Raw genomic sequence first — 56,834 nt, 5'->3', positions numbered from 1 at the left:
CGCGCGGCGATCAGTCCCGCCAGCCCCGCGAGCTGCGGCGGCCCGCCGTCCCGGTACTCCTGCGCGGCAAGCGCGCCCACCTTGCCCCACGCGGCGGTCCGCGCCGCGTCCGCGCGGACGGCGATGGCCGCGGCGGCGGCAGCGGCAGCGGCGGTCTTGGCCCGGGCGGCGACGGCGCCGTTGTAGGCCTCCACCGCGGACTCGACCTGCACGTTCACCGCGGCCTCGGCGGCCTGCGCGCTCTGCAGCTGCGCCGCGACGGCGGCGACCTGCGCCTGCAGCGCGGCAGCGGCGTCCTGCGCGCTCTGCAGCGCGGGAGCGCCGGGCCCCTGCGGGGGCGCGGGCGGGGCCGTGGCGAGGAGTGCCGGCAGTGAGAGCACCACGGCGGCGGCGAGGATCACCGCTCTGTGGCGCGCGGGGCGACGGGGCTTCACAGGACGATTCTGGCTGACCGTCAGATTAGGACGCGCGGCGAGCGGGCCAGATGAGTGACGGAGCATCAGACTGCGCGCGAGACACCGCCGGCGTGCGGATGGCCCTGCGCGTTCGGCCTGCCAGGTGGGAGGGTGGCTTGCCGCGCTCACGCGGCGGAGCCGCAGATCAGCAGAGCTCCGCGCCCCTGGGTAGTGCAACCTCCCCTCGTCGAGACCAAACCGTCAGAGACGCTTGCTGCGCCCCGCCGCGATCGCGCGGCGGCGCGCGGCGGCGGCTCGGCGACGGGCCGACTCGGCGGAGGCGGGTGGGGCGGTGGAGGGGGCGTGCTTGGCTGCGAGCCTGTTCAGGCGAGCCAGGCGGCGGACGCGGGCCTGGTCCAAGGGCGCGTACACGGCGTGTTCGAGGCGGGCGGTGACGCGCTGGGCCATGCGTTCGGCGAAGAGGTGGGCGCGGGTGGGTTCCACGCCCGGAGGCGTCGGCTTGCCGGCGATGAGGTCGAAGAACCGCTGGCGGGCCGCGTCGCCGCGGCGGTGCCAGCGGGCCTCGCGACGGCGTGCGCGGGCGAACTTGCGCGGGCGGTGGGCGTACCGCCATCGCGCCCACGGGCTGCGCGGGCGGGCGAGCCGCACCGCGGCGATCCAGGAGAGGCCCGGGACCATGATCCCCAGCATCCCGCTCCAGAACTTGCCCTTGAACAGCGCGACGACCGTGAAGCACGCGTTGACGGAGATGATCACGATGAGGCCCCACCGCACCGGCGTCCCCGGCGTCACGCCGAGCGGGAGGTAGCCGAGGAGCAGCAGCCCGGTGAAGAGGATCCCGATGATCACCGCGTCGACGGACTTGCGGCCCTGTTCGCTCCAGTAGACGTCCTCCAGGTGCAGCAGCAGGGCGAACTCGTCCAGGACCAGGCCGCAGCCCATGCCGAAGAACAGGCCGGCGCCGTCGATCCACGGATGGCTGCCGTCCGTGGCGAACACCGTGAACCCGGCGCCCAGTAGGAAGAAGATGCCGAAGACCACGTGGTGGATGTGCAGCCCGCCCGGCGTCACGTTGCCGGGCCACCACTTCACACCGCGCCGGATCATCCGGACGCTGAACCGGATGAACAGGAACGACCCGATGAACCCGACCAGCAGCAGGAAGAGCGGCTGCTTGCCGGGGTCCTGGATGTGGTGGGCGTAGAAGTCCCAGAACGGCCGGCGCAGGTGCATGTGGTGCAGCAGCGGCGGATTCAGGAACTGCGGATGCATGAGCGGGGGATGCATGAGCGGTGGATGCAGGAGCGGTGGGCGCATCAGAAGCCTCGCGTACGCTTCGCCGCGCCACGGGCCGGCCTCGGGCCCTCGCCCTGAGGCACCTTCAGGAAGAGGCGCGCCATCTCGCCACCGAGGTTCACCCCGACCGCCAGCGCCAACGCCACCGCCGCCGCGCGGATCACCGAGAGCAGGCCGGGGATCGGCTCGTTCTGGGTGAAGGAGAGCAGGCCGATGTAGATGAGCGAACCCGGTAGCAGCGGCCCGAGCGCCGCCGTCACATACGGGAGCGAGGACGCGTAGCGGTAGCGCGAGGCCATCTGGCCGAAGAGGCCGATCAGCATCGCCGCAGCGGCGGTGGCCACGATCGCGGAGACGCCCGCCTCGCGCAGCACGCCGTAGGTGGTCCAACCGACGCCCCCGAGGAGGGTGACGACCGGCAGTACCTGACGGGACGTCTGCAGCAGGACGGCGAAGAACAGCGTCAGCACCATCGCCGCCGGGAGCTGGATCAGCGGCGCGGCCCCCAGCGCGAGGGTCTGCTCGGGGTGCAGCCGGGCGCCGAAACTGACACCGACGTAGAGGACCAGGGTCACCCCGAGCACGATGCCGACGACCAGGTAGAGGACCTCCAGCAGTCGGGCGGCAGCGGTGATGTAGAAGCCGGTCAGCCCGTCGGCGACGGCTGCGACCAGCGCACGGCCGGGCAGCAGGGCGTACAGGCCACCGGTGATCACCACCGAGCCGCGCAGCTCGGAGCCGATCAGGGTGAGCCCGACACCGAGCGCGGCGGCGGGGGTGGCCGCGACGACGAACTGGTAGAACTCCGGCAGCCCGCGCGTGGAGATCAGCCAGGCGAGGCGGTCGCCGAGCACGGAGGCGGCGAAGGCGCAGATCAGCACCAGCCAGGCCTGCCCGTCGATCTTGCCGCCGACCAGCAGGGTGGCCGCTCCGGCCAGGCCGCCGGTGGCCAGGGAGAGCACCCAGGTCGGGTAGGGGTGCCGGTTGCGGCGGATCTCGGCGAGACGGCCGTAGGCCTCCTCGACGCCGACGTGCTCGGCCGTTATGTCGGCGACCAGCCGGTAGACCGCCGCCAGTCGGGTGTAGTCGGAGCCTCGTCGGCGCACCACCCGGGTGGAGGTGACCGGCGGCGCCATCAGCGACGGCTGGTAGGTGATCGCGATCAGGGTGAAGGTGACCTGCGGCTCGCAGCGGTCCAGGCCGAGCGCGTGCGAAACGCCGAGCATGGCGGCCTCGACGTCCTCGGCGGCCTCGCCGCTGGCCAGCAGCAGCTCGCCGATACGCAGCGTCAGGTCGAGGACGCGGGCGACCTTGGGCGGGCTCGGCTCGTTGCCGCGCTCCTCGGACTCGGTGCGCTCGAAGGCGGGCCGTTCGGACATCGGCGTGCGCAGCAGCGTCCGCATCCGGTCCGGCCAGGGGGCGGAGCCGGGCGCACCCTTGCGCAGCGAGACGATCGGTATGCCGGCGGTCGGGGTGTAGCCGAAGTGCGCCCAGTCGCTGTCGGGCTCCATGGTCTCCGTGGACACCTCGGAGGACGGCTCCAGGGAGGCGGGCGTGGTGCCGACCAGCTCGGCGTGGCCGAGCAGACCCGGAGTGACCGTCAGCTCGTCGCCCGGCTTCTCGTCCGGCTCCGAATCCGACGGCTCGCCCGGCTTGGCGCCCGGCTTCGCGTCCGACGGCTCGTCCAGCTTCTCGTCCGGCTTCTGGTCCGGCTCTTCGCCCGGCTTGCTGCTCGGCTGTTCACGCCCCGCCTCGGACTGCTCCGGCTCCTGGTCCGGACGTCCTGGCTGCCTGCCCTTGGGCACCTGCCGCTCCCCTCATGTATCCGGCTCCAACCTTGCCTGATCACGAGGGCTGACGCACACTTGCCCACCATCGTGACAGAACGGACACCTGGGCCGGAACGGGTTCACGTCGCGAGCAGGCCGCGTCCCAGCCAGTCGGAGTCGTCCCGAACGCCCGGGAGCGCGAAGAAGTAGCCGCCGCCCGTGGGCGAGATGTAGTCGACCAGCGGCTCGTCGATCAGCCGCGTCTGGGTCGCCTCGAACTGGCGGACGACGTCCTGCTGGTAGCAGCAGAAGGCCAGGCCCATGTCCAGGTCTCCGACGGCGTCGATGCCACGGTCGTAGTTGAAGCCGCGACGCAGGATCCGGGAGTCGTCGGTCCTCGGGGTGCGCGGGTTGGCCAGCCGGATGTGGGCGTCCAGCGGGATGGCGTTGCCCTGCGGGTCCTTGGCGTAGTCGGGGACGTCCGTCTCGTTCGCGCCGTCCAGCGGGGCGCCGGTGTCCTTGCGGCGGCCGAACATCAGCTCCTGTTCGGTGAGGGAGACCCGGTCCCAGAACTCGACCAGCATCCGGATGATCCGGATCACCTGGTAGCTGCCGCCGGTCGCCCAGGCGGGCTCGCCCGAGCCGGGCTGCACCCAGACCAGCCGGTCCATCTCCCGGCCGGAGCCGACGTCCGGGTTGGCGATGCCGTCCTTGAAGCCGAGCAGGTTGCGCTGGGTCCCGGTCGGACGCGGCAGGCTCTGGAAGCCGTCGATGCGCCACTTGACCTGCATCAGGCCACGGGTGTGCTTGGCGATGTCGCGCATGGCGTGCAGCACGGTGTCCTGGCGGGAGGCGCAGATCTGCAGGCTGAGGTCGCCGTGGCACTCGGCCGGGTTCAGGTTGTCGTTGGGAAAGGTCCGCATCGGGGTGAGCTTGGCGGGCTTCTGCTTCGCCAGGCCGAAGCGGGCGTCGAAGAGCGACGCCCCGACGCCGACGGTCACCGTCAGGTCGTCGGCGGGGACGACCGGGCCGAGGATGCCGTTGTCGGAGGGCGGCGCGCCGACGCCCAGGTCCGGCGGGTTGCCGCCGGAGGTGAGGAAGCGGATCCGGTCGGTCAGCGTGTGGAAGAGCTGTTCCAGGCCCTTGCGGTCCTGGGCGATGACGGTCATCGACAGGAAGGCGGCGAAGGCGGGCGCGGGGGTGGTGATCCCGGCCTGCTGCGGCCCGTGGAACGCGACGCTGCCGGTACTGAACGCGCCGTCGCCGGTGGACGCGCTGTCCGCCTGCGCGGACGTCGCGGTGGCGCCGGTCAGCGTCAGCGCGCCTCCGGCGAGGGCCGCACCGGCCGCACCCGCGCCGAGCGCGGACTTCACGAAGGTGCGCCGGGAGGAGCCGAAGCCGAACGGGCAGGAGCCGGCGGGGACGTCGGACGGGGTACCGGTGGCGTGGTCGGTCATCAGGCGGACTTCCGGATCTCAAGCAGGTCGGGGATGGGCGAGAGGTCTTCCAGCAGCTGGCCGAGCGCGCCGTTGAGGGTGGCGCGCAGCGTCGGGTCGAGCTGCTCGACCGGGGTCCAGCTGCCGTCCGCCTGCCGGGCCTGCTGCAGCAGAGCGCCGAAGCGGGTGATGTCGGCGTCGACGGTGCCGAGCAACTGCGGGCTGCGGGCGCTGATCAGCGGGCGGAGCAGGGTGAGCAGCTCCTTGGTCCCGGCCAGGTTCGCCTGCGCGGTGGCCAGGTTGGTGCCGCTGCCCTCGTCGGTGTCACCGGTGAGCTCGAACTGGAGGGTGTTCTCCAGGATCTCGTGGGTGCGCAGCGGCAGGTCGGACGGGTCGAAGTCCTGCGCCGGGAAGGCCTTGCGCAGCCCGGTCACGTCGGTGGCCAACTCGTCGGCGACGGGCGCGAGCTGAGCGGCGGACTGGCCGTGCCAGAGGCCGTACTCCAGGCGGTGGAAGCCGTGGAAGTCCGGGTCGGCAACGCCCAGCGGCAGCCCGTCGGCGCGGCCGTTGATGCGCTTGTCGAAGTCCTCGAAGGTGCCGTAGGCGGCGCCGAGGGAGGAGTACTGGACGTGCGCGGTCAGCCAGTCCTGCCTGGCGGCGGCGAGGTCGCCCGCGTGCACGTCGGCGGCCAGCTTGGCGGTCTGGCCCTGCAGCGTGGCCAGGCCCGCGTCGACGTACTGCTTGTAGGCGGCGAGCGGCGCCGCCAGGTCCTGCTCGGAGACGGGCAGCACGGCCGCGACGGCGGCTCCGCCGGAGACGGTGACGGCGGCGGAGGTGACCGCCTGACCCCCCGTCGGCACGCAGCGCCAGGCGTAGCTGCCGGAGCCGATGGTGGCGACCAGGGCGCGGGTGGTTCCCGGGGACGGCGACCACCGCGCCGGCGGCGACGGCTGGTACGGCGACCGCGGCGACGGGCACGAGCCACTTCCGTCGGCGTGGGGAGGCGGGCTCCGGAGCGGCGGCGGGCGCGGACTGCGGCTCGGGAGCGGGAGCGGGCTTGGGAGCGGGCGCGGCGGCGGGCTTGGGAGCGGGTGCGGGCGTACGGACACCGCGCAGAAAGAGCGTCAGAACCACGGCCAGGTAGGCCACATACGCGGCGACCTGGAGCCAGGTCATCTGCGTGGTCAGGTTGAGGATGCCCTGGACCAGCGTCGCGTACCAGGAGTTGGCGTCGATACTGCCGCTCAGGTCGACCGCGAAGCTGCTGCCGCCGGGGAGGACGCCGCCCTCCTGCAGGTCGCGCAGACCGTAGGCGAGGACGCCTGCGGCGATGACGATGAGCCCGAGCCCGGTCCAGGTGAAGAACCGGGTCAGGTTGATCCGGAGCACCCGCCGGTACAGGCCCCAGCAGAGCGCGGTGGCCAACAGCAGGCCGATCGCGGCGCCGATCAGCGGGCCGGTGGACTCCCCCGCCGTCTGCGCGGTGGTCCAGATGAAGAGTGCGGTCTCCAGTCCCTCGCGTCCGACCGCAAGGAAGCTGGTGACCACCAGCATCCCCGACCCCATCGCCAGTGCCGCGCTGACCTTCTCCTTGAGCTCGCTGGAGAGGTTGCGCGCGTTCTTGCGCATCCAGAAGACCATCGCCGTCACGAAGGCGACGGCGATGACGCTGAGACAGCCGCCGAACGCCTCCTGCGCCGTGGCCGACAGGTTGGCGGAGGTGAAGGTGAGCACCGCGCCGAAACTGAGGGAGAGTCCGACCGCGGCGGCCACGCCCGTCCAGACCTGCGGAAGCCGACCCTTCTCGCCGCCTCTGACCAGGGTCGCGACGAGGATGGAGACGACCAGACCGGCCTCCAACCCCTCCCGCAACCCGATCAGGAAACTGGGAAACGCGTCGTCCCACATGCGAAGGACCCCTCCAGTACGGCAGCACGGACCGATCGCCTTGCAGCGATTAGGTTAGGCTTACCTTACTGGATGATCGATCGGGCTCCTTCAGGGGTGGGTCGGGACCGGAAAGCGGGAGGCGGGAGCGCCTCAGGCCACGTGGACGTCGGCCGTCGCCGATGTCCGGTCCACGGTGTAGTGGTGGTGACCGACGCCGGCCAGCAGTTGCGCACGGAAGGCGAGCGTGCCGCGCTCCGCCGCCCGGACGGAGGCGTGGTACGCACCCTCCGCACCGCAGCCGACCAGGCGCCAGTGTCCGCCGTTCACCCGCTCGTCCACGCAGAGCCGGACGACGTCGCCGCCGAAGTCGTCCGAGGCGCCGAACGCGGCGAGGTGGATCCGGGCGCCCAGCGCGACGGAGTGCGGCGTACCTCGCAGCTCCACGGAGGACTTGGCGAAGGCCGGGGCGGCGGTGACGACGGTGGCGACGGCCAGACCGGCGGCGACGAGCGACGAAGCGACAAGCGCCGTGGTGGCGCGACGTGTGGACATGACGGTCCTCGATCTGTCACTGGAGTGGGGGGCTGCGAGCGCCCGCTACGGGCGATGACAGCGTGTCGAGATTCGCAGATCCAGGACCCGTCTTCAACCGGCCGAACGGCGGGGTCGAGGCAGGACGTCAAGCCGCCGTGAGACGGAACACCGGACGGGCCGAACCGTCGCTCGACGAGGCGAACTCCAGTCGGACCGGGGCCCCTTGCCAGATCCGGTGCGCGGGCGCGGGGGCCAGCTCGGCACGGATCCGGAACCCCTCGTCCAGCTCGACGACGGCGCTGCTGCCCAGGGCGTGGATCCTGCCCCTGCCGGTGCTCAGCTCCCAGTCCAGGTCGGCGCCGCCGCAGCTGGTGCAGAGCACGCTGAAGCCCGGGAGAGAGGTGGCACACCAACGGCACCGCAGGTAGCGCAGCTCGCCATGGGCGAGGCCGTCGTGGAACATCGCGCTGGGATCCGCCTTCATCGGTTGCCTCCTCCAACCTTCACGAACGATCGTTAAGTTAGGACGCGGATCACGCCGCTGTCCAGTGGGAGGACAGCCGAATTCTGCGTAGAATCACCGAACGATCGCTCAGTCACACGGGTCGAAGCTCGCCACACGAAGGACGGTTCCGATGCGCCCTGCCGGTCAGACCGCGCTGCTGGAGGCCGCCCGCCAGGAGTTCGCCGAGCGGGGCTTCGGCAGCGCCTCGATCAGGGACATCGCCCAGCGGGCCGGAATGAGCCTGTCAGCGATGTATCACTACTACTCCGGCAAGCAGGAGTTGCTGCACGCCCTGCTGGACGAGGGCATGGACCGCTACGTCGCCGCGGTCGCCGACGCGCTCGGCCGGGTCAGCGAATCCCCTGCGGACCGGCTCAGCGCGGTGGTCGCGGCGACGACCCGCTTTCGCGGCGAGCATGCCGCGCGGAGCAACATCCTGCTCCTGGAGGAGCGCAGCCTGGACGGCGACCGCTTGGAGCGATACGCCCGCAGGCAGGCGGAGGCCACGAACTTCTTCCGCGACCCGATCGACGCGGGCGTGGCGTCGGGCGAGTTCCTCACGCCGTACCCGGACGAGGCCCGCCGAGCGGTCATCGCGATGTGCAACGCGGTGGCCCAGTGGTACCGCGAGGACGGTCCGCTGAGCCTGGACGCCTTGATCGACCGGCACGTTGAGCTGGCGCTCACCCTGGTCGACTACCGCCCGCAACGGAACTGGTCCGCACGCCGGTAGTCGCACCACGTAAGGGGCGCGGGGAACTGCGCGAGCACCGGCTCAGCCCGTCACGCCCACGCGGCGGAGTCGCAAATCAACACAGCCCCGCGCCCCTGATAGTGCAACTACCTGCGCGAGCACCGGCTCAGCCCGTCACGCCCACGCGGCGAAGCCGCAAATCAACACAGCCCCGCGCCCCTGACAGTGCAACTACCGCACTGCGAACAGTCGGCGTCAGCCGTTCTGCTGCTTCGCGACCTGCTCGCGGACCTCGTCCATGTCGACGGCGCGGGACTTCTCGATGACCTCCTCCAGCGCGGGCGCAGGCAGCGCGCCCGGCTGGGCGAAGATGACCGTGCGGTCGCGGATCACCATCAGCGTCGGGATGGAGCGGATGTCGAACGCCGCGGCCAGCTCCTGCTGCGCCTCCGTGTCGACCTTGGCGAAGACCAGGTCCGAGTGCTTCTCGGACGCCTTGTCGTAGACGGGCGCGAACTGAGTGCACGGGCCGCACCACGACGCCCAGAAATCGACGAGTACGAAGTCGTTCTTGTCGACGATCTCGTTGAAGTTGTCCTTGGTGAGCTCGACCGTGGCCATGTTCCGCACCTCTCTCTTGGTCCGCTTCGATCCGACTCGGTCCGCCGGGTCCAACAGATGCCCTTTCCAGGCTATTCCGTCCCTTCAAGCCCCGGGTCGTCGCGGAGCGTGTCGGCGAGGCCCTTGGGGTCGGTGCCGAGGGTGCGGTAGACGGCCGCCAGCAGTTCCTGGACCCGGTGCGGGGTGATCGACATCGACTCCGCGACCTGGTGCACGTCCTTGCCCCCGGCCGTCAGCCGCGCCGCGTGCAACTGCGGGGCGGTGAGGTCGCGGGAGGGCAGCGGACGCAGCTTGTGCGGGCTGACGCCGGAGGCCTGCAGCTCCCGGCGGGCGCGGTCGACCAGGCTGGTCGCGCCACAGCCACGGGAGATCTCCAGGCCCTGGTCCAGCGCGACGACCGCATCACGCAGCCGTCCGACGCGGCGCAGCGCGGCACCGTAGTCGACCAGTGCCTGGGCGTGCTCGTACGCGGCCGGGGACTGGCCGAGCAGGCCCACGGCCTGCTGCAGCAGGTCCACCTCGTTGCCGGGCTCGGCGACCTGCGCGCAGTGGCGCAGCGCCATTCCCTCCGCCGAGTTGGTCCCGGCCCGGGAGGCGCGCTTGTACGCCTCGGCGGCCAGCGCCCGGGCGCGCTCCGGCTCGGTGTCCTTGATCGCCACGGCGAGGTGGCTGAGCCAGGGCGACCAGACGGTGTTCTGCCAGCCGCGCGCCTCCAGCGAGGCGCCCGCCTTCTCCAGCTCCACCGCCGCCTCCGCGCGGCGGCCCTGGGCCAGCAGCAGCTTGCCGTAGAGGGCGGGTGCGTCCGGCAGCACCGGCGCGGGCGGGAAGTTGGCGGGACGGAACTCGTGCTCGGCGGCCAGGCGGACCGCGTCGGTGATGCGGCCCTGCGCGAGCATGGTGTCCACCAGCACCGCGACGATGTCCCACTGGAGCGGCATTCCCCGGCCAGACCGCTCCGACTTGCGCAGCGTGCTGTGCAGGAACTTCTCCGCATCGACCAGCTTGCCGAGCCGGAACAGCACCAGGGCCTGGAAGAAGTTGGCGAAGCCGAGGTGGCCGCCGCTCCAGCCCATCAGCTCGAACTCGCGTGCGGCGTCGGCGAAGAGGTCGCGGGCGCGGTCCAGCCGGTCGTTGTAGATGTAGGTGACGCCCAGCATCACCGGGATCTCGAAGCCCCAGGTCTGGTTGGTCCAGCCGAGGCCGTCGGCCGGGAGACCGCGCTCCAGGCCGTGTTCGGCGAGGCCCAGGGCCTGGGTCGAGTTCTCGCCGCGCATGGTGAGGTCCCAGGCGCGCAGCACCTGGACCGCGCGCGAGCCGTCGTCGCGGCCGGCGAGGTGCTGTGCGGCCAGCACGTCGAGCTGGCGCGAGGTCTCCTTGCCGTCCACCTCGTTGCGGAGCAGCAACCGCCACATGAAGGACGCCGCCTGCAGCCGGGTCTTGGCCGGGCCGTCGGGCATCCGGGCGATCTCGGCGCCGGTGACCGTGACCGCGTCCTGGACCCGGTTGGTGTGGGTGAACGCCTGCCCCAGCCGCATGGTGGCCTTCTCGCGCAGGCTCTCGTCGAGGCCGGGGACCTCGTTCATGGCGAGCCGCAGCTGGTTGACGGTGTAGCCGGGGTCGATCAGCCGGACGGAGCAGGCGAGTTCGTACCGGATCTCGGCCACCTCCTCGTCCGCCGGGGGCTCGCGCAGCGCGCGCTCCAGGCAGCTGCGGGCGGCCTCGGGCGCGCCCATGGCCAGGTGCTCGTGGGCGGCGGACCGCAGCTGCTCGACCACCTGCGGGTTGTCGTCCGGGTGCAGCTGGATCAGGTGGCGGGAGGCGGCGGCCATGCCCTTGCCCGAGCTGATCACCTCGTCGGCGGCGCGGCCGTGGATGCTGGTGCGCATGGCCGGGAAGGTGATCGACTGGTAGACGGCGGAGGCGACCGTCGGGTGGACGAACTGGTAGTCCCGCCCGTTGCGGGTCAGGATCGACTCGTCGACCAGCTTGGTGACGGCGGTCTCGGCCTGGTTGAGCGGCAGCCCGGACACCCGGGAGATGGTCTCCATCTCGAACGCGGTGTCCAGTACGGCGGCGGCGAAGGCGGCCCGCTGGACGTCGGTGCCCAGCCGCTCCAGGCGCTTGCCGATGGCCGGACCGCTGCCCTGGGCGACGAGGCTGCGCAGCTGGTCGATGTTCTCGTCGATCGCCTCCAGCTTGCCCTCGCGCAGGCGGTCGATCAGGTTGCTGACCTCCAGCGGGTTGCCCTCGGTGATGGTCCAGCAGGTGTGGCAGAACAGGTCGTCGGCGTCCTCGCCGAGCCGGTTGCGGACCATCGCGTCGACCGCGCTGCGGCCGAGCCGCCCGAGCTCTATCAGCTGACCGCGACCGCCCAACTGCCGCAGTTCCTCGCGCAGTCCGTCCTCGACGCCCTCAGGCAGCTCCTCGTTGCGGTAGGCGAGGGCGACCAGCAACGGCAAGGGCGAGATCTGGCCGAGATAGCCGGTCAGCCAACCCAGCGACTCCTTGTCGGCCCAGTGCAGGTCGTCGACGACCATCAGCACCGGCCCGCGGTTGACCGCGAGTTGGGTGACCACCCAGCTCAGCGCCTCGAGCACACCGAAGGCGTCGGCGGGCTGGTCGCCCGGCCGCGGTGGGACCAGGCCGAGAGCGGGCGCGGCGATGTCGTACCAGCCGCCGAAGATCTCACGGCGCTTGGCCTCGGTCATCTTGGCCAGCGCGGGCTGGAGCAGGTTCCGGGCGACGTGGAAGGCCGCGTCCTTCTGCTGCTCACCGGCGCGGGCGTGGAGCAGCAGGATGTCCTTGCGGCCGTCCGGACCGACGGCGTTGGCAGCGTTGCGCAGCCGGTGCAGCAGGCTGGTCTTGCCGAACCCCGCGCGGCCCCGGTAGAGCAGCAGGCCACCGGGGTTGGTGTCGCCCGCAGCGACGTCGGCGCGGAGCGCCGTCAGGGCGGCCTCGCCCTGCCCGATCGGATCCTCACGCTCGTAGAGCTGACGCTCTTCCACGACCTGCTCCGCTCTTGCCGGCTGGCGGCTGTCGTCCCCGTGCTCGTCCGTCGGCCCGCCGATGGGTGATCTGCGGGCGGTCGGCCTACGTCCTGCTGCGGCCTGACGTCCTGTTATCCGGTTCGAGCCTAACCAGCCCGGACGGCCCGCGCGGGCGTATCGGCGGATCCTGTCGCTGTGTTCAGGACAGACCACTTCCGCCAACTCTGGTCGATAATTGAGCATATGGCCGACCGATTGCTCAACAAGATTGATCGGTTGAGCTAACGTCGGTCCTGGTTCGTACGGGGGGACCGCCGGACCGGTCGCGGGCTGAAGCAGGCCGGACAGGACGAGGGACGAGGAGGACGAGCCGATGAACACGAGCGCGGGCGAGATCACGATCCCCGGGCAGGTGCGGGTCAACCCGCTGCGCGACGCAGCCGCCGCACACAACCTCGACTGGCTGCGGGCGCACGGCATGCTCCGCGACGCCGAGGCAGAGCGGCACTACGACCGTTGGAACATACCGCAGTTGGCCGCGGTCAGCTTCCCGGACGCCGGGCTCGCGGACCTGTGCCTGGCGGTGGACCAGTGCGCCTTCTACTTCCTCTTCGACGACCAGTTCGACGCCGACCTCGGCATGCTTCCGGCCGAAGTCGCCAGAGTCTGCGCCCCGTTGATCACCACCCTGCACACCGGGCGGTCGCCCGAGAAGCCCTCGCCGGTGGAGTCGGCCTTCGCCGACCTGTGGCGCCGCGAGAGCCAGGGCATGTCGCCGCGTTGGCGCGCCCGTGCGGCGCACCACTGGGAGGGCTACTTCAGCGCGCACCCGAACGAGGCGCTCGGCCGTCGCACGCTCCACACGGACGACTACCCGAGCCGCGCGGCCTACATGGTGCTCCGGCGCGGCGCGTCGGGCGTGGACACGGTCCTCGACATGGTCGAGCGGATCCTCGGGGAGATCCCCGCCACCATCTTCCACAACCCACAGGTGACGCTGATGCGTCAACTCGCCGGGGACGCACCGGCGGTGAACAACGACGTGTACTCCTACCCGAAGGAGGCCCCGCGCGGCGACGTCTACAACCTCGCGGTGATCCTCCAGCACGAGCGCCAGTGCGGCCTGGACGAAGCCTTCGCCCTGGTGCACGGTGACGCCATGCGGATGGTCGACGAGTTCTACCGCCTCAACGAGCTCGTCCCGGGGCTGTGCGTCTCGCTGGGGCTCACCCCGTCGGAGACGGAGGCGACTCTGCGGTACCGCGAGGGTCTCGCCGACTGGATGCGCGGCTACTTCACCTGGGAGGCGAGCACCATCCGCTACCGCCCCGAAGGGGCGCTGCCGTTGGACCAGCCGAACTATCTGGAGGAGCTTCTCTGAGAGGAACGTTGCAACACTCAGGGGCGCGAGCAACCACCCTGTGCGGATGGCCCTGATCGTTCCAGGACTTCCCCCACAGGGTGGTTGCTCGCGCAGTTCCTCGCGCCCCTTAGGTAGTGCAACTGCCCCTTGGCTCAAGCTTCAGCAGGAACCGGCACGGCCCGCTGTTCGCGGCGGGTCGTCAGGTAGATCGCGCAGGCGCAGAGGACGACCGCGATCGTCGCGCACAGGGCCTGGTACGGCACCGTCGTGATCAGCGCCGCGCCGGCGGCTATGCCGACCGACTGGCCGCCGGTGACCAGGAAGTTGTCCGCACCGGAGACGCGGCCCAGCAGCTCCTCGGGGGTGTTGAGCTGCATCGCCGACATCGCGCCCACGATGATCAGCGGGACGCCCGCGCCCAGCAGCAGCCCGCCGGTGACGACGACCCAGTCGAGCCGCACCATCAGCAGCAACGCGCCCCCCGAGACCAGCGCCAGCCCGAGTGCCGCGAGCAGTCCGGGGCTGGTGCGCTGCATCAGTGGTCCGGCCAGGATGCCGCCGGCCAGGCCGGAGATGCCCATCGCGGTGGACAACACGCCCATCCAGGACGGCGCGTGGTGCAGGCCGGTCGTCGCGATCGCGATACCCAGCGTCTCGAAGAAACCGACGACGAAGAGCGCCACCGTCATCACCAGCGTCAGCTGCCGCAATACCGGAGTCCGCATCAGATAGCGGAAGCCCTCCGTCGTCTCGCGCAGCCAGTGGCCCTCGCTCGGCTGCGGACGCTCCTCCTCGACGCGGATGAACGACCAGCACAGGACCGAGGCCGCGAAGGTGGCCGCGTCCAGCGCGGCGACCGCGCCGCCGCCCGCCAGGGAGAGCAGGCCGACGCCGAGCGCCGGGGTGATCAGACGCTGGCCCTGCGTCAGTGCCTGGGTCAGGCCGTTGGCGTTGCCCAGTTGCTCGGACGGGACCAGCTGCGGCAGCAGCGCCGTGGTGGCCGCGCTGGTGATCGAACTGGAGATCCCGTAGAGGAACATCACCACGAAGACCAGCCAGACCTGGTCGGCCCGGTGGACCAGCGCCAGCGAGAGCACGAGCAGGCCGGTCAGCGCGTTGGTGAGGATCAGCAGCGGACGTCTGCGGACCCGGTCGACGAGTATGCCGGTGAGCGGCGAGAGGAGCGTGCCGCAGGTGAGGCAGAGGAAGGTGATACCCGCCGTGGCGGTGGAGCCGGTCAGCTCCTTGACCCAGATCGCGGCGGCCAGCCAGAGCGCGTAGTCGCCGATGGTGCTGAGGGTGTTGCCGAGGAAGAACAGTCGCATCCGTGATGTTGCGAAGAGCTCGCCCATGGCGTCTCTCAACCTTCCTGCTGGTCCAGTGAGTAGGGGGTGGTGGAAACGATGAATTCGAACGGGACGGCGCCTTCGGGGCGCAGCGACGGGTCGTGGAAGCGCGGCCCCTGGATCGCCAACAGCCTTTCCATGAGCTCCTCCTGGAGCTGCGCCATCTCCTCCGGCGTGCAGAACAGCAGGAACTGGCTTTCACCGGAGACCTTCTGGACCGCCCTCGGGTAGGTGTCCCGGTCCCGCTGGTACCGGCGCTTGCGCTCCTGCCAGCGCTCGGTCGTGACGTCCAGCAGCGTTCTTGCGGCCCGCGTGACCGCCGGATCCGGCTCGTCGTAGTCGAGCCGGAGGCTCACCGCGCCCGGCTTCCAGGGCCGTTCGCGGCCGACGCCGCCCTCGGCCTCCTCGACGAAGCCGTACTTGGCGAGCGACCGCAGGTGGTACGAGATGTTCGACGGCGTGCCGCCGACGATCTCGGCAGCCTCGGTCGCCGTCAGGGTGCCGTGCAGCACGAGCGCCTCGACCAGTGCCATCCGCAGCGGGTGGGCGAGCGCGCGCAGGGCGCGCGGGTCGGTGATCCTGCGCGGCGTGAGATCGGCGGCCGCTTCTGCGCCGTCCACCGGTTCGGTCGGTTCCATGGAAGGAACGTAGCATCGAAAGAACCCTTTCGAAAGGCTTCCTTCGAAAGATTCCTTTCGAACTTCGCTACGCCTCACGGTCGAGCCCCGACCGGTACCGCGGTACCGCCGGGCACCGGGGATCGGTCCCGGCGTGCCGGGGCGACGGGCGGGGGCGCTTCTAGCGTTCTGCGCAGGGCTGCCGGACATGCCGACGCGGCCCGGACGGACCTCGGAGGGAACCGCTCCCGTGATCGAAATCCAGCACCTGGTCAAGCGCTACGGCGACAAGACCGCCGTCGACGGCCTGAACTTCACGGTCAAGCCCGGTGTGGTCACCGGCTTCCTCGGCCCCAACGGCGCCGGGAAGTCCACCACCATGCGCATGATCCTCGGCCTGGACGCGCCGACCAGCGGCAGCGTCCTGGTCAACGGCAAGCGCTACCACCAGCACGCCGCCCCGCTCCAGGAGGTCGGCGCGCTGCTGGAGGCCAAGTCGATCCACCCGGGCCGCTCCGCCTACAACCACCTGAACTCGCTCGCCCTCACCCACGGCATCCCGCGCCGCCGGGTGGACGAGGTGATCGAGCTGGCCGGTCTCGGCAAGGTGGCCAAGAAGCGTGCCGGTGCGTTCTCGCTCGGCATGGGCCAGCGTCTGGGCATCGCCGCCGCGCTGCTCGGCGACCCGCAGACGATCATGCTGGACGAGCCGGTCAACGGTCTCGACCCGGAGGGCGTGCTGTGGATCCGCACGCTGCTCACCAACCTCGCCGCCGAGGGCCGCACCGTCTTCGTCTCCTCGCACCTGATGAGCGAGATGGCGCTGACCGCGACCGACCTGATCATCGTCGGCCGGGGCAAGCTGCTCGCCGACACCACCGTGGCGGACTTCATCGAGAGCGCGGGCGGCGACAGCGTCAAGGTCGTCTCCTCGGACGCCACCCGTCTGCGCGAGCTGCTTCTCGGCCCGGACGTCACCGTGACCGGTGCGGCCGGCTCGGAGGAGCTCCAGGTCAACGGCCTGACGGCGCGTGAGATCGGCCAGAAGGCCGCCGACGCCGGCATCGCCGTCTACGAGCTGACGCCGCAGGTCGTCTCGCTGGAGGAGGCGTTCATGGCGCTGACCGGCGACACCGTCGAGTACCGCAGCAACGGCAGCACGGGCGCCACGGGCGCGGGTGCCACCGGCAGCGCGGGCGACAAGGAGCAGAAGGAGGTCGTGGCCGCATGAGCACGACGCTGACGGCGACCGGTGACGTCGCTTCCGCCGGCCTCGGCGGCACCGACGCCACGCCGCGCTACAAGGTCACCTTCGGCCGCGTGCTGCGCGCCGAGTGGGCCAAGTTCCTCTCGCTCCGGTCCACCTGGATCACCCTGGGCGTCTCGCTGCTGCTGCTCGTCGGCATCGGCATCATGTCCGCCTACCGCTACAACCCGGCCGACATGCACGGCCCGGCGGCGGACGCCAAGGACGCGATCGCCCTGGCCCTGCGCAGCGTCGAGCTGGCGCAGCTGGCCGTCGGCGTGCTCGGCGTGCTGGCCACGGCCGGTGAGTACACCACCGGCATGATCCGCTCCACGCTGACCGCCGTGCCCAAGCGCCTTCCGGTGCTCTGGTCCAAGCTCGGCCTGTACTTCGTGGTCGTGCTCGTCGTCTCCACCGCCGGTGCGTTCGCGTCCTTCCTGGGCGGCGAGGGCTTCCTCTCCGGCAAGCCGATCGCGCTGACGCTCTCCTCCGCCGGCGTGCTGCGCTGCCTCTTCGAGGCGGGCTTCTACCTGGCGCTGGTCGCGGTCTTCGGCGCGGCGCTCGGCATGCTGGTCCGCTCGGTCGCCGGCGGCATCTCCCTGCTGGTCGGCACCTTCATGCTGCTGCCGATCTTCCTGGACATCCTGCCCAGCAGCTGGAAGCCGAACGTGTCGCCGTACCTGCCTGGCCTCGAGGGCGGCGCGGGCGGGTCGATGATCTCGCTGCACCAGGCCTCGGGCACGCTCTCCCCGGGCAACGCCACCTGGGTGCTGCTGGTCTGGGTCGCGGTCGCCATCCTCGGCGCCGCGTACCGCCTGAAGCGCACGGACAGCTAGGACCCGCTGCAAAGACCTGCTGCACCGACCATGGGGGACGTGGAGCGGAGGCTGCCCCTCCGTTCGCGTCCCCCATGGTGCACTCTGAGGACATCATGCTGGGTTCAACAGTGAGTGGCACGACCGATCCCCTCTGGGACCATCCGCTCGCCCGCGCGTGGCTGCGCGTGCGGGCCTTCGACCGTGCGCGCCCGCAGCTGCTGGACTCGTTGATCGCCGCTTTCGTGCTGCTGATCGGCGTGGCCGGGCTCTTCCGTGGGGAGCACGACGACCTCTTCGGGATGCGTTCGGTCCCGGTGTGGGTGATCCCGGTGACAGCCGCCGCGCAGGCGGTGCCGCTGGTGTGGCGCAGGCGGGCGTCGCTGCGGGTCTTCGCCGTGGTGCTGCTGGTCTGCGCGGTGCAGTGGAGCCTCGGCGTCGCGCTGCGCAGTGACCTCAGCCTGATGATCGCCCTCTACGGCGTCGCCCGGTACGCGCCCCCGAGGCGGCTGCCGGTGGTCGCGGCGGCGGTGCTGCCCGTCGCGGCGGTACTGGCGTTCCGGGTGGAACCCCTGACACGGCAGCCGTGGGTGAGCCTCTTCTTCGTCGCCTGCGCGGTGACCGCCGCGTCCGCGCTCGGGCTGGCCGGACGGATCCGGCAGGCCCAACTGGCCGCGCTGGCCGACCGTGCGGCCACCCTGGAGATCGAACGCGGGCAGCGCGAAAAGCTCGCCACGGCCACCGAACGGGCCCGGGTCTCGCGCGAGATGCACGACATCGTCGGCCACAGCCTGGCCGTCATCATCGGCCTCGCCGACGGCGGCGCGGCCCAGGCCGAACTGCGTCCGGAGCGCGGCCCCGAGGTGCTGCGGATCATCGCCGAGACGGGCCGGGAGTCGCTCGGCGAACTGCGCCGCACCCTCGGCGCGCTCCGCGCCGACCTGCCCGACGGCGACGGGGAGGCGGGCGGCGGCGAGGTGCTGCACCCGCAGCCCGGCACCGCCCAGATCGCCGCCCTGTGCGAGCGGATCCGCGCGGCCGGGCCGACGGTCGGCTACACCACCTCCGGCGACACCGCGTCGCTGACGGCGGGCGTCCAACTGGCGGTCCACCGGATCGTCCAGGAGGCGCTCACCAACAGCCTCAAGCACGCCGGCCCGGCGACGGACATCCACGTCGCGGTCGCGGTCGACGGCCGCGCGGGCGAGGTCCGGGTCCGCGTCGACGACAGCGGCCCGGAGTCGTCCGGCGGACCGGCGCCCCGGGCGGAGACCGTGTGGCTGGAGTCGGCGCGGTCGGAGTCGGCCAGGCCCCAGTCCGCGCGGTTGGAGTCGGCCAGGCTTGAATCGGCCAGGCTTGAGTCGGCGCGGGAGTCCAGCGACCTTCCGCGAACCGGCGCCGGCCCGGCGGTGGGCGCGACGACTCCGGCAATCCCGCAGGCCGCTGCGCAGTTGTCGCAGTTGCCGGGGCACGGGCAGGGCCTGATCGGCATCCGCGAGCGCGCGGCGCTCGTGGGCGGCAGCGCGACCGCAGGACCGCGACCGGGTGGGGGGTGGACGGTGCGTGCCGTGCTCCCCACTAGGCTCGACGACGAGGACAACCCGCAGGAGCGCCCGTGACCACCGTCCTGATCGTCGACGACCAGCCGCTGCAGCGGATGGGCTTCCGGATGCTGCTGGAGAGCAGCCCCGAGACCACCGCCGTCGGCGAGGCGGCCCACGGCGCGGAGGCCGTCCGCCGGACCGCCGAACTCCGGCCCGACGTGGTGCTGATGGACATCCGCATGCCCGGCATGGACGGCATCGAGGCCACCCGCCGGATCGTCGCCGCCGGGGACCGCTCGCGCGTCCTGGTCCTCACCACCTTCGACCTGGACGAGTACGCCTACGGCGCGCTGCGGGCGGGCGCCTCCGGCTTCATGCTCAAGGACGCCCGCCCGGACGAGCTGCTCGCGGGCATCCGCGCCGTCGCGGCGGGCGACGCGGTCGTCGCCCCGGCGATGACCCGCCGTCTCCTCGACACCTTCACCGCGCACGGCGCTCCGCGCACACCCGGCGACGACCCGCGCCTCTCGCCGCTCTCGCAGCGGGAACGGGAGGTCCTGGCGGACATCGCAGCGGGCCTGACGAACGGTGAGATCGCCGCGCATCTCGTCCTGTCGGAGTCGACCGTCAAGACCCACGTCAGCCGCGTCCTGGGCAAGATCGGCGCCCGCGACCGCGTCCAGGCCGTGATCATCGCCTACGACGCAGGGCTGGCCAGACCCGCGTAAGCGCTCAGGGGCGCGGGGCTCTGCCGATATGCGGCTCCGCCGCGGGGCGCGAGACGCCACCCTGTGCGGATGGCCCTGAACGTTCGGTGCTCCACCTGCGTGGGATGGGGGTCCCCCCGCCGAAGGCAGGGGGATTGTCGCGCCCACGCGGCGGAGCCGCACATGAGCAGAGCCCCGCGCCCCCAGGCAGTGCAACTACCTCGTCTGCCGAAGTCGTGCTACGTTTTTGTACTGACTGGTCAGTTCAAAGATAGGACGGGGGACGACGATGCCGGAGACGTACACCGGAGCCTCGGTCGTCGCGGAGGCGCTCACGCTGGACGGGCCGCGCGGGCCCGTCTATCAGGACGTCAGTTTCCGTGCCGCACCTGGCCAGTTGGTCGCCTTCGCTGGCGAGACCGGCTCCGGTCGGACCAGCCTGCTGCTGACGCTCGCGGGGCGAATGCACCCGTCCTCCGGGTCCGCCGCCGTCGACGGCGAGGCGCTCCCCCGCCGGGCAGGCGGCGTGCGGAAGGTCGTCGCGCTCGGGCCCGTGCCCGGGGTCACCGATCTCGACGGTGGCCTCACCGTCGAGGAGCACCTGACCGAGCGTCTGCTGCTGCGCCGCCACGGTCGCCGGGCGCAGCGTCGCCTCGCCGCCGCGCTCGACGGCGCCGGGCTGGGCGAGGCCGAACTCCCGCTCCGCGCCGACGCGTTGACCGCGCTGCAGGGCTTCCGGGTCGGGATCGCCGCCGCGCTGCTCGGCGCTCCGCGCGTGCTCGTCGTCGACGACCTCGGCGACCGGCTCAGCACCGCCGACACCGCCGCCGCCTGGCAGACGCTCCGCACGCTCGCCGACGCCGGGCTGACCGTCCTCGCCGCAACCCGCGAAGCCCCGCCCGAGGCGGACCTCACGGTAGCGACGCGTCCAAGCAACAACGCCGAGACCGCACAGCCGGAACCGGAGCAGACCCATGCGTGACCGCATCACCCGCCGCCGTCCGCTGCGCGCCCTCTCCCTGGGTGGGCTGGAGCTGCGGCGCTTCCGCCGCGGCTCGCTGCCCCGGGCCGCGATCGTCGCGGTCGCGCTGCTGCCGCTGCTCTACGGCGCGCTCTACATCTGGTCGTTCTGGGACCCGTACGGCAACTTCGACAAGCTGCCCGTCGCCGTCGTCGACCTGGACAAGGGCGCCGACGTCAACGGCAAGCCCATGAACGCGGGCCACGACCTCACCACCCAGCTGCTCGACCGGGACACCTTCGACTGGCACGACGTCAGCGCCGCCCGCGCCGACGAGGGCCTGCGCAAGGGCGACTACTACATGACGCTGACCATCCCGGCGGACTTCACCGCCCGGATCGCGTCCAGCGGCAGCACCCAGGGCACGCCGGTGGACGGCCTCCTGGAGGCGCGCAGCAACGACTCCAACAGCTACCTCAGCGGCATCATCGCCAAGACCGCCTTCTCCGAGATCCGCGCTGCCTCCTCGTCCAGCGCCGTGCGCGGCTACCTCGACCAGATCTACATCTCCTTCGGCGACCTGCACGACCAGACCGTCCAGGCCGCGACCGGGGCCGGTCAGCTCGCCGACGGCGCGCGCACCGCGCAGAGCGGGGCGCAGCAGCTCGGCGACGGGCTGCGGCAGGCGCACAGCGGGAGCGGGGAGCTGGCCGACGGGCTGAACCGGCTGCACACCGGCGCTGCCCAGGCCGCCGCCGGGACGGCCGAGTTGGACTCCGTGGTGCACGGCGTCACCGACAGGCTGACGCCGACGCTGCGCAGCCACGCGACCGAGATCCAGCAGGCCGCGCAGGCCGTCTCCCTGGCCGCCGCGACCGTGCAGCAGATCGCCACCCAACTGCCCGCGGACACCGCCAAGGCGGTCACCGACGCGCAGACCGCGCACACGGAGCTGCAGCAGGTCTACGCCCAGCAGTGCCCGGCCCAGGCGGCCACCGGAACAGCACTGCCCGCACCGACGACGGCAGCCACCTGCAACGCGCTCCAACTCGCGGTCCAGGCGTCCGCGCAGACCGTGCAGGTCGCCCAGCAGGTCGACAGCGCCGTCAGCGGTGACAAGGGCCGGCTGGCCCAGATCGCCTCCGACGCCGGGACCGTACGCGGCTACGCCGACCAACTCGCCAAGGACGCACCGCATCTGGCCGACCAGATCGACGCCCAGGTGGCGAGGATCGACCAGTTGAACTCCGGAGTCGCCCAGCTCTCCACCGGCAGCGCGCAGTTGGCGGGCGGTGCGGAGAGCCTGAACTCCGGCCTCAACACCCTGGTCGGCGGCGCGGACCAGCTCGACGGCGGCCTCTACAAGCTGGCGGGCGGCTCGGACCAGCTCTCCGGCGCGCTCCAGAGCGGCGCGGCGAAGATCCCCGACCTCTCCGCCCAGGCCCGCACGGACCGCACCAGCGTGATGAGCGACCCGGTCCAGCTCGCCCTGGACCGGCTCAACCCGGCGGCGAACTACGGCACCGGCCTCTCCTCGTACTTCATCCCGCTGGCGCTGTGGGTGGGCATGATGGTCGCCTACATGCTGCTGCGCCCGCTCAACGCACGGCTGTTGGCCGCCAACATCCCCTCCTGGCGGGCGGCGCTGGCCGGTTGGCTGCCCGCCGTGGCGATCGGAGCGACACAGGTCGCGGCCCTGCTCGCGGTGCTGCACTTCGCCTTGGGCTTGGAACTGGTCCGCACGGCCGGGGCGATCGGCTTCCTGCTGCTGACGACGGCGACCTTCGCGGCGATCCTGCAGTGCGTCAACGCCGTCTTCGGGACCCGAGGACGGGTGATCGCGCTGGCGCTGCTGATGCTCCAGCTGACCTCGGCGGGTGGCACCTACCCCGTGCAGACCAGCCCCGGCTTCTTCGGCGCGATCCACCCGTACCTGCCGATGACCTGGGTGGTCGCGGGCCTGCGGCGGCTGATCAGCGGCGGCGACCTGACCGTGGTGTGGCAGGGCGCGGGGGTGCTGGCCGGATTCCTGGCGGTCTCGCTGGCCTGCACCGTCCTGGCGGCACGGCGCAAGCAGGTCTGGACGGTCACCGCGCTCCACCCGGAGCTCGTCCTGTGACCGGCCGCACACAGCGGGAGGTGCGGGAGGATGACCTCATGACACGCACCGGCACCGGCACTGGAGCAGGCCCTGGAGCAGGCCCTGGAGCAGGCACGCGCCGCGAGCAGACCCGGCAGAAGCTCTTCGTCGCGGCCCAGCAGCTGATCGCGGAGCAGGGCTTCTCGTCGACCACGGTGGACGAGATCGCCGAGCGTGCCGGGGTCGCCAAGGGCACGGTCTACTACAACTTCAAGAACAAGAACGATCTGTTCGAGGAGCTGCTCCGGCACGGCGTCGGCCTGCTCACCGCGACGCTGCGCGAGGCGTCCGCCGCGCACCCGGACGCGCCGGTCGAGCAGCTCGACGCGATGATCCGCGCCGGCCTCGGCTTCATCGAGCAGTACCGGGCGTTCGCCCAGCTGCTGCTGTCGGAACTGTGGCGGACCAACCGCACCTGGCAGCAGACGCTGACGCTGCTGCGCGAGGACGCCGTCGCGGTGGTCCGCGCCTCCCTCGACGCCGCCGTCGCCTCGGGCGAGCTGCGCGAGGACCTGGACACCGGCCTGGCCGCCCCGGCGGTCTTCGGCATGGTCCTGGTCGTGGCGCTGGACTGGCTCACCTTCCAGCCGGAACGGACCCTGGACGACGTCCACGCCGTCCTGTCGACGATGGTCCGGGGCCGACTGACCCCGTAACGCCCTGGCCCCGTAACGCCCTGGCCTCAGCCGTTGGGGTCCAGCAGCAGGTGGATGTCGTGCGCGGCGGCGACGGCGCAGACGCCGCTCGACGCCAGCAGCGCGCAGAGCGCGAGCAGCGGCAGCCACGGCACGCCCCAGGGCATCACGGTCGGGACCGGCGGTGCCAGCAACGCGGCGACGCGACGCGGGACCGGCCCGGCGCTGCGCAGTTCGCCACCCTGCCGAAGGCCGTTGCCGGGACGCAGACCGTTACGGGGACGGCGATGCAGGCCACGGTGCAGCAGACCGCCGATTCCCAGCGCCGTGGCCGGGTTGCGCAGCGGCGCGTGCTTGGCGGCCAGCGCCGCCTTGCCGACCGCGCGGGCGGCCCGGCGGCGGTCGCCGCAGACACGGGCGGCGTGCTCGTCGGCCCAGCGTTCGACAGTGTAGGCGACGGCCCCGTTCAGCGGCCGGAGCAGCGGATTGGCGGCGGCGGCGAGATGCGTCACCGCGACGAAGGCGTAGTGGTGGGCGCGCAGATGGGCCCGCTCGTGGGCGATCAGCACCTCCCGCTCGCCCTCGTCGAGCGCGGCGAGCATGCCGGAGGAGACCACCACCCGCCCGGGCCGCCCCGGTAGCGCGTAGGCCTCGGGGGCGGGGTCGTCGACTACGACGTACTCCCCCGCGCGCGGCAGGCAGGCCGCCTCGAACCCGGCCGCGACCAGCGCCCTGACCCGTCTCCGGACCAGCCGCACGGCCGCGACCGTGGCGGCGGTGAGCAGCACAGCGGCAGCCGCCGCCTCCAGCAGCGAGACCGGATCGCCCTGCCGGACCGCCGTCAGCGACCAGTGCCCGAGCACCGCGGCCAGCGGCACCCGGATCAGCCCGGCCACCACCAGCACCCCGAGCGCCACCGTGCTCGCGCCCGCCAGGGCCACGGCCACGCCGGTCAGCAGCCAGGTCGCCGCCCGCGGCTCCAGCCGCTCGGCGAACGGCCGGGCCGGCAGCCCGGCCAGCGCGGGCAGCACCAGTGGCAGGTAGAAGAAGAGGTGGAGCGAGTCCAGCCCGGCGACGCCGGGAAGCGCGAACAAGACGTGCGTCACGCCGTGCAGCAGCTGGTGCGGGAGATCGTGTACCTGGGGCATGTCACAGCTGCCGTTCGCCGAGAAGGTGTCGCAGGATCTCCTCGTCGCCGGTCGACAGGTCGCCGATGAACTGGGCGAGGACCGCGTGGCGGTCCGGGTCGGCGTCCAGCGCCTGACGCATCCGGCGGGCGGTGAGGCCGTGGCGGTCGGCGACGGGACGGTAGGCGAAGGCACGCCCCTGCTTGACCCGGCCGAGCAGGCCCTTGTCGTGCATCCGGGTCAGCACGGTGACGACCGTGCTGTAGGCGAGCGTGTCGCCGAGCCGCGTGAGGACATGGCCGGGCGTCATCGCCTCGGACGAGGACTGGAGCAACTCCAGCACCTCCGCCTCGAGCGCGCCCATCTGCCGCCGCTCGTTCATACTTCGGCCAACTTCCATTCACCTGCTACGGTCCTGTAGAACTTCCGCAGCCAAGAGTCTGCCATGGTCGCCGAGCGAGCGAGAGACATCCTTCACATGAACAACCTGTTGGCCTTCGACGGCAGTGGGATCGACGGCGGCCTCTTCTCGTCGATCACGGGCATCGCCAAGGACACCCGGTGGCTCAACGAGCCGATCGACCTGTGGACCAACGCGGGCCTGCTGGTCTTCGCCGTGCTGATGCTGATCGGCTTCCTGCGCGCCCGGCGCGAGGAGACCGCGAGGCTGACGCTGGCACTGGCCGCACCGGTCTCGGTCGCGGTGGCCTTCGCGGTCGCCGAGGTGATCAAGAAGATGGTCGCCGAGGTGCGCCCCTGCTACTCGATGCCGCACGCGTTCATCGTCGACGCCTGCCCGGTCCGCACCGACTACGCCTTCCCCAGCGGCCACACCACGGCCGCCACCTCGGCGGTCGCGGCGCTCTGGCTGCTCGACCGGCAGCTGGCCAAGATCGCGGCGGCCTTCGCGCTCTTCGAGGGCTTCACCCGCGTCTACCTGGGCGACCACTACCCGCACGACGTGATCGGCGCGGCGATCCTGGCGATGCCGATCGCCTACCTGACCAGCTGGCTGCTGGGCCGCTACGCCCAGCCGGTCGTCGCCCGGCTCCGGACCGGCGCCCTGGCCCCGCTGCTCACGCGTCGCCCCTCCGGAGCGCACGCCCGCTGACCGTGCGCACCGGGCCGGTGCGCACCAGACCGTGCCACCGGACCGCGCGCACCGGGCCGAGCCGGCGCGCGACTGACGCGTGACGGACCCGCAAGGAAGGCGTGCGGGCGGGAACCAATGACGGATCGTCGGACGTATCCCCCACTGTCGGTTGCGATCCTGCCTCCGGCACGTTCAGTTTTGGGAGTGATTCGGTGACCTGCTTCTTCGACCCCCAGCACGGCTACGGCGCGGTCAACGTGGTGTGGCAGCCGCAGTGGGGCGTCCCGCGGCCGGTACAGACCTGCCAGGGCTGCGCCCAGCGCATCGAGACCACCCCGCCGCCCTTCTACACGCCGCAGCAGCAGGGCTACCCGCAGGCCGGCTACCCGCAGAACGGGTACCCGCAGCAGCAGGGTTACCCCCAGGCCGGATACCCGCAGGGCGGCTACCCGCAGCAGCCGCCGCGCCAGGGCCACAGCACGGGCGCGGTGATCGGCGCCGGCGTGGCCGGCCTGGTCGGCGGCGCGCTCATCGGCGAGATGCTCGAGAACCACGAGGAGAACCGCGACCGCCGCGAGGCGTTCGACGAGGGCCGCGAGTTCGAGGAACGCCGCGACTTCGACGGCGGCGGCTTCGAGGGTGGCAACAACTTCAACGGCGGCGGTTTCGACGGCGGTTTCGACAACGGCAACGACTTCAACGGGGACAACGGCGACAACGGCTTCTTCTAACCAAGCCGGACGAAGTCCGCTCCAGCTCAACGACGGCCCAGGTCAGCACAACTGACCTGGGCCGTCGTTCTCTGCGCCCCGGGGCTGACTACGCGCCGCCGGAGGCGCGTCCGCGCAGGGCGGTGACCGTCGCGGTGAAGGCCTCCTGGCCGTGCTGGGTGATCGACACGCGCGAGGAGACGTGGGTCGGCAGCTGGGCGGGCAGGATCTCGACCTCGACCCAGCAGGGGGCGTCGAGCTCGACGTACCGCTGGAAGGTGCTGTGCATGCCCGTGATCACCGGGATCTCGGGGTAGGCCACGGCGTACGCGGCCTGGCGGGCGGCCTCCAGGAGCAGCATGCCCGGGGCGTGGTCGGTGCGGTGGTCGAACAGTGCCGGGTGGGCGAGGTCGACGCGGAGCTGGTAGCGGTTCGGGGTGTCCGTCGGCGCGAGGACCACGTCGCGGCGGCGGTCGCGGCCCGCGACGGGCGGCGCGATCGGCGAGGCGGGCGTGAGGGCGCCGCGGACGGCGTGCTCGATGTCGGCGTACTCGCCGCGCAGCCGCTGGTAGATCGCGGGCGACTGGTTGGTGAAGTGCGTGTTCGCGGTGCCGAGGTGGACACCGTCGCGGGTCATGTCGACGTCCATGGTCAGGGCGGCCAGCCGGCTGCCTCTGCGGACCACCTCGGAGCAGGTGATCCGGGCGACGATCTCGGCCGGCGTCGGCTCGCAGACGAGAGCCGCCGGGCTGGCCGTCCAGGTCAGGTGGTCCCAGATCTGGCGGTGTCCGAAGGGGGCGTCGTAGCCGAGATGGCTGAGCAGCGGGATCGCCTGACGGACCGTCTCGACGAGGAGCAGCGGGTCGTGCCGGCCGTCCGCGGAGTCGTAGAAGCTGTGGGTGCGCGGCCATTGGGCCGCCACCGTGAAGTTGTCGTCGCCGTGTACCTCACACCCGGTCAGCAGCACCTCGCTCTGTGCGGCCTTGTGCACGTACTGGCGGGGGACGGTCGAGGTGAAGACCGGGTGGTGCGCAGCGAGAACCGTCATCGAGATGTCTCCTACGGCGTCAACAGCAGCCTGTTTGGGTGTTGGAGCATAAGAGTGCATAAGGGCGTAATACGGGCAGAGCCGCCCTGCGGCTTCCGTGTTCGGCGCCACAACCGATAAGATAAAGGACGATCGTTTTTTTTGTCGAGAGGTATTCAGGTGCCACCCAAGGTGAGGACCCGCCGTGAGCCGCAGGAACGGGCGGTACGCACCCGCGCGGTCATCCTGCGAGCCGCCGCAGAAGTGTTCGACGAGTTCGGCTTCAGCGGTGCGTCCATCAGCAAGATCATGAAACGCGCCGGGGTCACCCAGGGCGCGATGTACTTCCACTTCGGCTCCAAGGAGGAGCTCGCCCACGCCGTGATGATCGGGCAGGGCGAGGGCCTCCAACTGCCGGACGGAGAGGACGGCCTGCAGCGGCTCATCGACATCACGCTCCACCTGGCGCGTCAGCTGCAGACCAACCCCGTGCTCCGCGGCGGCGTCCGACTCGCCGTCGAGCAGGGCGAGTTCGGCATGCGTGACGACCAGCCCTACCAGCAGTGGGTCGACGTCTTCCGCGAGCAGCTGACGGCGGCCCGCGGCCGTGGCGAGCTCAACCAGGCGGTCGACGAGGACGAGTTGGCCGTCGTGCTGGTCGGCGCCTTCTCCGGCACCCAGCTGTTCTCGCAGATCACCACCGGACGGTCCGATCTGCCCGAGCTGATCTGCACGTTGTGGCGGTACCTGCTGCCGGCCGCCGCCTCGGACCAGGCGCGCGGTTCGTTCCGGATCGTGCCGGACGCGCCCGGCACGGTCTCCCGCAGCGACGCCACGGCACGGTGAGGGCGACCGTACTCGGTGCCACCGGCTTCGTCGGTGGCACCGTCGTCGGCGAACTGCTGCGCCGGGGCGTCGAGGTGAGGGTGGCCGGTCGACGCCCCCCGGACGAGCCGCATCCGGGCGGCGTCGAGTACGTGTACGCGGACCTACGGGATCCGGGCTCGCTGCACGGGGTCTGCGAGGGCAGCGACGTGCTGCTCCAACTGGCCTCGTACATCGGCCCCGACGAGGAGATGTGCCGGGCCGTCAACGAGCGCGGGACGAACGCCGCCGTCGCGGAGGCGCAGCGGGCCGGGACCGGGCACGTGGTGCTCCTCTCGACCGCGGCCGTCCACGGCGCCGGCCCGCACAGCGGGACGGCAGTGCTCGGGACCGGGACGCGGCCCGTGTCGGCCGCCAGCCGCACCCGGCTGGCAGGGGAACGGGCGGTGCTGGCCGCGGGCGGCACCGTGCTCCGGCCGGGGCTGATCCTCGGCGAGGGCGACCGCTGGGTCCTGCCGGCGCTCGAGGAGTTGCAGCGTCGGATCCCGGCCCGCTGGGACTCGGGGCGGGCCCTGCTGTCGGCGGTCGGCGTGCGCGACCTGGCCCGGCTGGTCGCGGGCGTGGCCGGTCACGGTGCGGGCCTGGGCATACGGCACGCGAGCCACCCCGCACCCGTCTCGATCGGCGAACTCCTCGACGCGCTCGCCCGGCACGAGCTGCTGCCCGCGACCGGCGAGCCGTGGCCGCTCGACCGCTGCCTGATACAACTCAGGTCCACCAATGGCTGGGTGAGTGAGCGTCAGTTCCGGCTCTTCGCCGAGGACCACTGGTACGCCGACGACGGGACCTGGGACACCGTCGGCGTGCCGCCCGGGGCGGGCCCGCTGTCCGGGCTCGACGAGGCGGCTCCCTGGTACCGCGCCCAGCTGACCGGACGGACGGGCGCGGAGTGACAGACCAGCAGTGGACATGCCAAGATGCACGCGTTCTGACGCCTTAAGTGCCAAATTCGTCGGGACGTTGTGGCAGGTCGGAACCCTGCCGACGGATCCCGGTTAGATTCCCCTGCACCTGATGCCACGCGTCGCACCCAACGCGCCGCAGGCGGACGGTGCATTCGAGGCGTCCCGGCGGAGCCGCTCGGGCGCCCGCTGCGGGATCGCAAACTTCATACCGGGAGTGAACATTGGGGCGACAGGAGAGAGCCGAACGGACCCGTCAGACCCTGGTGGTCGCCGCCGCCGTCGAGTTCGACCGGCACGGCTTCAGTGGCACGTCACTGTCCCAGGTCAGCAAGGCCGCCGAGGTGACGATGGGAGCGCTGTCCTTTCACTTCCCGTCGAAGAACGCCCTGGCGGCGGAGGTGTGTGCCCAAGGCGCCGCTGCCACCCGTGCGGTGCTGGACCGGGTGGTGGCCGCGCCACGTCCGGGCCTGCTGGCCGTGGTCGACCTGACGCTGGCGCTGGTGCACCTGCTGGAGCAGGATGTCCGCGCCCGGGCCTGCGCCCGGCTGGCGCGCGACCTGGCGCCGGAGCTGCCGAGCTGGAACTCGCTGTGGTGCGAGGACCTGCGCGAGCTGCTCGGCCGGGCCCGCCTCGACCGACCGGCCGCAGCCGTGGAGGGTCTGAGGACCCTCGTGCGGTATCTGATGGCCGGGGCCGAGGCGTCGATCCGGGCCCGCGCGGCGGGCGATGGCGCGGCTGACGGTGGCGTGGCAGGCGATGGCAGGGCGGGCAGTGGCGTGGCGGACGAGCTGGAGGGCGTCTGGGAGCTGCTCGACCGGGGCCTGGACCTCGGTCCGCTCCGTGCCGAGGCGAAGCTCGGCCGCACCCGATGACGTACCGATGACCGACGAACGCCGACGAACACCGACGAGAGGACGACTCCGAACCATGAACGGTGTACCCATGCGGGTCTCCCTGCTGCAGATCGAGGTGACGGAGCAGGAGGCCGTGCCGGACCGGCGTGAGCGCGTCGCGGAACTGGTGCGGCGCCAGGGCGGCTCGGACCTGGTCGTGCTGCCCGAGCTCTGGCACGTCGGCGCCTTCCGCTTCGACGCCTTCGCCGACCTGGCCGAGCCGCTGGACGGGCCGACCGCCAGCGCGATGAGCGAGGCCGCGCGCGACGCCGGGGTCTGGCTGCACGGCGGTTCGATCGTGGAGCGCGCCGCCGACGGCTCGCTGTACAACACCTCGTTGCTCTTCTCGCCGGACGGCGGGCGGCACGGCACCTACCGCAAGATCCACCGCTTCGGCTTCGACCAGGGCGAGGCGGCGTTGATGTCGCGCGGCGAGCAGGTCGTCGCCACGCGCCTGCCCGGTCTGGAGCTGACGGCCGGTCTGGCCACCTGCTACGACCTGCGGTTCCCCGAGCAGTTCCGGCAACTGGTGGACGCCGGAGCCGAGTTGCTCGTCGTACCGGCCGGGTGGCCGGCGCGGCGCCGGACCCACTGGTCGCTGCTGGCCCGCGCCCGCGCGGTCGAGTCGCAGGCCTACGTGCTGGCGTGCAACACGGCGGGTACGCACGCCGGGGTCGAACAGGCGGGGTTCAGTGTGGTGGTCGATCCGTGGGGCGAGGTGGTCGCCGAGGCGGGGGCGGGCGAGGAGGTGCTCGTCGCCGACATCGACCCGCGGTCCGTGGCCGCGATCCGGGCGGAGTTCCCGGCCCTGCGCGACCGGCTCCTCGGCCTGCCACAGCCGGTGTGACGGGCAGCGGGCGACGTGCTGCCCACGCCAGGTCCAAGGTCCTGTCCGACCGGGCCGAGGTCCCCCGACGCCGGTCAACGGCGCGGGGGGCCTTCGTCGTTGAGGCACTGTCCGGGATCCGGCAAGTTCTTCCGAGCAACCCCCTTGTGTCCGCCGACAGGGTGTGTAAAGCTTCTCGGCGAGCCCGTATGTCTTCTTCCAGGTGCTCATCTCCAGCCGCGCCCCGTGCGCGGCTTTTTGTTTTCCCGCTTCGTTTTCCCTCTTCCGCCCCGAGCGCGCGATCGGCGCGCGGGTCGGCCGTCTACTCGTATGTCCTCTCGCACGGCAAGGAGTTGTGATCGTGGCGGAGTCAGTCCAGCACGACGAGCAGTACTGCACCTCGACCCGCTGCAGCCGGATCGAAGGCACCGGCCAAGCCGGCCCCGCCTCGCACCGCCGCCGCGCGGCTCCCGGATCCCGGCTGTGCGGCTCCTGCCGTGCCGCACTGCTGCGGGACCTCGCGGCGCTGCCCGAACTCCACGCCGAGAGTGAGGAGTTCCTGCACACGGGGTCGACCGATTCGGTCGCCCAGCGGATCACCGGCAGCCGGGAACAGCGCATGCCGGTGAGCTCGGGCGCCCTGGAGGCGCGGCACGACGCCGTCGCACGGCTGTCGTCCTGGACCCAGGCGCTGCTCGACGAGGTGCCGTCCGCCAGGGCGCCGCGCCGCGCCGTCGCCGACATGGCGGCTTTCCTGGCCCAGCACGCCGACCGGCTCGCGGCCCATGCCGCCGCCGGGTCCGCCGTCGACGAGATCGCCGCGACCGTGGCGGCGCTGCGCGCGCTGAGCGCCCCGCAGCAGACCGGTCTCGTCCGGCTCGGCCAGTGCTCCGAGCCCGGGTGCACGGCGCCCGTCTCCATGCCGAGCCGGGGCGGCGAGGCAGTGGTGCTGCGCGGTCCCATGTGCGCGGCGGGACATGTGCTCACCCCGCTGCAGTGGCTCGTCCAGGGGCAGTCGGGCACGGGCCGGACCCGGCGGGTGTCCACGGAGCTGGCGGCGCTCGCGCTCGGCGTGCAGGAGGGGACGATCCGCATGTGGGCCCGGCGCGGCAAGCTCACCCGCTACGGCACCCGGCAGAGCGCGCTGTACGACCTGGAGGAGCTCACCGCGCTGGCCCGGGACCGCGAGGCCGCCGTCGCGGGGTAGCGGACGGCAGGACAACACGACAGACCTCCCCGTCGGGGGGGGGGGGGGGGGGGGCGGCCCCCCCCCCCCCCCCCCCCCGGGGGGGGGGGGGGCGCCCCCCCCCCCCCCCCCCCCCCCCGACCCCGTTTCCGGGGACAGCCCTGCCCTCGGAAAGGCGTTTTAACAGCATTTTTCATGATGAGGAGTCACGTCCATGGACGCACACGACGCACGCCGTTGGCAGGACACCTGGCACGCCCGCCGAGCGGCCTTCCTCGACGAGTGCCGCCAGGCCCGCGAGGATTTGCTGCTCGAACTGAAGGACCCGCAGACCACGCAGCGCAGGGTCCTCGCGGACATCGTCCAGCTCTGCGCCGGCTCCCTGCACTGGAAGGAGCGGGGCTACGACACGGTGGCCGCCGACCTCGACTCCTTCCGCGCGGTGCTGCCGGTGATGCGGTACAACGACTTCGCCGCCGAGATCGACCGGGAGACCCGGACCAAGGGCGGCGTGCTCTCGTGCAGCCCGGTGCTGCGCTGGCTCAAGACCAGCGGCACGACCGGCGTACCCAAGCAGGTGCCGTACACCCTGCACTGGCTGCTCACGTACCGGGTGCCGGCGATCAAGGCGATGTGGGGCACCTACCTGGAGCACCACCCCGAGCTCCTCGCCCACCCGTACGCGACGCTGGACACCCAGACCACCCGCGAGGACGTGTACGACTTCGTGCACGGGGTGCAGCACCAGGCGATCAGCAACCGGCACCCGCAGATCAACACCCTGGACTGGAACCCGCCGTGGTACGAGTCGCCGTGGCTGGGCCCCGACGCGCCCGCCGGGCACGCCGCCCGGATGTACCACCGGGCCCGTCATCTCGTCGGCAAGGACCTGCACTTCATCTCCGCGATCAACCCGAGCACGCTGGTGTCGATGCGGGACCTGATCGCCGAGCACGGCCCGGCGCTGGTACGCGACCTGCGCGAGGGCACGCTGGAGGGCGTGCCGTACACCGAGCCGGACGAGCAGGCGGCGCGGCATCTCGAATCGGTCCTCGCACAGGGCGAGTTCAGCCTCAAGGACGTCTGGCCCTCGCTGACGCTGTACAGCTGCTGGCTGTCGTCCTCGGCCCAGCTGTACAAGGCCAAGCTGGAGGCGGTGCTGCCCGGCGTGGCCAAGATGCCGTTCATGAGCTGCGGCACGGAGGGTGTCACCACCATTCCGGTCGACGACTCGCTGGACAGCCAACCGCTCGCCGTGGGACAGGCGTTCTTCGAGTTCGTGCCCGCCGAGGTACCGCTCGGCGACCTGATCGAGCGGGGTGAACCGGTCGACACCCTGCTGATCGACCAGGTCGAGGTCGGCCGCGACTACCACCTCATCATGACCCAGGGGAACGGCCTCTACCGGCTGTGGACCGGTGACGTCTACCGCATCGACCGGATCGTCGACGGCACCCCCTGGCTGCACTTCGTGCACCGCGACGGCGTCTACCACTCCTTCACCGGCGAGAAGATCACCGAGTCCCAGGTGACCGACGCCATCCAGCAGGGCATGGCGGCCGGCGGCCTGGACACCGGGCTGTACCTCTGCGGTCCCCAGTGGGGCGACCTGCCGCGCTACATCGTGGTCAGCGAGGCTCCGCAGCCCTGCGCCGAGCTGGACCGGCGGCTGTCGACGGCGGTGGACGAGGCGCTCAAGGTGATCAACATCGAGTACGCCTCCAAGCGCGACAGCGGCCGGCTCGGCGGTCTGGAGGTGATCACCGTCGAGCGCGACGCGATCTCGGCGCACATCGAGGCGCGCCGTCAGCAGGGCAACGCCACCCAGTACAAGTACAAGCCCTTCCAGAAGGACATCGACTTCGTCGCCGAACTCGTCGGCCGCTGAGCACTGTTCGAAACCTCACCCCACCTCCCGAAAGGAAACACCCCGTCATGATCGAGACCAAGAGGCCGCCGCAGAACACCCGCCGCGAGATCACCGACGTCCCCTCGGACGCCGGCAGCCTGGCCCTGCACGTGTGGCGACCGCAGAGCGGGCGCACCAAGGGCGCCGTCTTCTACTTCCACGGGCTGCAGAGCCACGCCGGGTGGGCCTGGGAGGTGGGCCCGCGCTTCGCGGACAACGACGTGGCCTTCTACGTCCTGGACCGGCGCGGCAGCGGGATCAGCCCGGGCGACCGCCAGGACCTCCCGGACGCCGAGACCCTACTGCAGGACTACATACGCGCGGTGGCACAGGTGCGCGCGGAGATCGGCGAGGGCGTTCCGCTCTCGCTGTTCGGCCACTGCCTGGGCGGCTCCTTCCTGGCCGCGCTGCTGCAGCACCCGGATTTCGACACCCGCTACGACGCCGCCGTCTTCTGCTCGGCCTGGCTGGGCAAGCTGCACGCCACCCTGGACGAGGACGGGCTGCGCGCGCTGGCCGCAGAACGCGGCACCCAGCCCTGGGACGCCGACCTGAAGTCCTCCGACTTCACCGACGACCCCAAGTACCGCCACTTCATCGACCACGACGACCTGGCCGTCCGCACGCTCACCCGGCGCTCCCGGGCGACGCTGCTGGAGCTGGAGCGCCGCTATCGCCGACCGTCCCGGACGCTTCCGGAGGTGCCGTTCACCTTCGTCTCCGGCATGACGGACCCCATCATCGACCTGGACAGCGCACACCAGGCCTTCGACGCGCTGGTGTCCGGACGCGGCACGATCACCAAGCTGCCGACGGACAAGCACTACCTCTTCTACACCGGCGTCGCCGACCAGCTGGTCGACTGGATGTCGGCCCACACCCTGCTGCAGGGGCTGGTCCGCGATGCCTGAGGCGGTGGCTGAGGCGACGCCCGAGGCGATACCCGAGTTGATACCTGACACGACGTCGGATGCGGTGTCCGAGGCGGTGCTGTACTGGGTCAGGCTGCCGATGGCGACCCCGTTCGACCACCCCGCCGCCCGGCGCCGTACGTCCGACAGCCTGGTGCTGCGGATCGGCGTCGACGGGGTGTACGGCGTCGGGGAGTGCGCTCCGCGGCCCTACGTCACCGGGGAGACGAGCGACGGCGTCGTGGCGGCGCTGTCGCAGGTGCCGATGGGCGCGCTGCTGGCCCGGATCGCCCGGACGCACCCGGCCGACCTGCTGCGACAGCTGCGCGCGGAGGGGTTCGCCGGGACCTTCGGGATCGACGGGGGCAACAACCTGGTGTGCCTGCTGGAAACCGCCGTCCTCGACCTGCTGGGACACCGACTGGGTCTGACCGCCCGGCAGTTGATCGGCGTCGAGCGGGAGAAGGGTGGTCAGGACAGCGAGCGGCTGGCCGTCTCGCAGGTGCTCGATCTGAGCATCGGTGTCGAGGAGTTCCTCGCGTCCCGGGGGCCGTTCCACTTCGTGAAGATCAAGGCGTCCGACGACATCGACCGCGACGCCCGCACCGTACGCGCCATCCGGGACCACGTCGGTGACGGCGTCCCCGTCATGGTCGACGCCAACATGAGCTGGACGCCCGCGAACGCGGCGAGCAGGGCCCGTCGGCTGGGCGAGTGCGGTGCGACCCTCATCGAGGAGCCGCTGCCGAAGCGGGACTGGGCGAGCCTGCGCGCCCTGCGCCGGGAGTCGGGCCTCGGCATCATGCTCGACGAGTCGGTCTGCACCCTGGACGACGCCCGCGACGCGGTGGCGGCCGAGGCCTGCGACGCGCTCAATGTGCGGATCGCCAAGAACGGCGGCCTGTTGCGCGCCGCCCGGCTCGTCGACTTCGCCCGCGCGCACGGGCTCGGCTTCCAGATCGGGGTCCAGGTCGCCGAGGTCGGCCCGTTGATCAACGCGGGCCGGGCGCTGGCCTTCGGCAACCGCGACGCCATGACCGTCGAAGCGGGGCAGTCGGACCGGTTCTTCCCCGACATGATCGTCGCGCCCCCGCCGGCGGTGGACCGGCGCACCAACACCATCGCCCCGGCCGCGGGCCCCGGTCTCGCCATGTCCCTCAACAAGGACGCCGACCGCTGGGCCGTCCTGCGGTTCACCGGCAGCCGGACCGGCTGGCAGGACGCGACCCCGGCCGCCCGCTGACCCCGTCCGCCCTGATCGGTCCGCCCTGATCGGTCCGCCCTGATCGGCCAGTTCTGACCGCCCCTGCTCAACTCCCGTACATACAAGCTTCCCTGGAGATCCCATGACCCCCTTCTTCGAGTGCGTCCACCGCGGTGAGCACCACTTCGGCTTCGGGATGCCCGGCCCCGGCGACCCGCTGCACCTGTATCCACTCAAGGACGCGGACCTGCACGCCGCCGTGACCGCGGCGGCCGGTGACGGCGCCGCACTCGCGGCGGCGCTCACCGCGGGCAAGGACCCCGTCGTCGTGCCGGCCGAGGAACGCGCCCAGGTGACGATGCGTCCCCCGCTGCTGCCCGCCTCGGTGGGCGACGCGATGGTCAGCGGTTTCATGCAGACCCACAACGTCAAGGTCGACGCCACCACGCAGGCCCAGCCGAACTGGTTCCTCAAGGGACTCGGCGACGTGCTGAAGGTGTCCGGCGACGAACTCTCGGTACCGGCAGGCGCGGTGACCGTCACCGAGGAGGCCGAGGTCGTCCTCGTGTACGTCACCGACGAGGCGGGCGACGTCCGGTACGTGGGGTACACGTTCGGCAACGACCTCACCGACATCGGCCGGTTCCGGCAGCACAACGGGCACCTGTCGTACGCCAAGCTCTGTGACGCGGCAGTGGCACCGTGGCTCTTCCTGGGTCCGCCGCCCGCCTCGGTGACCGGCGAGGTGACGATCGAGCGGGAGGGGCGCGAGGCCTGGCGGGCCGACTTCACCACCGGCACCGACGCCATGCACTACCGGATCGCGGACATCCTCCCCGTGCTCTTCGCGCACCGGGCGCTGCGGTACCCGGGCCGGGTGCACTACGTGTACCTCGGGGCCGACCGCAGCAGCTTCCACGGCGGCTTCCGGATCGCGGACGGCGACCGCGTCACGCTCGACTTCTCCGAGCACGGCGTCGTCGTGTCGAACACGGTCGACTGGCCCCGGGCCGCGGCGGCGGGCCCGGTCGACCGGTGACCGCAGCCCGGCCGGTGCGCAGGCTCGGCTCCATCGAGGCGGAGCAGGCCTGGGCGCACCTCCTCGCGGAGGGAGCCGGCCAGGTCACCACCCGGGTCACGGTCCAGGCGGCGTTCGGCGCCCAGTACCTGGACCAGGTGGTGGCCCGATGGGCGCAGCGGTTCCCCGCGCTGTCGCTGCGCATCGGCGAGGAGGGCGACGACCTGTGGTTCCGGCACAGCGGCGACGAGGCGCCGGGCCGGGCGGGGCAGGAGGAACTCGGCCAGGAGGAACTCGGGCAGGAGGAACTCGGACCCGAGCGGACGCCGGAGCAGTTGCTGGCCGAGGAGATCGGGATCGTCCTGCCGCCGTCCGGGCCGCTGTGGCGGCTGCGGATCGTCCATGCCCGGCGCGAGTGCGTGACCCACTTCTACCTCACCTGTCATCCCGCGATCAGTGACGTCCACACGGTCGGCCGACTCATGCGCGTCCTGCTCGACCTGTTGTTCGGGGAGGAGGACGGGCGCCAGGGGCCGCATCGCTTCACCGAGCAACTCGTGCCGGACCAGGACGAGTTGACCTACCGGGCGTGGCCCGTGGCGGCCGTGGCGGCTGGTCCGGTCATGCCGTGGCCCTTCGCCGCGGGGGCCATGCCGTCGGAGAGCGCGGAGAGGGCGGAGAGGCCAGCGGCCCGGGGCGAGACGCTCGGGGACGGGCTGTGGCAGCTGTCCCTGTCGCCCCGTCAGCACGCCGGACTCAAGAGCTGGTGCCGGGCCAGGCAGATCACGGTGGACCAGCTCTTCGTGGCCCTGGCGGCCACCGGGTCGGCCCGCGCGGCCGGCGACGAGCGGGTCGAGGTGCTCACCGCCCGGTCGCTGCGGCGGCGCTACGCCGAGAGCACCCGGCTCTCCGGCATCGGCTGCTGTACGGCCGCCCTGCACACGCAGTTGTGTACCGGCGACGGCTCGCCGACCGACCTCGCCCGCACCTACGCCGCTTCCGTCACGGCTGCCGACGCCGCCTGGCGGCCCGAGCAGCTCCCGCACACCCTCATCCGTGCGGCAGTCGCCGACCGGACAGGCCGAACCGGAGTGCGGTTCGCCTCCGAGGGGAGCACGGACACCGTCCTGGGCGGCCATGCCCGGCGGGTGACGGAGTTCCTGAGCGCGGTGCGACCGGGTCCAAGGGGGGCAGCATCCCTCCAACTTTCGGTATTTCAAGGCAAGTTGAGAGTGCTCGCCAGTGGGGCAGGCGCAGTGGAGCTGGCCGCGACACTGCCGTACACGTTGGCCAACTCGCCGAACTTGTGTTCACCTCTCCGCTCGGGCTAAGAAAAATAACGATCGTTCTCTATTGTTTTGCCATCGGGTCCTACAGGGCCACGCACCACGCACACCCGCGACGAATGGTTGGTGACCGATGGCGCTCCCCAAAGCGTTCTGGCTCCTCTGGTTCGGACAGACGTTCAGCCGCCTCGGAACCCTGGCGCCCGCGTTCCTCATCCTCTACCTGAAGCAGGACAGCATCGTCGACGCGCACACGACGCCGCTGATCGTCGGCCTGTTCGGCGTCGGCATCGTGCTGTCGGGGCTCGTCGGCGGGGCTGTCGCCGACCTGATCGGTGCACGGCGCACCATCGTCGCCGCCCAGCCGCTGACCGCGATCACCGCGCTGGCACTGGGGTTGACGACCAACCTGTACGCGGCCTGCGCCCTGTCCCTGGTCGCCGGCTTCCTGTCCGCGGTGGACCGGCCGGCCGGGGCCGGACTGATCGCCGAACTCGTGCCGCAGGACCAGTTCGCTAAGGCCTACAGCCTCTACATGGTGGGCTTCAACGTGGGCATGACGCTGAGCCCCGTCATCTCCGGTGTCCTGCTGACCTGGTACCCGCCCGCGCTGTTCTGGATCTGGGCGCTGTGCTGCGTCATCTACGCGGCCCTGGTGTGGCGGCTGCCCGCCGATGCGGTGCGGCAGGCCGGCCGGCCACGCGGATCGTCCGCACTGCGCAGCGCTCTGAAGGGCATCGCGGAGCCCTTCCACTCGCCGGTGCTGGTCGCCTTCCTCACCCTGACCTTCCTGCTGGCCTGCATCTACCTCCAGGTCAACTCGGCGCTGCCGCTGGACATGCGGGACGCGGGACTGAGCCCGGGCGGCATCGGATTCGTGCTGGCCGTCAACGCGGTCCTCTCCGTCGCCCTGCTGCCCCTCTCCCCCAGGCTCGTCAAGGGGCTGCCCGACCATGTGCCGCTGATCCTGGCGAGCGCGCTGTGGGCCATCGGCTTCGGTCTCAACGCCTTCGCCCACGGCATGACCGGCTTCATCGTCGCGACCGTGGTGTGGACGCTGGGCGAGGTGGTGTGGGCGCCCATGTCGGCGACGTTCATCGCCAACCGGTCTCCGGCCGGGCGGGCCAGTACCTACCAGGGGTCGTACTTCTTCGCCTGGAACGCCGCCTTCGTGGTGGGCGGCCCGGCGGGGCTGGCCGTAGCGAACTCCTACGGCTACGGCTCCCTGTGGTCCGCCACCTTCCTCCTCGGGGCCGTCGTGGCGCTCGCCTTCTTCTTCATCACCCGCCTCCCGGGCTTCGCGCTCACAGACGACCTGGCGAAGCCGGGCCCGGAGGCCGAACTCACCCTCACGTCCCCGCAGTCCTCCCAGGGAGCAGAGTCATGACCGCACGCACCGCACCCACCCCACGCACCGCACTGCTGATCGGCGCCGCCGGCGGCATCCTCAGCGAAGTGGCCCTCGGCCTCGCCGAGGAAGGGCACACGCTGGTCCTGTTCGACCGCGACGAGGCGGCCCTCGAGGAGCTGGCGGCCCGACTCGCCGAGCACACCAAGGTCGAGACGGTCGTCGGCGACATCACCGACCTCCGCGCCGCCGAGCGGCAGTTGACCGACATCGTCGCCCGGCACGAGATCGGCATCCTGGTCAACGGCGTGGGCGGCGACACCCGCATCATCAACTACGCCGACCTGACCCAGGAGCACTTCGACCAGACCTTCCTGGAGAACGTGCTCAGCACCTGGATCGCCATCAAGGTCGTCGGCCCCGCCATGGCCACCGCCGGATACGGACGCATCGTCAACTTCGCGTCGGCGGGCGGCCGTACGTACAGCCACTTCAACAACGCGGCCTACGTCGGCGCCAAGGGCGCGGTCCTCGCGATGACCAAGCAGATGGGGTACGAGCTCGCCGGCAGCGGGGTCGTCGTCAACGTGGTCGCCCACGGGCCCATCGCCACCGCCCGGGTGGCCGGTGCCTTCGAGCGCCGCGACGCGGAGTCCAAGAAGAGCGTGCTCTCCCGGCTGCCGATGCGCCGCTACGGGACCGTCGCCGAGGCCGCGGGCAGCGTGCTGCACCTCTGCTCCGAGAGCGCGGGCTACTCCACCGGCACCGTGATCGACATCAACGGCGGCCTCTACATGTGAGCCCCGCCCCACTCCCTAAACGTCAAGACCATCAGGAAGGAACCCCCGTGGCGAAGTTCGTAGTGGAGTTCGAGTACAGCGTCGACCGCGAAGGGCGCCAGGAGCTGCATCCGGCGCACGCCGCCAACCTGTACGACCTGGCCGAGCGCGGCGTCCTCCTGCTGGGCGGCCCGCTGGCCGACGTCAACGCCGGTCTGCTGGTCTACGAGGTCGAGGGCCGGGAGCGGCTCGACCAGCTGCTGGCCGAGGAGCCGTACGTGAAGGGCGGCATCGTCGCCCGGACCCGCGTCCGCGAGTGGTCGCCCGGCAAGGGCAGCTGGATCGAGGCGCTCAACCAGCCGACGCAGCACGCCGCCTGAGCGCCCCGCGCCGCCCCATCGATACGACTTGATACGACTTGATACGAGAGAGGGTCACCTCACGTGCACACCGAGCCCGTCGGCCTCGTCTCCCTGAACCATGACCGGCTGCACGCCGGGATCGTCGATCCGGAGATGGACTCGATGCGGATCCTGAGCGAGACCGCGATGAAGTTCCCCGAGGCTCTGTCGTTCTCCTCCGGCGCCCCGCACGACGGCAACCACGACCTGTCGAAGCTGTCGTACTACATCGACCGCTACATCAAGCACCTGGAGGACCAGGGGGTGCCGCAGCAGCGGATCACCCGTCTGATGTTCCAGTACGGCCCCGTCAACGGCTTCATCCAGGACGAGGTCGTCCGGATGCTGAAGCACGACGAGGGGATCGACGTCAGCCCTGAGGCTGTCATGATCACTCACGGCTTCCAGGAGGCCACCCTGGTCGCCCTGCGCGGCCTGTTCACCTCCCCCGACGACGTACTGCTCGCCGTATCCCCGGCGTATGTCGGCATCCGCGGCGCCGCCCGGATGCTGGACATCCCGGTGCGACCGGTTCCCGAGGGCCCGGACGGACTCGACCCGGAGGACGTGGCAGCTGCGGCACGCGCCGTGCGCGCCGCAGGCCGGCGTCCCGTCGCGGTCTATCTGGTCCCGGACTTCTCCAACCCCTCGGGCACGGTGGTGCCCCTGGAGAGCCGCCGCCGGCTCCTCGAGGTGGCCGCCGAGGAGGACCTGATCATCCTGGAGGACAACCCCTACGGGCTGTTCGCTCCGGACGGCGAGAAGATGCCGACCCTCAAGTCGCTCGACGAGCAGCGCCGGGTCGTCTACCTCGGCTCGTTCGCGAAGTCCGCGTTCCCCGGCGCCCGCCTGGGCTACCTGATCGCCGACCAGGAGATCGAGGGAGCCGAGGGAGCCCAGGGAGCGGAGGGGACCGAGGGCACCAAGCGCACGCTCGCCCAGGAACTGTCCAAGGCCAAGGCCATGTTCACGGTCGGCTCCTCGTCGCTGTCCCAGGCGGTGATCGGCGGGATGCTCGTCGACCACGATTACGACCTGACCACGCCCACCCGGGAACTGGCGGCGGTCTACCTGGAGCGTCTCGACGCCACCCTGCAGGCGCTGGCTGAACACTTCCCGCCCGAGCGGTACGCCGAGCACGGCGTGCGCTTCAACACCCCGCACGGCGGCTTCTTCGTCGTGGTCGAGGTCGACTTCGACGCCGACCTCGCCGCCATGGAGCGCTCCGCGCGCGACTACGGCGTCAGCTGGGCGCCCATGAGCATGTTCCACCTCGACGGCGGCGGCCGACGCGCCATCCGACTCGGCGTCAGCAACCTCGAACCGCAGGCCATCCGCACCGGCATCGCCCGCCTGGCCCGCTTCGTCGCCGACACCCCGCGCACCGGGGTCTGAAGGACGGCGACACCCGAAGTCCCAGAGGTCTCGTCCCAGAGTTCCAAGGTCTCAGAGGTCTCGAAGTCCCAGAGTTCCAAGGTCCCAGAGTGCCAAGGTAAGGACACCAACATGAGCAGTCTGACCGAACCGCCGGTCGCGGTCGTCGTCGACGGCTACTCCGCCGGGAACTACTACCCCGAGGCGTTCGGGCGGCTCGGCGCCCGGGTGCTCCACGTGCAGAGCACCCCCGAGCTGATCCCCTCCATGCTCGCGCCGGATCTCGGCGCGTACGCGGAGAACATCGTCTCCTGTGACGAGCAGGTGCTGGCCGACAAGCTCCGCCCGCACCACCCCGTCTGCGTCATCCCCGGCCAGGAGTCCGCCGTCATGCTGGCGGACCGGCTCAGCGAGGCGCTGGGCGTGCCGTCCAACGGAACGGCCCTGTCCCCGGCCCGCCGGGACAAGTACGAGATGATCGAGGCCCTGCGCCGGGCGGGTGTGCGCTGTGCCGACCAGTTCAAGAGCGGCGACGTCGAGGCGGTCGTCACCTGGGCCGAGGAGCGCGGCAGTTACCCGGTCGTCGTCAAGCCGCTGAGCTCGGCCGCGTCCGACGGCGTCCACATCTGCCACGACGCCGCGCAGGTCCGCAGCGCCGCCGGGACCGTGCTGGCCGTACCGGACATCTTCGGCGGGACCAACACCGAGATCCTGGTGCAGTCCTACCTCAAGGGCACCGAGTACATCGTCGACACCGTCAGCAGCGACGGCCGGAGCTACGCCTGCGGCGTGTGGCAGTACGAGAAGACGCTGCTGCTGTCCGGCAAGAACATCTACAACCGGGACATCCTGCTGGACGCGGACACCGATCCGGTTCCGGCGCTGATCGCCTACGTCGACGAGGTGTTGGCCGCGCTCGACGTGCGGTGGGGTCCCGCGCACACCGAGGTGATCGTGACCGACGAGGGCCCCACCCTGGTCGAGATCGGCACCCGGCTGAACGGCAACATCGACGCCGGTTTCCACGACGTGTGCCTGGGCCACAACCAGGCCTCCCTCGCGGCGCTCGCCTACACTCGCCCGGAGGAGTTCCGGGAGCAGTACCTCGGGCGGACGTACCGCCGGGTCCAGCCGGCCGTGGTCTACAACACGCCGACGGAGCTGGACGGTGTCGTCGAGTCCGTCGACGCGTCGGTGGTCGAGGAGATCTCCGGGCTCGGCAGCGTCCACCGCGTCGCCGTCAAGCTCGCGCCCGGCTCCCGCATCCGGCCCACCGTCGACCTGCTGACCAGCTCGCTGCGCGTGTATCTGACGGCCCCGGACGAGGAGCGGCTCACCGCCGAGTACCTCCGGGTGCGCGACCTGAAGGACGACGTCTACCGCGTGCGCTGACCGGCCGGCTCCCTTCCGGACCGCCACGGGTCGGAACCTGCCAGAGGTGTGAACCCTCACAGGTCTGAACCCCCCACAGGTCAGTACCCCTGCGCGTCAGTACCCCCCGCGCGTCAGTACCCCGCGCGCGTCCCAACCCCCGCGCGTTTTCCGCCCGTCGGGCGATCCCGCATGTCTTCCGCCCCGTCGGGCGATCCCCCGCACCACCCATCCTGTTGCGTCATGTGAGTCATGGAGGACAGCTGTGCACAGCCGTATCGGTATTTTCCTCTCGCCCGTCCACGAGACCGGCCAGGACCCGCACCTGGCGATCCGCCGCAACCTCGACCTGGTCGAGTACGTCGACGAGCTCAACTTCGACGAGGCATGGTTCGGTGAGCACCACACGCTGGGCTGGGGCCTGGTGGGCGCGCCGGAGACCCTGATAGCCGCCGCGTCCCAGCGCACCCGCCAGATCAAGCTGGCCCACGGCGTGGTTCCGCTGTCCGGCCACCACCCCTTCCACGTCGCCAGCCGCGCGGTGCACCTGGACCACCTCACCCGTGGCCGGTACATCCTGGGCGTCGGCCCCGGCGTCCCGTTCGACGCGAAGATGTTCGGCCTGGAGCAGCCGGTGCAGCGGCGCCGTCTGGAGGAGGCTCTGCCGACCGTGCTGGAGCTGGTCAACGGCGACGAGCGGATCACGCAGAGCACCGACTGGTTCGAGCTCAACGCCGCCAAGCTCCAGCTGCCGCGGTTCAGCCCGCAGGGCATCGAGGTCGCCGTGGCGACCTCCGGGACCTCGCAGTCCAGCCCGCGCCTGATCGGCCGTTACGGCCTGAGCATGACCTCTTTCGCGCTGCCGTTCGCGCTGATGACCCCGGGCGCCCCGGCCCACATCGGCCTGGCGCACCAGTGGAAGTACGCCGAGGAGGCCGCGGCAGAGCACAACCAGACGCTGGACCGCGACAAGTGGCGTATCGCCCTGCCCGTCCACGTCGCCGAGACCCGCGAGGAGGCGTACAACGACGTCCGCGAGGGTTACGACCGCTGGCTGTTCGAGTACTTCGGCAAGGCCGCGGGCCGCGACGTCATCGACGAGCACACGCCGCGTTCCAGGGCGCTGGAGGCCCGGGTCGAGGCGGGCGGCGCACTGGTCGGCTCGGTGGAGGACGTGGTGGAGGGCATCCGCCGGATGCAGGAGATCACCGGCGGCTTCGGCTCCCTGCTGGTCTACGTCGCCGACTGGTGCTCGTGGGAGAAGACCAACCGCAGCATGGAGCTGCTGGCGCGCTACGTCGCGCCGCAGATCAACGGCTCGGCGGCGCGTCCGCAGGAGGCCGTGGACTGGGCCATCGCCAGCCGTCAGAAGTGACCGCGGCGGGCACCGGGCGACCTGGCAGCAGGGCGCTCGGACGAGCCCGACCACGTCCGGGCGGGCCGGGGCCGGCCGACGAGCCGGCCCCACCGCCGGGCAGCAACCCCACGACACCCCACCCACGCCACGCCCCATCACGTCACACCCATCACGTCACACCCATCACGTCGACCACGTCGCCCGACGGCGGTGCCGGATCAGGGCAAGCCGGATCAGGGCAGGAGAGCGGAAGAACTGATGCTGGACCAACTGGATCAGATGGACCATCTCGACCAACTCGGCCAACTCGGCCAACTCGGCCAACTCGACCAGCGCTCGTTCCGAGACATTCTGGGCCGGTTCACCACGGGAGTCGCGCTGATCACCGCGCGGACCCCCGAGGGTCCCGTGGGAATGGCCGTCAACTCCTTCACCTCGGTGTCCCTCGACCCGCAGTTGGTCGCGATGTGCGCCGCGCACACCTCGACCACCTGGCCGGCCATCCGCGCCGCGGGCGGCTTCGCCGTGACGATCCTCGGCGACCGCCACGCGGAGCTGTGCCGGACGTTCTCGCTGCGGGGCACCGACCGGTTCTCCGGCCGGGACTGGGCGCACACCCGCGCGGGGCACCCCGTCGCGCCCGACGGTCTGGCGTGGCTGGACTGCCGCATCACCCAGGTCCACCCGGCCGGCGACCACGACCTGGTCATCGCCGAGGCCACCGAGGGCGCCCTGGCCGAAGAGGCGGGCCCTCTGGTGTTCCACGCCGGCCGCTTCGCGGAGCTCGTCGCCTGAGGCCCGCTCCGTCCCCTGTCGGGTCGGCGTCACCCGCTCCACCCCGACTGAAAGAAGGGCTGTTCCGCGTGCACGTGACCGATCATCCGCGAGCTCTCCTGCCGTCCCAGCACGGAGCGGAGGAGGGCGGCCTGACCTTCGTCAGAACCGCCCCCCGCCATCTCGTCGACCGCGCCGCGGTCGCCGAGGTGCTGATCACCGACTGGCAGCGGCTCGGTGCAGAAACCTTCCGCCTCGGTGCCCAGTGGCCGCGTGGGCACTCGTTCTACACGCCGCTCGCCGGTAGTTGGCACGATCCCCTGCTGATGGCCGAGACGCTGCGACAGGCCTCGTCCCTCGTCGGGCACCTCTACTACGGGGTGCCCGACGGACACCCCTGCTCCATCGAAGCGCTGGACGTCGAAGTGGTGCCCGCCGCGCTCCTGTTGGGGCAGCGCCCGGCCGAGGTCAGCCTGGAGGTCTCCTGCCGCGACGTCCGCCACCACGGGGGCCGGCTGGCCTCGATGACGCTGGAGGCAGGCTTCCTGCGCGGCGACACCTTCGCCGGAACGGGCCGCCTGGTCCTGCGGAACCTGGAGCCGCCCGCAGAGCCGCCCACGGACGCGGACGCGGAGGCGGAGGCGAACGCGGACGTCCTGCCCGAGCTCTCCGAAGCCGTTCCCGCGGTCGTCGTGGGCCGACTGCACGAGCACGACGTGGTGCTCGGCATGAGCAAGCGGCCCTCCGAGCCGGGTACGTACACCTGGCAGCTACGTGTCGACCCCACCCACCCGGTGCTCTACGACCCATCGGCCGACCGGATTCCGCCGATGCTGTTCCTGGAGGCCGCGCGGCAGGCGGCGCAGGCGGTGTGCGCGCCGTACCGGATCCTGCCGGTCGACATCCGCAGCGCCTTCCGCGCACGGGCGGAGCCGGGCCTGCCCTGCACGGTGACCGCCATGCAACTGCCGTCGCAGGACGCCGGAGAGGACGCGGTGGTCCGGGTGACAGCGACCCAGGACGGCCAACTGGTGTTCGACAGCGTCGTGGTGGCGAGCCTGTGCGACTGAGGTGTGCCCCGGGGGCAGACGCAGGCTTGAAAAAAATACAGAACGTTATGTATTCTTTTTCTGTCCGCCCCTGACGAAAGAACCCAGCTTGGGGAGATCTCACGTGCCCACGCACCGCTCGCATCGATCCCGACCGGACGTCACCGCCTTCGCGGAGAACCTGTTCGCGGTCCTGCCGCGCACCGACCAGCGCAAGTGGGCCGAGGTCTACCTGCGCGGCCTGCTCACCGTGTCCGGTCGCAAGTCGCTGCGCCAACTGGCGCTGGCCGTACCGGGTTCGCCCACCGCGTCGCAGTGCCTGCAGCAGTTCATCAACGCCAGCCCCTGGGACTGGGCGCCGGTGCGCCGGGAGTTGGCCCGCACCGTCGCGGCAGCGCAACCGCCGGACGCCTGGACGATCGACGCCGCCGTCATCCCCAAGCGGGGCGAGCACTCGGTCGGGGTGCACCGCCGGTACGTCCCGGAGGCCGGCCGCGCGCTCAACTGCCAGGTGGGGCTGGGGTTGTTCCTGTCGAACGAGGAGTCCAGCATCCCCGTGGACTGGGAACTCTTCCTGCACGAGAGCTGGCGCACGGACGCGGACCGACTCCAGCGGGCCCGGATTCCCGACGAGGTGTCCGGCCGCTCCGAACTGGCGCAGGTCCTCGACCTGTTGGACCGCCGACCCGTCGAGTCGGCGTCGCCCACGACGCCCCTGGTCGCCGACCTGTGCGAGCTGGCCTGCGCCGACCGCCTGCCGGCCGAGCTGGCCGGGCGCGGTGTGGACTACGTCGTGCGCGTCCCGTCCACCCAGCTCCTCGCCGCCGTCACGGCACCGGGCCGCCCGGCGGCGGCGCGCGCGGCCGTGGACCTCCTGCCCGCCCGGCCCGCGCGGCGCGGCGTGCCGATGCTCGTCTCGGTGCCGGTCCGACTGCCCGGCTCGGAACTCCCGCACCGGCTCTGGGCCCACGAGCCGCGGACGCCGGGTATGCCGGAGACACAGCCCCACGCCAGGCGCTACTACCTCACCAGCCTGGCCGAGGCCGGTGCGGACCGGATCATCTCGCTGCTGCGCCATCTGGAGCGCACCCGGGCCGCGATGACAGTCCTGGGCGACGGCTTCGGGATGCGCGACTTCGCGGGGCGCTCCTTCCTCGGCTGGCACCACCACATGACGATGACGTCCGCCGCCTACGCCTACAGCCGCATGACCGAAACCAGCCGCCTGCCCACGGTCCGTATCCCCCACCCCGCCCACCCCACTCCCTGCGCCGGCCTGCCCCGAGCCCGCACACTCACCTCCCGCCCGGGCCACCGGCGCGGCCGACCTGCGGCACGGGTGTAGCGACTACCTGCCGTAGCAGGTGCGGCGGTGACCGAGAAACCGAGCTGACTCTCCGTCAGTTACTGCCGGTGCTCCGGATCGCACGGAGGATCCGGTTCGCCCAGTCGGCGGGTCGCTCGTGGCCGAGAAGTTCGGAGAGCCGGTTCATGCGGGCTCGACGTTCGATCGGGGCGAGGTCGAGAGCTCGACCCAGGACGGTGCTGAGGTCTTCTATGGAGTGGGGATCGGTGAGCAGGGCAGCCTCTCCGAGCTCGGTCGCAGCGCCGGCGTGGCGGGAGAGGACCAGGACTCCCGGTTCGACCTGATCGTGGGGAAGCGCGCTCCGGGCGGCGATGAACTCCTTGGCGGTGAGGTTCATGCCGTCCTGGAGCGAGGTGATCCAGAGGACGTCGGCCGTCAGGTACTCGTCGACGACCTCGGTGCTGGACAGGCGGCGGGGCAGATAGTCGACCGGTTGCCAATGTCGTTGCCGCCACCGGGCGTTGATCTCGCCCACGCGTTGTTCGAGGTGCCGACGGGTGGTGTCGTACGCGGTGATGCCGGCCTCGGGCGGCGGGCAGACGAGCCGGAAGGTGAGTCGGCCGCGCAGTTCGGGTCGGCGGGTGAGCAGGTGGTCGATGGCGTCGACCTTCTGGATCGGGGCCTTGACGTAGTCGAGGCGTTCGACCGAGAGCACCACGTGGCCGGTGGCCGTTCGACGGTGTGGGGCGCGGAGGCGGGCGAGCTTCTCGATGACCGGCCGGTCGATTCCGAGCGGGTGGACGGCGGTCGGCGGCGGATGAGGCAGACCGGCGAGGGCCCCACGGAAGTGTGCGGCGAAATCGTCGGTGTGGAAACCGGCCCAGTCGAGGCAGGCCAGTGAGGAGCGCAGTTCGGCGGCGACCGGGAGGGCGGCGAAGGTCTCCGGGGCAGGGAACGGGGTGTGGTGGAAGAGCCCGGTTCTGAGGTCGGGTCGGATCCGACGCAGCAGACCGGGAACGAGCCACAGGTTGTAGTCGTGCAGCCAGACCGTGGCGCCCGGGGCGGCCTCAGCGCTGATGTGCTGGGCGAAGCGGTCGTTGACCGTGCGGTAGTCGGCCCAGAAGCGCTCGTCGAAGACCGCACGATCCGGCTCGGACATCAGGATCGGCCACAGCGCGTCCTTGCAGGTGCGGTGGAAGTAGCCGCTCCAGGTGGCCGTGTCCACCGGCACGGTTGCCAGGGGCGGGGAGGCGGGTCGCGGGAGCGGGGCCTGCTGGTCGCGCCCGGTCAGAGCGGTGACCCAGATGCCCTGCAGGCTGCCGCCGACGTCGGCGAAGGCGCTGGTCAGGGTGGGCAGGATGCCGTTGGGGCTGGTGGGTGGCTGCCAACTCTCGCCGTTCCAGTGCAGCGGCGGTCGGTGGTAGGCCACCACGAGGGAGTGTCGTCCTGCGGACCGCTCAGAACCGGGCTCAGAACCGGGAGCGGGACCGGGACCGGGACCGTGGGTCGGGCGGAGGCCGGGATCGTGACGGGAGTTGAGCCAGCCGAGGTCTCGCAGCGCCGCATGGATGCCTGCCGCGCCGGCCTGGCCGGGACGGTGCACGCGTGGGTCATCGGCGAGAGCCGTGAGCAGTGCGGGTTCGGCACCTGCGACGACCACTGCGTGCGCGCCGGTCCGGAACAGCGAGAGGTCGTTGAGCGAGTCTCCGGCGACCAGTATCGAGTCGGGCTGCCAACCCAGCTTCTCGGCCAGAGCCCGAAGCGCGTTCCCCTTGGAGGCTCCTGCCGGCAGGACGTCGAAGTAGCGGCCCGCCGAGTACACCCACGTGCAGCCGAGAGTCTCGACGGCTGCCGTGAGTTCCCCGGTGAGCCCGTCGGGGCCGAGGTGGTAGGAACAGCGGCCGTCCTGCACGACGCCGTGTTGGTGGACGAGTTCGGGAAAACGGCGCAGCGCGGCGCGGATCCGCTCCGCCCCCGGCCATCCGGCCCGCAGCTGTTCCTGGATCGGGTCGACGGGGGTGAGGTCGGCGCCGTCGATGACGGTGGCGCCGACATCGGCGATGATCCACCGTGGCCGAGGGACGAGCGGATCGCGAAGGACCTCACGGATGGAGGCCAGTCCGCGTCCGGTGGCGAAGACCAGGGTCAGCTCGCCATGACGGGCCAGGGCGTCCCGTAATCGACGCCGGTCGTCGCGAGTACCGCCGAGCAAGGTGCCGTCCAGATCGGAGACCAGAATCCTTGGCATGCAACGGACAGTAACACGATCACCACGCGCGGTGAAGTATTCACCTGATGTTGGTGATCACCGCCGGGGTGACCGGTCGAGGTGGCGGTCGAGGTGGCGGTCGAGTTCCGTGGCGCCCAGGGCCGCGCTGGAGCCGGGGCCGGTGGTCGCGGCAGCTCCGCAGACCGACGCGGCGGCAAGACAGTCGGACAGGCTCCAGCCGTGAAGAAGCCCGTGCACCAGACCGGCGTTGAAGCAGTCACCCGCCGCCGTCGGGTCGATGGCGTCGGCCCGGGACGCGATCGGGACGTCGAGGCGCTCGCCGTCCCGGACGGCGGTGGCACCGTGCGCGCCGCGCGTGACCACCAGGGTGGGCACCAGGTGGCAGAGGGCCGCGATCGCCTCATCCAGGTCGTCGGCGCCGGTCAGTCGCAGGGCTTCGCCGTCGTTCGGCGTGAAGACGTCGACCAGCCCGAGCACGTCGCGGACGGCCAGATCGTCGAGGGTCGCGGGCGTGTCGTGGCAGTCCATGACCACCAGCGTGCCGAGGCGCCGTGCAACCCGGAGCGCCGCTACCGTCCCCTCATCCCAACGCAGTTGGGGAAGCATCAGAACGCGGGGGCGGAAGCGCAGCAGCAGCGGGACGAGCGGCTCGGGGTCGATCGGGTCCTGGAAGCTCACCATCGCCCGGTCTCCGCCGGACGACAGGGCGACGGTCAGACTCCGTACCGGGAACGGGTGCCGACGGAAGGCGGCCTCGTCCAGCCCCTCCTGCTCGGCGCAGGACAGCACGTGGGCACTGAACAGGTCCGTGCCGAAGTCCGCACTCCACACGACCCGCCGTCCGAGCCGGTGCAGCGCCATCGCCAGCGTGTACGCACCGCCCGGCACCAGGCCGAAGCCGTCCGCGAAGACCTCCGTCCCCGGCAGCACCGGCCGCCCCAGTCCGTGGAACACCAGGTCCGTGAAGTAGGCCCCGGCAACCAGGACTTCACACGGTCGCACGGCCCCGTTCGTCTCCATCCGGCGAGCATAGGGTCACCGAAACGGCCGCACGGGGTGAAACGGCTTCTCCTCCCGGTCACGCTTGTCGGTATCAGCGTCGTAGGACGTCACCTCAACCACCAGCTGCACCCGGTCAGCACTCGCCCACTCCTCCGGCCCGGCGAAGATTCCTCAGTAAGCGGTGGAAGGAGCTACCGGACGTGGATGAGACAGTCGGTCAGTGCGTCCTCGAACAGCGCATGCAGTCCATCGGCGTCGACTTCGACGCGGCCGACGACCAGCAGTGCGATCAGCCCGTGGGCGGTCGCCCACAACCGCAGGACGTGCTGCTCGGGATCAGGATCTCCCGCGGTCGCGAGCAGGTCGGTCATGAGGTCGCCGACCGCCTGCCCCTCCGCCCAGGCCTCGATGGCGGGCACACGCACGCCGCCCAGGCCGTACATGAGCTGATAGAGGTCGGGTTCGGTCAGGGCGAAGTCGAGGTAGGCATGCCCCGCACGCCGCAATGCCGCGGCCGCAGCCGCTGCGTCCCCAGCGTCGGAGTCGAGCCCGGCCTGTCGGCCGGCCGTGGCCATCGCGTCCCGGAGCCGGGCGAACCCCTCGCGTACCAGGGCGTGGAGGATGTCGTCGCGGCCGGTGAAGTAGCGGTAGGCGAAGTTCGCGGAGTACTCGATCTCCTCCGCGAGCCGGCGCATGGTCACCGCGTCCCACCCGTCGCGGCGGGCCAGGTCCCGGGCCGCGGACAGGATCGTCTCCCGCGCGGCGGCCCGTTCCCGGTCCCTCCGACGCTGCGCCGGCGTCAGTTGTCCGTCAGACGTCACTGGTCGCCGTTCTCGCCGTTCTCACTGGTCTCGCCGGCGAGTTGGGCGAAGAACGCCTGACCGTCGATCTGGTCCCAGTGCTCGACCGCCATCCCGTCGACGACCCGCCAGATGTCGATCGAGTTCATCTCCACCGGGCGGCCGGTGGGCGGCATCCCCAGGAACGGACCCCGGAACGTGGCCCGGTAGGTGAAACGGCCCGCGACGCGGTCGCCGTCGACCAGGACGTCGTCCAGGGTCACCTCGGTGTCGGGGAACGCGGCGAACCACGTCCTCCAGAACTCCCGGTTCGCCTCGCGGCCGTCCTCGACGTGGAAGTTGTGGTTGATGTAGTCCTCGGCGACGAAATCGTCGACCGCGTCGGGGTCGCGACCGTTCATCATGTCCGCGAACGCGTGGGCGACGGTCTGGGCGCGGTCCTGCGTAGTGCCGGTGCTCATGACTCCACCTTTAGATCGGTTACGACGTAACCAGTGTGTACATCGTAACCGATCTAAGTCAAGCGATCTTGTCCGGCATGCGGACGCGTCAGATCCGTTCGGCGGTCAGCTGCCAGCTCGGCAGCAGCAGCCGGCCCTCGTCGTCGATGTCGAGGGTGCTGAGGTCCATCGCGGAGCCGCCCTTCTCCAGGAGGCTGCGGACCTTCTCCTTGGTGAACGTCGTGGCGTATCCCCGGCGCTCCAGCCGGTGGATCGTCCACCCGTCGCTGAAGGTCTCGCGCAGGTACTCCTCGGAGTTCCGGTAGGCCGGGATCTCCGCGGGCAGCCGGTCCGAGAAGCACAGCAGGTGCAGTCGCGCTCCGGGCTCGCAGATCCGGTGAACCGCGGAGATGTAGCTGCGCTGCGCCTCTTCGTACAGGCAGTGCATCAGCGCGCTGTCCACCACCGTGTCGAACGGGCCGACGACCCCCTCCATGGTGGTCGCGTCGGCCACGACGAACTCGGCCTTCAGCCCGCGCTCACGGGCCTTGTTCCGGTTCTTCTCGATCACGCTCGGGGACACGTCGATCCCGGTGACCTGGTAGCCGCGCTCGGCGAAGAACAGCGCGTTGTCCCCGAGTCCGCACCCGGCGTCCAGCACGCGGCCGGTGATCTCGCCGGCCTGCTCCAGCTCGCGGATGACCGGCTGCGGCTCCTTGATGTTCCACGGGATCATGTCGAGACTGGCGCCGATCTCGCCCGGCTGGGTCTTCCCGTCCCGGTACAGCTCCTCGTAGTCGTGCGGCTGCAGAAGCTTGAGGTCCTGCTGTCCTGCCATGAGTGATTCACCTTCCACGTGGGGCGTTCAGGCGGCGCGGCGCTCGTCGGCGCGGCGGTCAGGCGGCGCGGCGGTCAGGCGGCGCGGCGGTCGTCGGCCGGTCGGCGGCGCAGGCTCGCGCGCTCCAGGGCCGGGTGCGTGTAGGCCGGGTCGAGTGCGCCGATGTCGGTGCCGGGCGGGACGATCGCGTCGATCTGGTCGAGCAGGTCGTCGTCGAGGGTGGTCTCGGCGCCTGCCAGCAGGTTGTCGAGGTGTTCCATGGTGCGGGGCCCGATGATCGCGGAGGTCACGCCGGGGTGGGCGATCGCGAAGGCCATCGCCAGGTGCGCCATCTGCAGACCCGCCTTGTCGGCGAGCGGGATCAACTGCTCGACGACATCGAGCCGGTGCTCGTCGCTGAGGTGCTTGAAGCCGTACTTGGCCCGGTGCGTGTCCGCCGGCCGGCCCTTGCGGTACCGGCCGGTGAGCAGGCCGCCGGCCATCGGGCTCCAGACCAGCGCGCCGATCCCGTACTGCTGGCAGACCGGCAGCACCTCGCGCTCGATGCCGCGGTTGAGGATCGAGTAGGCGGGCTGCTCGGTGCGGAAGCGCTGCAGGCCACGCCGTTCGGCGACCCACTGCGCCTCGACGATGTCCGAGGCCGGGAAGGACGAGGAACCGATCGCCCGCACCTTGCCGCTGCGGACCAGGTCCGACAGCGCCGAGAGGGTCTCCTCCACGTCGGCCGTCGGGTCCGGCCGGTGGACCTGGTAGAGGTCCAGGTGGTCGGTCTGCAGGCGGCGCAGGGAGTTCTCGACCTCGGCGATGATCCAACGCCGGGAGCTGCCGCGGTGATTCGGGTCGTCGCTCATCGGAGCCCAGACCTTGCTCGCGAGGACGACGTCGTCGCGGCGGCCCTTGAGCGCCTTGCCGACGATCTCCTCGGACTCGCCCTTCGAGTACATGTCGGCGGTGTCGACGAAGTTGATGCCCGAGTCCAGAGCCTTGTGGATGATCCGGATCGAGTCGTCGTGGTCGGGGTTGCCGATGGCCCCGAACATCATGGCCCCCAGGCAGTAGGGGCTGACCTGGATGCCGGTCCGTCCCAGTGTGCGGTACTTCACGCGGTCCTCTCAATCGACGGAGAAACGGACGGTCACTCAGACCGTCTGCCGGGCAACCAACTCGTAGAAGGCGGTGACGGTGTGGGCCTGCCGCAGTTCGCTCTGGGGCAGAACCACCTGGAACTGCTTCTCCACCTGCGCGACGATCTCGATCAGGTTGAGGGAGTCGGCCTGGAAGCGGTTGACGAAGTCCTCGGTGGGGTCGATCTCCTCCGGACTCAGTGCCAGGACCTCCGCCACGATCGCGCGGACCCTGGAGATCGGGTCTGAGATCCGGTCGTCGGTGTCGTTCATCCGCCATCCTTTGTTCGCGCCGTTGCTGGTGTGGTTGCGAGCAGACTCGCGGCCGGACGGGAGACGACCAGGACCGAGCCCACGGTGAGGACGGTTCGGTCGGCCGCCCGTGTCTCACCGGTGAACTCACCGACCGCACCGGAGTGGTGGTTGAGCCGCACATGGTGTTCCAGGACATCCCCGGGGATGGCCGGCGCGGCGTAGGTGAGGTCGCGGATGCCGACCATCAGCGGGATCTCCTCCGGCGGGCCGAGTTCGGCGAGCGACCACAGCAGGGAGACGGCCTGGCCGAACGACTCGAGCAGGAGCGCCGACGGATACGCGAACCCGTCGATGCCGGTGCCGTCCTCCAGGTCCCGGTAGCAGGCTTCCCCGCCGGTGACCGCCTTGGTGGCGACGAGCGCGCCGGGCGGCGAGAACTCTCGGACGGTGTCGAGCAGGAGCATCGGGGGACGCTGCCGGAGCCGGCCGCGCACCTGGCTGTGGTCAAGCATGGGACGTCACCGGTTCGAGCGTGACGGACAACTCGGCCGCCATCCGGCCGTCGGCACGCGCGCCTCGGGCGTGGACCCCGACCCGCCCGCTCGCCTCGGGAGTCACCAGCAGCGAGAGCTCCAGTTCGTCGCCCGGAAGCAGCGGGCTGGCGAAGCGGGCGCGGTCGATGCTGCGCAGTTGAAGCTCAGCCCCGCTGGCGAAGCAGGCTGCCTGGCGCACGGAATCGATCAGGAGAACCCCCGGCAGGATCGGGAAGTCCGGATAGTGCCCGGCCATCTGCGCGGTGGCCTGATCCACGGGCATGCGCAGCGTCACCCGGGTGCCCTCGGGGGTCTTCTCGGTCCGAGGCGGGCGGCCCATCGCGTCGAACACCGTCGCTCGTCGGGTAGGCATGGCGGTCCTCAGCCCAGGCTCGGTCGGGAAAGGAGGCGCTGCGCGAGCTCCTCCACGTAGTCGGTGATCGTCTCGTCCCGGTCGAGGTAGGGAACCACCTCGCGCGTCTGCTCGTAGAGCCGCCGGGTCGCGGCCGACAGACCCTCCGTGCCTCGGATGTCGACGGCCTGGCAGGCGCAGAGCAGCTCGAAGGCGACCACGTAGGCGACGTTGTCCAGCACCTCCCTGGCACGCCTGGCAGCGACGAAGCCGAAGGAGACGATGTCCTGGAAGTCCGCGGTCGAGCTCAGCGACTGGATGGACATGGGCATGGCCTTCGCCCGGGTCTCCGCGGTCAGCGAGGCGGTCATGAACTGACCACCCATCAGCCCCAGTCGCAGGCCCGGGTCCTCCCGGCACAGGAAGGCCGGCAGCCCCTCGCTGTTGCTCTTGTCGAGGTAGCGGTCGATGCGGCGGTTGGACAGGTTCATCAGCGTGGTCATCGCGATCGCCAGGTGATCCATGGCCATCGAGACGTACTGCCCGTGGAAGTGCCCGTTGTGGAACACCTCGGCCTCGTCGGGGTCGACCAGCGGATTGTCGTTGGACGAGTTGAGCTCGTCCTCGACGACCTGCTCGATCCAGGCGAGGCTGTCCACGACCGGCCCGAGGATCTGCGGGGTGCACCGGATCGAGTAGGCGTCCTCGATGGACTGCGATCCCGCCTTCGTGTCGTCCCCCATTTCGCCCGAGAGAAGGTGTTCGGTGTCGAGTTCGTCGACCGCGAGCGTGGAGTCGGCCAGCGTGTTCCACAGGAACTCGGCGACCGCCTGCTGGCCCTTGTGCGGCTTGAGCTTGTGGACCCGCGGGTCGAACGGCTTGGTCTTGCCGGCGAGGCCCTCCACCGACAGCGCCGAGACCAGCAGATACGACTGCAGCAACCGCCGGGCCCGCGCAACGTTGATACTGCCCAGGCCCACCATGCCGGAGGTGCCGTTG

54 protein-coding genes and 2 pseudogenes (2 of these 56 cut by a window edge) are annotated in these 56,834 nt (G+C 71.2%); 30 read left to right on the top strand and 26 right to left on the bottom strand.

The genetic code is table 11. The annotated features are described in order from the left end of the window. From ABH928_RS17590 to ABH928_RS17555, 8 genes and pseudogenes are all read right to left on the bottom strand, one after another. Positions 1 to 434 carry the 5' portion of a C40 family peptidase gene (locus ABH928_RS17590; protein ID WP_370067336.1) on the bottom strand. Its footprint begins 745 nt before the window's first position, so only the first 434 of its 1,179 coding nucleotides appear in the window; it begins with the start codon at positions 432 to 434; the stop codon falls past the left edge of the window. 222 nt (positions 435 to 656) lie between these two features. After that, a complete protein-coding gene (locus ABH928_RS17585) occupies positions 657 to 1,688 on the bottom strand; it encodes a hypothetical protein (RefSeq protein WP_370067334.1) in 1,032 nt (343 codons plus the stop codon). Positions 1,689 to 1,732: 44 nt separating this feature from the next. Next, entirely contained in the window at positions 1,733 to 3,517 is a 1,785-nt protein-coding gene (locus tag ABH928_RS17580; RefSeq protein ID WP_370067332.1) for a threonine/serine exporter family protein, read from the bottom strand. A gap of 104 nt (positions 3,518 to 3,621) precedes the next feature. Next, the gene (gene efeB / locus ABH928_RS17575) at positions 3,622 to 4,938 is read right to left on the bottom strand and encodes an iron uptake transporter deferrochelatase/peroxidase subunit (RefSeq protein ID WP_370067329.1); all 1,317 of its coding nucleotides are present in this window, start codon (positions 4,936 to 4,938) and stop codon (positions 3,622 to 3,624) included. Then, on the bottom strand, positions 4,938 to 5,777 hold the full coding sequence (locus ABH928_RS17570; protein WP_370067327.1) for an EfeM/EfeO family lipoprotein: 840 nt from the start codon (positions 5,775 to 5,777) through the stop codon (positions 4,938 to 4,940). The genes efeB and ABH928_RS17570 overlap by 1 nt, the downstream gene beginning before the upstream one ends. A 304-nt stretch (positions 5,778 to 6,081) precedes the next feature. Then, positions 6,082 to 6,825 (bottom strand): annotated as a pseudogene (gene efeU / locus ABH928_RS17565) (iron uptake transporter permease EfeU); the annotation flags it as partial. Between the two features lie 132 nt (positions 6,826 to 6,957). After that, entirely contained in the window at positions 6,958 to 7,359 is a 402-nt protein-coding gene (locus ABH928_RS17560) for a hypothetical protein (RefSeq protein ID WP_370067325.1), read from the bottom strand. A 127-nt stretch (positions 7,360 to 7,486) separates the two neighbouring features. Next, on the bottom strand, positions 7,487 to 7,825 hold the full coding sequence (locus tag ABH928_RS17555; RefSeq protein WP_370067323.1) for a Zn-ribbon domain-containing OB-fold protein: 339 nt from the start codon (positions 7,823 to 7,825) through the stop codon (positions 7,487 to 7,489). A 151-nt stretch (positions 7,826 to 7,976) separates the two neighbouring features. Between ABH928_RS17555 and ABH928_RS17550 the strand changes: the two genes are divergently transcribed. Next, positions 7,977 to 8,579 (top strand): TetR family transcriptional regulator, encoded by a 603-nt coding sequence (locus ABH928_RS17550; protein ID WP_370067321.1) that lies wholly within the window; start codon positions 7,977 to 7,979, stop codon positions 8,577 to 8,579. Positions 8,580 to 8,795: 216 nt separating this feature from the next. Here ABH928_RS17550 and trxA read toward each other — a convergent pair whose 3' ends face one another. Then, entirely contained in the window at positions 8,796 to 9,170 is a 375-nt protein-coding gene (gene trxA, locus ABH928_RS17545) for a thioredoxin (protein WP_370067319.1), read from the bottom strand. Between the two features lie 62 nt (positions 9,171 to 9,232). Beyond that, positions 9,233 to 12,166 carry an AAA family ATPase gene (locus ABH928_RS17540; protein ID WP_370067317.1) on the bottom strand — a complete coding sequence of 978 codons (2,934 nt, stop codon included), beginning with the start codon at positions 12,164 to 12,166 and terminating at the stop codon, positions 9,233 to 9,235. 355 nt (positions 12,167 to 12,521) lie between these two features. Here ABH928_RS17540 and ABH928_RS17535 point away from each other — a divergent pair, with 355 nt between their 5' ends. Next, positions 12,522 to 13,529, top strand: a complete 1,008-nt coding sequence (locus tag ABH928_RS17535; RefSeq protein ID WP_370067315.1) for a terpene cyclase — start codon at positions 12,522 to 12,524, stop codon at positions 13,527 to 13,529. A 134-nt stretch (positions 13,530 to 13,663) separates the two neighbouring features. On the opposite strand, the gene ABH928_RS17530 is transcribed toward ABH928_RS17535, so the two are convergent. Both ABH928_RS17530 and ABH928_RS17525 read right to left on the bottom strand, forming a co-directional pair. Next, positions 13,664 to 14,863 (bottom strand): MFS transporter, encoded by a 1,200-nt coding sequence (locus ABH928_RS17530; protein WP_370067313.1) that lies wholly within the window; start codon positions 14,861 to 14,863, stop codon positions 13,664 to 13,666. An 8-nt stretch (positions 14,864 to 14,871) separates the two neighbouring features. Then, positions 14,872 to 15,495, bottom strand: a complete 624-nt coding sequence (locus ABH928_RS17525; RefSeq protein ID WP_370067311.1) for a helix-turn-helix domain-containing protein — start codon at positions 15,493 to 15,495, stop codon at positions 14,872 to 14,874. A gap of 229 nt (positions 15,496 to 15,724) precedes the next feature. On the opposite strand from ABH928_RS17525, the gene ABH928_RS17520 reads away from it, so the two are divergent. The 7 genes from ABH928_RS17520 (at position 15,725) to ABH928_RS17490 (ending at position 23,543) form a co-directional block, all read left to right on the top strand. Next, the gene (locus tag ABH928_RS17520) at positions 15,725 to 16,705 is read left to right on the top strand and encodes an ABC transporter ATP-binding protein (protein WP_370067309.1); all 981 of its coding nucleotides are present in this window, start codon (positions 15,725 to 15,727) and stop codon (positions 16,703 to 16,705) included. Further along, positions 16,702 to 17,556 (top strand): ABC transporter permease, encoded by an 855-nt coding sequence (locus ABH928_RS17515; RefSeq protein ID WP_370067307.1) that lies wholly within the window; start codon positions 16,702 to 16,704, stop codon positions 17,554 to 17,556. Before ABH928_RS17520 ends, ABH928_RS17515 begins: the two co-directional genes overlap by 4 nt. A gap of 110 nt (positions 17,557 to 17,666) precedes the next feature. Beyond that, entirely contained in the window at positions 17,667 to 19,154 is a 1,488-nt protein-coding gene (locus tag ABH928_RS17510) for a sensor histidine kinase (protein WP_370067305.1), read from the top strand. Then, entirely contained in the window at positions 19,151 to 19,807 is a 657-nt protein-coding gene (locus tag ABH928_RS17505; RefSeq protein ID WP_370067303.1) for a response regulator, read from the top strand. Before ABH928_RS17510 ends, ABH928_RS17505 begins: the two co-directional genes overlap by 4 nt. A 268-nt stretch (positions 19,808 to 20,075) precedes the next feature. Beyond that, positions 20,076 to 20,768: an ATP-binding cassette domain-containing protein gene (locus tag ABH928_RS17500; RefSeq protein ID WP_370067301.1), complete on the top strand. Its 693-nt coding sequence runs from the start codon at positions 20,076 to 20,078 to the stop codon at positions 20,766 to 20,768. A 22-nt stretch (positions 20,769 to 20,790) separates the two neighbouring features. After that, entirely contained in the window at positions 20,791 to 22,866 is a 2,076-nt protein-coding gene (locus tag ABH928_RS17495; protein WP_370067578.1) for a YhgE/Pip family protein, read from the top strand. A 38-nt stretch (positions 22,867 to 22,904) separates the two neighbouring features. After that, positions 22,905 to 23,543, top strand: coding sequence for a TetR/AcrR family transcriptional regulator (locus tag ABH928_RS17490; RefSeq protein ID WP_370067299.1), 639 nt, complete (start codon positions 22,905 to 22,907; stop codon positions 23,541 to 23,543). Positions 23,544 to 23,569: 26 nt separating this feature from the next. On the opposite strand, the gene ABH928_RS17485 is transcribed toward ABH928_RS17490, so the two are convergent. After that, a complete protein-coding gene (locus ABH928_RS17485) occupies positions 23,570 to 24,670 on the bottom strand; it encodes a M48 family metalloprotease (protein ID WP_370067297.1) in 1,101 nt (366 codons plus the stop codon). 1 nt (position 24,671) lies between these two features. Then, a complete protein-coding gene (locus ABH928_RS17480) occupies positions 24,672 to 25,013 on the bottom strand; it encodes a BlaI/MecI/CopY family transcriptional regulator (RefSeq protein ID WP_370067295.1) in 342 nt (113 codons plus the stop codon). 114 nt (positions 25,014 to 25,127) lie between these two features. Between ABH928_RS17480 and ABH928_RS17475 the strand changes: the two genes are divergently transcribed. Both ABH928_RS17475 and ABH928_RS17470 read left to right on the top strand, forming a co-directional pair. Continuing rightward, the gene (locus ABH928_RS17475; protein ID WP_370067293.1) at positions 25,128 to 25,760 is read left to right on the top strand and encodes a phosphatase PAP2 family protein; all 633 of its coding nucleotides are present in this window, start codon (positions 25,128 to 25,130) and stop codon (positions 25,758 to 25,760) included. Between the two features lie 194 nt (positions 25,761 to 25,954). Then, complete coding sequence (locus ABH928_RS17470) at positions 25,955 to 26,473, top strand: hypothetical protein (protein ID WP_370067291.1); 519 nt, start codon at positions 25,955 to 25,957, stop codon at positions 26,471 to 26,473. An 88-nt stretch (positions 26,474 to 26,561) separates the two neighbouring features. Here ABH928_RS17470 and ABH928_RS17465 read toward each other — a convergent pair whose 3' ends face one another. Beyond that, positions 26,562 to 27,500, bottom strand: a complete 939-nt coding sequence (locus ABH928_RS17465) for a ScbA/BarX family gamma-butyrolactone biosynthesis protein (protein WP_370067289.1) — start codon at positions 27,498 to 27,500, stop codon at positions 26,562 to 26,564. A gap of 171 nt (positions 27,501 to 27,671) precedes the next feature. Between ABH928_RS17465 and ABH928_RS17460 the strand changes: the two genes are divergently transcribed. The 19 genes from ABH928_RS17460 (at position 27,672) to ABH928_RS17370 (ending at position 48,300) form a co-directional block, all read left to right on the top strand. Further along, positions 27,672 to 28,325, top strand: a complete 654-nt coding sequence (locus ABH928_RS17460) for a ScbR family autoregulator-binding transcription factor (RefSeq protein WP_370067287.1) — start codon at positions 27,672 to 27,674, stop codon at positions 28,323 to 28,325. Beyond that, entirely contained in the window at positions 28,322 to 29,257 is a 936-nt protein-coding gene (locus tag ABH928_RS17455) for an NAD-dependent epimerase/dehydratase family protein (RefSeq protein WP_370067285.1), read from the top strand. Before ABH928_RS17460 ends, ABH928_RS17455 begins: the two co-directional genes overlap by 4 nt. Before the next feature lie 233 nt (positions 29,258 to 29,490). Continuing rightward, positions 29,491 to 30,141, top strand: coding sequence for a TetR family transcriptional regulator (locus ABH928_RS17450; protein WP_370067283.1), 651 nt, complete (start codon positions 29,491 to 29,493; stop codon positions 30,139 to 30,141). 70 nt (positions 30,142 to 30,211) lie between these two features. Beyond that, positions 30,212 to 31,009 carry a carbon-nitrogen family hydrolase gene (locus ABH928_RS17445; protein ID WP_370067576.1) on the top strand — a complete coding sequence of 266 codons (798 nt, stop codon included), beginning with the start codon at positions 30,212 to 30,214 and terminating at the stop codon, positions 31,007 to 31,009. Positions 31,010 to 31,349: 340 nt separating this feature from the next. Beyond that, positions 31,350 to 32,195, top strand: a complete 846-nt coding sequence (locus ABH928_RS17440) for a hypothetical protein (RefSeq protein ID WP_370067281.1) — start codon at positions 31,350 to 31,352, stop codon at positions 32,193 to 32,195. 193 nt (positions 32,196 to 32,388) lie between these two features. Then, on the top strand, positions 32,389 to 34,062 hold the full coding sequence (locus tag ABH928_RS17435) for a GH3 auxin-responsive promoter family protein (protein ID WP_370067279.1): 1,674 nt from the start codon (positions 32,389 to 32,391) through the stop codon (positions 34,060 to 34,062). A gap of 47 nt (positions 34,063 to 34,109) precedes the next feature. Beyond that, positions 34,110 to 34,994, top strand: coding sequence for an alpha/beta fold hydrolase (locus ABH928_RS17430; RefSeq protein ID WP_370067277.1), 885 nt, complete (start codon positions 34,110 to 34,112; stop codon positions 34,992 to 34,994). Continuing rightward, positions 34,987 to 36,237, top strand: a complete 1,251-nt coding sequence (locus tag ABH928_RS17425) for a mandelate racemase/muconate lactonizing enzyme family protein (protein WP_370067275.1) — start codon at positions 34,987 to 34,989, stop codon at positions 36,235 to 36,237. Before ABH928_RS17430 ends, ABH928_RS17425 begins: the two co-directional genes overlap by 8 nt. Positions 36,238 to 36,340: 103 nt before the next feature. Then, positions 36,341 to 37,237, top strand: a complete 897-nt coding sequence (locus ABH928_RS17420) for an FAH family protein (protein WP_370067273.1) — start codon at positions 36,341 to 36,343, stop codon at positions 37,235 to 37,237. Next, positions 37,234 to 38,547 carry a hypothetical protein gene (locus tag ABH928_RS17415; protein WP_370067271.1) on the top strand — a complete coding sequence of 438 codons (1,314 nt, stop codon included), beginning with the start codon at positions 37,234 to 37,236 and terminating at the stop codon, positions 38,545 to 38,547. The genes ABH928_RS17420 and ABH928_RS17415 overlap by 4 nt, the downstream gene beginning before the upstream one ends. Positions 38,548 to 38,635: 88 nt before the next feature. After that, entirely contained in the window at positions 38,636 to 39,889 is a 1,254-nt protein-coding gene (locus ABH928_RS17410) for an MFS transporter (RefSeq protein WP_370067269.1), read from the top strand. Continuing rightward, the gene (locus ABH928_RS17405; protein ID WP_370067267.1) at positions 39,886 to 40,650 is read left to right on the top strand and encodes an SDR family NAD(P)-dependent oxidoreductase; all 765 of its coding nucleotides are present in this window, start codon (positions 39,886 to 39,888) and stop codon (positions 40,648 to 40,650) included. Before ABH928_RS17410 ends, ABH928_RS17405 begins: the two co-directional genes overlap by 4 nt. 47 nt (positions 40,651 to 40,697) lie before the next feature. Continuing rightward, complete coding sequence (locus tag ABH928_RS17400) at positions 40,698 to 41,009, top strand: YciI family protein (RefSeq protein ID WP_370067265.1); 312 nt, start codon at positions 40,698 to 40,700, stop codon at positions 41,007 to 41,009. Between the two features lie 63 nt (positions 41,010 to 41,072). Beyond that, complete coding sequence (locus ABH928_RS17395; protein ID WP_370067263.1) at positions 41,073 to 42,425, top strand: PLP-dependent aminotransferase family protein; 1,353 nt, start codon at positions 41,073 to 41,075, stop codon at positions 42,423 to 42,425. 111 nt (positions 42,426 to 42,536) lie between these two features. Continuing rightward, entirely contained in the window at positions 42,537 to 43,796 is a 1,260-nt protein-coding gene (locus ABH928_RS17390) for an ATP-grasp domain-containing protein (RefSeq protein WP_370067261.1), read from the top strand. 244 nt (positions 43,797 to 44,040) lie between these two features. Beyond that, the gene (locus ABH928_RS17385; RefSeq protein WP_370067259.1) at positions 44,041 to 45,150 is read left to right on the top strand and encodes an LLM class flavin-dependent oxidoreductase; all 1,110 of its coding nucleotides are present in this window, start codon (positions 44,041 to 44,043) and stop codon (positions 45,148 to 45,150) included. 240 nt (positions 45,151 to 45,390) lie between these two features. After that, entirely contained in the window at positions 45,391 to 45,927 is a 537-nt protein-coding gene (locus ABH928_RS17380) for a flavin reductase family protein (protein WP_370067257.1), read from the top strand. Positions 45,928 to 45,995: 68 nt separating this feature from the next. Further along, a complete protein-coding gene (locus ABH928_RS17375; RefSeq protein ID WP_370067255.1) occupies positions 45,996 to 46,976 on the top strand; it encodes a ScbA/BarX family gamma-butyrolactone biosynthesis protein in 981 nt (326 codons plus the stop codon). A gap of 103 nt (positions 46,977 to 47,079) precedes the next feature. Next, positions 47,080 to 48,300: an IS701 family transposase gene (locus ABH928_RS17370; RefSeq protein WP_370067253.1), complete on the top strand. Its 1,221-nt coding sequence runs from the start codon at positions 47,080 to 47,082 to the stop codon at positions 48,298 to 48,300. A gap of 55 nt (positions 48,301 to 48,355) precedes the next feature. On the opposite strand, the gene ABH928_RS17365 is transcribed toward ABH928_RS17370, so the two are convergent. The 11 genes and pseudogenes from ABH928_RS17365 to ABH928_RS17315 form a co-directional block, all read right to left on the bottom strand. After that, entirely contained in the window at positions 48,356 to 50,509 is a 2,154-nt protein-coding gene (locus ABH928_RS17365) for an HAD-IIB family hydrolase (protein WP_370067251.1), read from the bottom strand. Positions 50,510 to 50,566: 57 nt separating this feature from the next. After that, entirely contained in the window at positions 50,567 to 51,511 is a 945-nt protein-coding gene (locus ABH928_RS17360) for a carbohydrate kinase family protein (RefSeq protein WP_370067249.1), read from the bottom strand. Positions 51,512 to 51,553: 42 nt separating this feature from the next. Next, positions 51,554 to 51,658 (bottom strand): annotated as a pseudogene (locus ABH928_RS17355) (Uma2 family endonuclease); the annotation flags it as partial. Between the two features lie 26 nt (positions 51,659 to 51,684). Then, complete coding sequence (locus ABH928_RS17350; protein ID WP_370067247.1) at positions 51,685 to 52,314, bottom strand: TetR/AcrR family transcriptional regulator; 630 nt, start codon at positions 52,312 to 52,314, stop codon at positions 51,685 to 51,687. Next, positions 52,311 to 52,754, bottom strand: coding sequence for an ester cyclase (locus ABH928_RS17345; protein WP_370067245.1), 444 nt, complete (start codon positions 52,752 to 52,754; stop codon positions 52,311 to 52,313). The genes ABH928_RS17350 and ABH928_RS17345 overlap by 4 nt, the downstream gene beginning before the upstream one ends. Positions 52,755 to 52,842: 88 nt before the next feature. Next, complete coding sequence (locus ABH928_RS17340; RefSeq protein ID WP_370067243.1) at positions 52,843 to 53,571, bottom strand: class I SAM-dependent methyltransferase; 729 nt, start codon at positions 53,569 to 53,571, stop codon at positions 52,843 to 52,845. A gap of 74 nt (positions 53,572 to 53,645) precedes the next feature. Next, positions 53,646 to 54,674, bottom strand: a complete 1,029-nt coding sequence (locus ABH928_RS17335) for an aldo/keto reductase (protein WP_370067241.1) — start codon at positions 54,672 to 54,674, stop codon at positions 53,646 to 53,648. Between the two features lie 36 nt (positions 54,675 to 54,710). Further along, complete coding sequence (locus ABH928_RS17330) at positions 54,711 to 54,968, bottom strand: acyl carrier protein (RefSeq protein WP_370067239.1); 258 nt, start codon at positions 54,966 to 54,968, stop codon at positions 54,711 to 54,713. Then, the gene (locus tag ABH928_RS17325) at positions 54,965 to 55,462 is read right to left on the bottom strand and encodes a 3-hydroxyacyl-ACP dehydratase FabZ family protein (protein ID WP_370067237.1); all 498 of its coding nucleotides are present in this window, start codon (positions 55,460 to 55,462) and stop codon (positions 54,965 to 54,967) included. The genes ABH928_RS17330 and ABH928_RS17325 overlap by 4 nt, the downstream gene beginning before the upstream one ends. After that, a complete protein-coding gene (locus ABH928_RS17320) occupies positions 55,455 to 55,856 on the bottom strand; it encodes a 3-hydroxyacyl-ACP dehydratase FabZ family protein (RefSeq protein WP_370067235.1) in 402 nt (133 codons plus the stop codon). The genes ABH928_RS17325 and ABH928_RS17320 overlap by 8 nt, the downstream gene beginning before the upstream one ends. 8 nt (positions 55,857 to 55,864) lie before the next feature. Further along, on the bottom strand, positions 55,865 to 56,834 hold the 3' portion of the coding sequence (locus tag ABH928_RS17315; protein WP_370067233.1) for a phenylalanine aminomutase (D-beta-phenylalanine forming). The gene runs 584 nt beyond the window's last position; only the last 970 of its 1,554 coding nucleotides appear in the window; the start codon falls outside the window, past its right edge; the stop codon is at positions 55,865 to 55,867.

The organism is Streptacidiphilus sp. MAP5-3 (assembly GCF_041262505.1).
GTDB lineage: Bacteria > Actinomycetota > Actinomycetes > Streptomycetales > Streptomycetaceae > Streptacidiphilus.
The sequence above is the reverse complement of the archived record's forward strand: the minus strand, read 5'-3'. Positions and strand labels throughout refer to the sequence as shown.

Bases quoted from the DNA above. Each gene is read 5' to 3' on its own strand.
- ABH928_RS17340 (WP_370067243.1), bottom strand. From the start codon at position 53,571: ATGGCAGGACAGCAGGACCTCAAGCTTCTGCAGCCGCACGACTACGAG.
- ABH928_RS17360 (WP_370067249.1), bottom strand. From the start codon at position 51,511: ATGGAGACGAACGGGGCCGTGCGACCGTGTGAAGTCCTGGTTGCCGGG.
- ABH928_RS17345 (WP_370067245.1), bottom strand. From the start codon at position 52,754: ATGAGCACCGGCACTACGCAGGACCGCGCCCAGACCGTCGCCCACGCG.
- ABH928_RS17490 (WP_370067299.1), top strand. From the start codon at position 22,905: ATGACACGCACCGGCACCGGCACTGGAGCAGGCCCTGGAGCAGGCCCT.
- ABH928_RS17485 (WP_370067297.1), bottom strand. From the start codon at position 24,670: ATGCCCCAGGTACACGATCTCCCGCACCAGCTGCTGCACGGCGTGACG.
- ABH928_RS17550 (WP_370067321.1), top strand. From the start codon at position 7,977: ATGCGCCCTGCCGGTCAGACCGCGCTGCTGGAGGCCGCCCGCCAGGAG.
- ABH928_RS17525 (WP_370067311.1), bottom strand. From the start codon at position 15,495: ATGGAACCGACCGAACCGGTGGACGGCGCAGAAGCGGCCGCCGATCTC.
- ABH928_RS17405 (WP_370067267.1), top strand. From the start codon at position 39,886: ATGACCGCACGCACCGCACCCACCCCACGCACCGCACTGCTGATCGGC.
- ABH928_RS17420 (WP_370067273.1), top strand. From the start codon at position 36,341: ATGACCCCCTTCTTCGAGTGCGTCCACCGCGGTGAGCACCACTTCGGC.
- ABH928_RS17435 (WP_370067279.1), top strand. From the start codon at position 32,389: ATGGACGCACACGACGCACGCCGTTGGCAGGACACCTGGCACGCCCGC.
- ABH928_RS17530 (WP_370067313.1), bottom strand. From the start codon at position 14,863: ATGGGCGAGCTCTTCGCAACATCACGGATGCGACTGTTCTTCCTCGGC.
- ABH928_RS17585 (WP_370067334.1), bottom strand. From the start codon at position 1,688: ATGCATCCGCAGTTCCTGAATCCGCCGCTGCTGCACCACATGCACCTG.
- ABH928_RS17390 (WP_370067261.1), top strand. From the start codon at position 42,537: ATGAGCAGTCTGACCGAACCGCCGGTCGCGGTCGTCGTCGACGGCTAC.
- ABH928_RS17330 (WP_370067239.1), bottom strand. From the start codon at position 54,968: ATGAACGACACCGACGACCGGATCTCAGACCCGATCTCCAGGGTCCGC.
- ABH928_RS17380 (WP_370067257.1), top strand. From the start codon at position 45,391: ATGCTGGACCAACTGGATCAGATGGACCATCTCGACCAACTCGGCCAA.
- ABH928_RS17445 (WP_370067576.1), top strand. From the start codon at position 30,212: ATGCGGGTCTCCCTGCTGCAGATCGAGGTGACGGAGCAGGAGGCCGTG.
- ABH928_RS17535 (WP_370067315.1), top strand. From the start codon at position 12,522: ATGAACACGAGCGCGGGCGAGATCACGATCCCCGGGCAGGTGCGGGTC.
- ABH928_RS17480 (WP_370067295.1), bottom strand. From the start codon at position 25,013: ATGGGCGCGCTCGAGGCGGAGGTGCTGGAGTTGCTCCAGTCCTCGTCC.
- ABH928_RS17365 (WP_370067251.1), bottom strand. From the start codon at position 50,509: ATGCCAAGGATTCTGGTCTCCGATCTGGACGGCACCTTGCTCGGCGGT.
- ABH928_RS17410 (WP_370067269.1), top strand. From the start codon at position 38,636: ATGGCGCTCCCCAAAGCGTTCTGGCTCCTCTGGTTCGGACAGACGTTC.
- efeB (WP_370067329.1), bottom strand. From the start codon at position 4,938: ATGACCGACCACGCCACCGGTACCCCGTCCGACGTCCCCGCCGGCTCC.
- ABH928_RS17325 (WP_370067237.1), bottom strand. From the start codon at position 55,462: ATGCTTGACCACAGCCAGGTGCGCGGCCGGCTCCGGCAGCGTCCCCCG.
- ABH928_RS17560 (WP_370067325.1), bottom strand. From the start codon at position 7,359: ATGTCCACACGTCGCGCCACCACGGCGCTTGTCGCTTCGTCGCTCGTC.
- ABH928_RS17430 (WP_370067277.1), top strand. From the start codon at position 34,110: ATGATCGAGACCAAGAGGCCGCCGCAGAACACCCGCCGCGAGATCACC.
- ABH928_RS17500 (WP_370067301.1), top strand. From the start codon at position 20,076: ATGCCGGAGACGTACACCGGAGCCTCGGTCGTCGCGGAGGCGCTCACG.
- ABH928_RS17475 (WP_370067293.1), top strand. From the start codon at position 25,128: ATGAACAACCTGTTGGCCTTCGACGGCAGTGGGATCGACGGCGGCCTC.
- ABH928_RS17320 (WP_370067235.1), bottom strand. From the start codon at position 55,856: ATGCCTACCCGACGAGCGACGGTGTTCGACGCGATGGGCCGCCCGCCT.
- ABH928_RS17465 (WP_370067289.1), bottom strand. From the start codon at position 27,500: ATGACGGTTCTCGCTGCGCACCACCCGGTCTTCACCTCGACCGTCCCC.
- ABH928_RS17425 (WP_370067275.1), top strand. From the start codon at position 34,987: ATGCCTGAGGCGGTGGCTGAGGCGACGCCCGAGGCGATACCCGAGTTG.
- ABH928_RS17555 (WP_370067323.1), bottom strand. From the start codon at position 7,825: ATGAAGGCGGATCCCAGCGCGATGTTCCACGACGGCCTCGCCCATGGC.
- ABH928_RS17515 (WP_370067307.1), top strand. From the start codon at position 16,702: ATGAGCACGACGCTGACGGCGACCGGTGACGTCGCTTCCGCCGGCCTC.